General features: G+C 44.7%; 63 protein-coding genes and 6 pseudogenes. 33 read left to right on the top strand and 36 right to left on the bottom strand.

Annotated features, from left to right (window positions below):
• Positions 1-79: 79 nt before the first annotated feature.
• From ASU35_RS03150 to dinB, 3 genes are read right to left on the bottom strand one after another with little or no spacing between them, the layout of a single operon-like run.
• Entirely contained in the window at positions 80-331 is a 252-nt protein-coding gene (locus ASU35_RS03150) for a hypothetical protein (RefSeq protein WP_058351611.1), read from the bottom strand.
• Positions 328-564, bottom strand: a complete 237-nt coding sequence (locus tag ASU35_RS03145; RefSeq protein WP_058351610.1) for a LexA family protein — start codon at positions 562-564, stop codon at positions 328-330. Before ASU35_RS03145 ends, ASU35_RS03150 begins: the two co-directional genes overlap by 4 nt.
• A gap of 60 nt (positions 565-624) precedes the next feature.
• Entirely contained in the window at positions 625-1,869 is a 1,245-nt protein-coding gene (dinB, locus tag ASU35_RS03140; protein ID WP_058351609.1) for a DNA polymerase IV, read from the bottom strand.
• A gap of 197 nt (positions 1,870-2,066) precedes the next feature.
• Here dinB and ASU35_RS03135 point away from each other — a divergent pair, with 197 nt between their 5' ends.
• Together ASU35_RS03135 and ASU35_RS03130 are read left to right on the top strand one after the other, a co-directional pair.
• Positions 2,067-2,804 carry a helix-turn-helix domain-containing protein gene (locus ASU35_RS03135; protein ID WP_058351608.1) on the top strand — a complete coding sequence of 246 codons (738 nt, stop codon included), beginning with the start codon at positions 2,067-2,069 and terminating at the stop codon, positions 2,802-2,804.
• Between the two features lie 74 nt (positions 2,805-2,878).
• Entirely contained in the window at positions 2,879-3,082 is a 204-nt protein-coding gene (locus ASU35_RS03130; RefSeq protein WP_058351607.1) for a helix-turn-helix transcriptional regulator, read from the top strand.
• A 235-nt stretch (positions 3,083-3,317) separates the two neighbouring features.
• Here the strand turns inward: ASU35_RS03130 and ASU35_RS03125 are convergent, their stop codons facing one another.
• From ASU35_RS03125 to ASU35_RS03065, 13 genes are all read right to left on the bottom strand, one after another.
• The gene (locus ASU35_RS03125) at positions 3,318-3,692 is read right to left on the bottom strand and encodes a desulfoferrodoxin family protein (RefSeq protein ID WP_058351606.1); all 375 of its coding nucleotides are present in this window, start codon (positions 3,690-3,692) and stop codon (positions 3,318-3,320) included.
• A gap of 22 nt (positions 3,693-3,714) precedes the next feature.
• On the bottom strand, positions 3,715-4,899 hold the full coding sequence (gene rbr, locus ASU35_RS20435; RefSeq protein WP_083504115.1) for a rubrerythrin: 1,185 nt from the start codon (positions 4,897-4,899) through the stop codon (positions 3,715-3,717).
• A gap of 2 nt (positions 4,900-4,901) precedes the next feature.
• A complete protein-coding gene (locus ASU35_RS03115; RefSeq protein ID WP_058351605.1) occupies positions 4,902-5,537 on the bottom strand; it encodes a rubredoxin-like domain-containing protein in 636 nt (211 codons plus the stop codon).
• 33 nt (positions 5,538-5,570) lie between these two features.
• Positions 5,571-5,981, bottom strand: coding sequence for a rhodanese-like domain-containing protein (locus ASU35_RS03110; protein ID WP_058351604.1), 411 nt, complete (start codon positions 5,979-5,981; stop codon positions 5,571-5,573).
• A 10-nt stretch (positions 5,982-5,991) separates the two neighbouring features.
• Entirely contained in the window at positions 5,992-7,683 is a 1,692-nt protein-coding gene (locus ASU35_RS03105) for a CoA-disulfide reductase (RefSeq protein WP_058351603.1), read from the bottom strand.
• The gene (locus tag ASU35_RS03100) at positions 7,680-8,003 is read right to left on the bottom strand and encodes a rhodanese-like domain-containing protein (protein ID WP_058351602.1); all 324 of its coding nucleotides are present in this window, start codon (positions 8,001-8,003) and stop codon (positions 7,680-7,682) included. The genes ASU35_RS03105 and ASU35_RS03100 overlap by 4 nt, the downstream gene beginning before the upstream one ends.
• Positions 8,000-8,311, bottom strand: coding sequence for a thioredoxin (gene trxA / locus ASU35_RS03095; protein ID WP_058351601.1), 312 nt, complete (start codon positions 8,309-8,311; stop codon positions 8,000-8,002). The genes ASU35_RS03100 and trxA overlap by 4 nt, the downstream gene beginning before the upstream one ends.
• Before the next feature lie 94 nt (positions 8,312-8,405).
• The gene (locus tag ASU35_RS03090) at positions 8,406-9,074 is read right to left on the bottom strand and encodes a Crp/Fnr family transcriptional regulator (RefSeq protein WP_147525349.1); all 669 of its coding nucleotides are present in this window, start codon (positions 9,072-9,074) and stop codon (positions 8,406-8,408) included.
• A gap of 26 nt (positions 9,075-9,100) precedes the next feature.
• Positions 9,101-9,874, bottom strand: a complete 774-nt coding sequence (locus tag ASU35_RS03085) for a DUF134 domain-containing protein (protein ID WP_058351600.1) — start codon at positions 9,872-9,874, stop codon at positions 9,101-9,103.
• A gap of 213 nt (positions 9,875-10,087) precedes the next feature.
• On the bottom strand, positions 10,088-10,609 hold the full coding sequence (locus ASU35_RS03080) for an O-acetyl-ADP-ribose deacetylase (RefSeq protein WP_058351599.1): 522 nt from the start codon (positions 10,607-10,609) through the stop codon (positions 10,088-10,090).
• Between the two features lie 19 nt (positions 10,610-10,628).
• A complete protein-coding gene (locus ASU35_RS03075) occupies positions 10,629-11,039 on the bottom strand; it encodes a peptide deformylase (protein WP_058351598.1) in 411 nt (136 codons plus the stop codon).
• Complete coding sequence (locus ASU35_RS03070; protein ID WP_058351597.1) at positions 11,039-11,380, bottom strand: arsenate reductase family protein; 342 nt, start codon at positions 11,378-11,380, stop codon at positions 11,039-11,041. The genes ASU35_RS03075 and ASU35_RS03070 overlap by 1 nt, the downstream gene beginning before the upstream one ends.
• Before the next feature lie 9 nt (positions 11,381-11,389).
• Positions 11,390-11,752 carry a PAS domain-containing protein gene (locus ASU35_RS03065; protein WP_242861187.1) on the bottom strand — a complete coding sequence of 121 codons (363 nt, stop codon included), beginning with the start codon at positions 11,750-11,752 and terminating at the stop codon, positions 11,390-11,392.
• A gap of 1,109 nt (positions 11,753-12,861) precedes the next feature.
• On the opposite strand from ASU35_RS03065, the gene ASU35_RS03055 reads away from it, so the two are divergent.
• On the top strand, positions 12,862-14,082 hold the full coding sequence (locus ASU35_RS03055) for an MFS transporter (protein ID WP_002584949.1): 1,221 nt from the start codon (positions 12,862-12,864) through the stop codon (positions 14,080-14,082).
• 80 nt (positions 14,083-14,162) lie between these two features.
• Here ASU35_RS03055 and ASU35_RS03050 read toward each other — a convergent pair whose 3' ends face one another.
• Both ASU35_RS03050 and ASU35_RS03045 read right to left on the bottom strand, forming a co-directional pair.
• The gene (locus ASU35_RS03050) at positions 14,163-14,963 is read right to left on the bottom strand and encodes a helix-turn-helix domain-containing protein (RefSeq protein WP_002575858.1); all 801 of its coding nucleotides are present in this window, start codon (positions 14,961-14,963) and stop codon (positions 14,163-14,165) included.
• Positions 14,964-15,041: 78 nt separating this feature from the next.
• Entirely contained in the window at positions 15,042-15,305 is a 264-nt protein-coding gene (locus ASU35_RS03045) for a hypothetical protein (RefSeq protein WP_002575859.1), read from the bottom strand.
• Positions 15,306-15,533: 228 nt separating this feature from the next.
• Between ASU35_RS03045 and ASU35_RS18470 the strand changes: the two genes are divergently transcribed.
• From ASU35_RS18470 to ASU35_RS03020, 5 genes are all read left to right on the top strand, one after another.
• A complete protein-coding gene (locus tag ASU35_RS18470) occupies positions 15,534-15,947 on the top strand; it encodes a cysteine-rich VLP domain-containing protein (protein WP_002575860.1) in 414 nt (137 codons plus the stop codon).
• Between the two features lie 111 nt (positions 15,948-16,058).
• On the top strand, positions 16,059-16,454 hold the full coding sequence (locus tag ASU35_RS18465; protein WP_002575861.1) for a replication initiator protein A: 396 nt from the start codon (positions 16,059-16,061) through the stop codon (positions 16,452-16,454).
• 173 nt (positions 16,455-16,627) lie between these two features.
• Positions 16,628-17,572, top strand: coding sequence for a MobV family relaxase (gene mobV, locus ASU35_RS03030; RefSeq protein WP_002575862.1), 945 nt, complete (start codon positions 16,628-16,630; stop codon positions 17,570-17,572).
• On the top strand, positions 17,556-17,768 hold the full coding sequence (locus ASU35_RS03025; RefSeq protein ID WP_002584948.1) for a hypothetical protein: 213 nt from the start codon (positions 17,556-17,558) through the stop codon (positions 17,766-17,768). The genes mobV and ASU35_RS03025 overlap by 17 nt, the downstream gene beginning before the upstream one ends.
• A 94-nt stretch (positions 17,769-17,862) precedes the next feature.
• Complete coding sequence (locus ASU35_RS03020) at positions 17,863-19,374, top strand: recombinase family protein (RefSeq protein WP_058351596.1); 1,512 nt, start codon at positions 17,863-17,865, stop codon at positions 19,372-19,374.
• A 26-nt stretch (positions 19,375-19,400) separates the two neighbouring features.
• Here the strand turns inward: ASU35_RS03020 and ASU35_RS03015 are convergent, their stop codons facing one another.
• From ASU35_RS03015 to ASU35_RS02990, 7 genes and pseudogenes are all read right to left on the bottom strand, one after another.
• Positions 19,401-19,700, bottom strand: coding sequence for a hypothetical protein (locus ASU35_RS03015; protein WP_058351595.1), 300 nt, complete (start codon positions 19,698-19,700; stop codon positions 19,401-19,403).
• A gap of 3 nt (positions 19,701-19,703) precedes the next feature.
• Positions 19,704-20,162, bottom strand: a complete 459-nt coding sequence (locus tag ASU35_RS03010) for a YaiI/YqxD family protein (protein ID WP_058351594.1) — start codon at positions 20,160-20,162, stop codon at positions 19,704-19,706.
• 53 nt (positions 20,163-20,215) lie between these two features.
• The gene (locus ASU35_RS19080; protein WP_147525347.1) at positions 20,216-20,404 is read right to left on the bottom strand and encodes a hypothetical protein; all 189 of its coding nucleotides are present in this window, start codon (positions 20,402-20,404) and stop codon (positions 20,216-20,218) included.
• 15 nt (positions 20,405-20,419) lie between these two features.
• Complete coding sequence (locus ASU35_RS03005) at positions 20,420-20,602, bottom strand: hypothetical protein (protein ID WP_058351593.1); 183 nt, start codon at positions 20,600-20,602, stop codon at positions 20,420-20,422.
• Positions 20,603-20,611: 9 nt separating this feature from the next.
• Entirely contained in the window at positions 20,612-21,760 is a 1,149-nt protein-coding gene (locus ASU35_RS19630) for a DUF429 domain-containing protein (RefSeq protein ID WP_172794585.1), read from the bottom strand.
• A 144-nt stretch (positions 21,761-21,904) separates the two neighbouring features.
• Positions 21,905-22,315 carry a peptide deformylase gene (locus ASU35_RS02995; RefSeq protein WP_058351592.1) on the bottom strand — a complete coding sequence of 137 codons (411 nt, stop codon included), beginning with the start codon at positions 22,313-22,315 and terminating at the stop codon, positions 21,905-21,907.
• Positions 22,315-22,656 (bottom strand): annotated as a pseudogene (locus ASU35_RS02990) (arsenate reductase family protein). The gene ASU35_RS02995 and the pseudogene ASU35_RS02990 overlap by 1 nt, the downstream one beginning before the upstream one ends.
• A 36-nt stretch (positions 22,657-22,692) precedes the next feature.
• Between ASU35_RS02990 and ASU35_RS02985 the strand changes: the two are divergent.
• Entirely contained in the window at positions 22,693-23,418 is a 726-nt protein-coding gene (locus ASU35_RS02985; RefSeq protein ID WP_058351591.1) for a restriction endonuclease subunit S, read from the top strand.
• Here the strand turns inward: ASU35_RS02985 and ASU35_RS02980 are convergent.
• Together ASU35_RS02980 and xerA are read right to left on the bottom strand one after the other, a co-directional pair.
• Positions 23,397-23,960: a restriction endonuclease subunit S gene (locus ASU35_RS02980; protein WP_083504114.1), complete on the bottom strand. Its 564-nt coding sequence runs from the start codon at positions 23,958-23,960 to the stop codon at positions 23,397-23,399. The genes ASU35_RS02985 and ASU35_RS02980 overlap by 22 nt on opposite strands.
• Before the next feature lie 10 nt (positions 23,961-23,970).
• Entirely contained in the window at positions 23,971-24,957 is a 987-nt protein-coding gene (gene xerA / locus ASU35_RS02975; protein ID WP_058351590.1) for a site-specific tyrosine recombinase/integron integrase, read from the bottom strand.
• Positions 24,958-25,214: 257 nt separating this feature from the next.
• On the opposite strand from xerA, the gene ASU35_RS02970 reads away from it, so the two are divergent.
• The 24 genes and pseudogenes from ASU35_RS02970 to ASU35_RS02860 all read left to right on the top strand — a co-directional run.
• Entirely contained in the window at positions 25,215-25,577 is a 363-nt protein-coding gene (locus ASU35_RS02970) for a hypothetical protein (protein ID WP_002584990.1), read from the top strand.
• Between the two features lie 210 nt (positions 25,578-25,787).
• A complete protein-coding gene (locus ASU35_RS02965; RefSeq protein ID WP_002584989.1) occupies positions 25,788-26,708 on the top strand; it encodes a DUF6017 domain-containing protein in 921 nt (306 codons plus the stop codon).
• 14 nt (positions 26,709-26,722) lie between these two features.
• On the top strand, positions 26,723-26,947 hold the full coding sequence (locus ASU35_RS02960; RefSeq protein WP_002584988.1) for a DUF5348 domain-containing protein: 225 nt from the start codon (positions 26,723-26,725) through the stop codon (positions 26,945-26,947).
• A 71-nt stretch (positions 26,948-27,018) separates the two neighbouring features.
• Positions 27,019-27,495 (top strand): PcfB family protein, encoded by a 477-nt coding sequence (locus tag ASU35_RS02955; protein ID WP_058351589.1) that lies wholly within the window; start codon positions 27,019-27,021, stop codon positions 27,493-27,495.
• Positions 27,492-27,788: pseudogene (locus ASU35_RS02950) on the top strand (VirD4-like conjugal transfer protein, CD1115 family); the annotation flags it as partial. The gene ASU35_RS02955 and the pseudogene ASU35_RS02950, both read left to right, overlap by 4 nt.
• Positions 27,789-27,820: 32 nt before the next feature.
• Positions 27,821-29,695 carry a DUF4368 domain-containing protein gene (locus ASU35_RS02945; protein ID WP_022030171.1) on the top strand — a complete coding sequence of 625 codons (1,875 nt, stop codon included), beginning with the start codon at positions 27,821-27,823 and terminating at the stop codon, positions 29,693-29,695.
• 78 nt (positions 29,696-29,773) lie between these two features.
• Positions 29,774-29,968 (top strand): transposon-encoded TnpW family protein, encoded by a 195-nt coding sequence (locus tag ASU35_RS02940; protein ID WP_022030172.1) that lies wholly within the window; start codon positions 29,774-29,776, stop codon positions 29,966-29,968.
• 133 nt (positions 29,969-30,101) lie between these two features.
• The gene (locus ASU35_RS02935) at positions 30,102-30,398 is read left to right on the top strand and encodes a P-loop NTPase family protein (RefSeq protein WP_022030173.1); all 297 of its coding nucleotides are present in this window, start codon (positions 30,102-30,104) and stop codon (positions 30,396-30,398) included.
• Positions 30,399-30,583: 185 nt separating this feature from the next.
• Positions 30,584-31,417, top strand: a complete 834-nt coding sequence (locus ASU35_RS02930; RefSeq protein WP_002584969.1) for a methyltransferase domain-containing protein — start codon at positions 30,584-30,586, stop codon at positions 31,415-31,417.
• Positions 31,418-31,548: 131 nt separating this feature from the next.
• The gene (locus ASU35_RS02925; RefSeq protein ID WP_022030174.1) at positions 31,549-31,845 is read left to right on the top strand and encodes a DUF3847 domain-containing protein; all 297 of its coding nucleotides are present in this window, start codon (positions 31,549-31,551) and stop codon (positions 31,843-31,845) included.
• Positions 31,846-32,084: 239 nt separating this feature from the next.
• Complete coding sequence (mobQ, locus tag ASU35_RS02920; protein WP_131743550.1) at positions 32,085-33,599, top strand: MobQ family relaxase; 1,515 nt, start codon at positions 32,085-32,087, stop codon at positions 33,597-33,599.
• A gap of 14 nt (positions 33,600-33,613) precedes the next feature.
• A complete protein-coding gene (locus tag ASU35_RS02915; protein WP_058351587.1) occupies positions 33,614-35,515 on the top strand; it encodes an AAA family ATPase in 1,902 nt (633 codons plus the stop codon).
• Positions 35,516-35,601: 86 nt separating this feature from the next.
• Positions 35,602-37,092: pseudogene (locus ASU35_RS02910) on the top strand (VirD4-like conjugal transfer protein, CD1115 family); the annotation flags it as partial.
• A gap of 241 nt (positions 37,093-37,333) precedes the next feature.
• A pseudogene (locus ASU35_RS18455) lies at positions 37,334-37,462 on the top strand (Maff2 family mobile element protein); the annotation flags it as partial.
• 722 nt (positions 37,463-38,184) lie between these two features.
• Entirely contained in the window at positions 38,185-40,071 is a 1,887-nt protein-coding gene (gene ltrA, locus ASU35_RS02905) for a group II intron reverse transcriptase/maturase (RefSeq protein ID WP_058351586.1), read from the top strand.
• 813 nt (positions 40,072-40,884) lie between these two features.
• Positions 40,885-42,804: a tetracycline resistance ribosomal protection protein Tet(W) gene (gene tet(W) / locus ASU35_RS02900; RefSeq protein WP_002586627.1), complete on the top strand. Its 1,920-nt coding sequence runs from the start codon at positions 40,885-40,887 to the stop codon at positions 42,802-42,804.
• 50 nt (positions 42,805-42,854) lie between these two features.
• Positions 42,855-43,622, top strand: a complete 768-nt coding sequence (locus tag ASU35_RS02895; protein WP_002586626.1) for a class I SAM-dependent methyltransferase — start codon at positions 42,855-42,857, stop codon at positions 43,620-43,622.
• A gap of 171 nt (positions 43,623-43,793) precedes the next feature.
• A complete protein-coding gene (locus tag ASU35_RS02890; RefSeq protein ID WP_002586616.1) occupies positions 43,794-44,216 on the top strand; it encodes a sigma-70 RNA polymerase sigma factor region 4 domain-containing protein in 423 nt (140 codons plus the stop codon).
• A complete protein-coding gene (locus ASU35_RS02885) occupies positions 44,209-44,421 on the top strand; it encodes a helix-turn-helix domain-containing protein (RefSeq protein WP_002586615.1) in 213 nt (70 codons plus the stop codon). Before ASU35_RS02890 ends, ASU35_RS02885 begins: the two co-directional genes overlap by 8 nt.
• 497 nt (positions 44,422-44,918) lie before the next feature.
• Positions 44,919-45,317, top strand: a complete 399-nt coding sequence (locus ASU35_RS18435; RefSeq protein ID WP_002596229.1) for a plasmid mobilization protein — start codon at positions 44,919-44,921, stop codon at positions 45,315-45,317.
• Positions 45,289-46,914 (top strand): relaxase/mobilization nuclease domain-containing protein, encoded by a 1,626-nt coding sequence (locus ASU35_RS02875; RefSeq protein ID WP_002596230.1) that lies wholly within the window; start codon positions 45,289-45,291, stop codon positions 46,912-46,914. The genes ASU35_RS18435 and ASU35_RS02875 overlap by 29 nt, the downstream gene beginning before the upstream one ends.
• A complete protein-coding gene (locus tag ASU35_RS18430) occupies positions 46,904-47,290 on the top strand; it encodes a cysteine-rich VLP domain-containing protein (protein ID WP_002596231.1) in 387 nt (128 codons plus the stop codon). The genes ASU35_RS02875 and ASU35_RS18430 overlap by 11 nt, the downstream gene beginning before the upstream one ends.
• Positions 47,291-47,362: 72 nt before the next feature.
• A complete protein-coding gene (locus tag ASU35_RS02865; RefSeq protein WP_006356266.1) occupies positions 47,363-48,157 on the top strand; it encodes a replication initiator protein A in 795 nt (264 codons plus the stop codon).
• Positions 48,154-48,744, top strand: a pseudogene (locus ASU35_RS02860) (P-loop NTPase family protein); the annotation flags it as partial. The gene ASU35_RS02865 and the pseudogene ASU35_RS02860, both read left to right, overlap by 4 nt.
• A 347-nt stretch (positions 48,745-49,091) precedes the next feature.
• Here the strand turns inward: ASU35_RS02860 and ASU35_RS19625 are convergent.
• The 9 genes and pseudogenes from ASU35_RS19625 to ASU35_RS02820 all read right to left on the bottom strand — a co-directional run bounded on the left by ASU35_RS19625 (position 49,092) and on the right by ASU35_RS02820 (position 55,452).
• Complete coding sequence (locus tag ASU35_RS19625; RefSeq protein ID WP_172794584.1) at positions 49,092-49,262, bottom strand: hypothetical protein; 171 nt, start codon at positions 49,260-49,262, stop codon at positions 49,092-49,094.
• A 6-nt stretch (positions 49,263-49,268) separates the two neighbouring features.
• A complete protein-coding gene (locus ASU35_RS02855; protein WP_058351585.1) occupies positions 49,269-49,745 on the bottom strand; it encodes a hypothetical protein in 477 nt (158 codons plus the stop codon).
• Positions 49,746-49,751: 6 nt separating this feature from the next.
• Entirely contained in the window at positions 49,752-50,663 is a 912-nt protein-coding gene (locus tag ASU35_RS02850) for a ParM/StbA family protein (protein WP_058351584.1), read from the bottom strand.
• A 19-nt stretch (positions 50,664-50,682) separates the two neighbouring features.
• The gene (locus tag ASU35_RS20885; RefSeq protein ID WP_058351583.1) at positions 50,683-50,922 is read right to left on the bottom strand and encodes a DUF5348 domain-containing protein; all 240 of its coding nucleotides are present in this window, start codon (positions 50,920-50,922) and stop codon (positions 50,683-50,685) included.
• Between the two features lie 450 nt (positions 50,923-51,372).
• Positions 51,373-52,137 (bottom strand): annotated as a pseudogene (locus ASU35_RS02840) (DEAD/DEAH box helicase family protein); the annotation flags it as partial.
• A 55-nt stretch (positions 52,138-52,192) separates the two neighbouring features.
• Positions 52,193-52,384 (bottom strand): helix-turn-helix domain-containing protein, encoded by a 192-nt coding sequence (locus ASU35_RS02835; protein WP_058351581.1) that lies wholly within the window; start codon positions 52,382-52,384, stop codon positions 52,193-52,195.
• A 238-nt stretch (positions 52,385-52,622) separates the two neighbouring features.
• Positions 52,623-53,342: a hypothetical protein gene (locus ASU35_RS02830; RefSeq protein WP_058351580.1), complete on the bottom strand. Its 720-nt coding sequence runs from the start codon at positions 53,340-53,342 to the stop codon at positions 52,623-52,625.
• A gap of 56 nt (positions 53,343-53,398) precedes the next feature.
• Complete coding sequence (locus ASU35_RS02825) at positions 53,399-54,094, bottom strand: RloB family protein (RefSeq protein WP_058351579.1); 696 nt, start codon at positions 54,092-54,094, stop codon at positions 53,399-53,401.
• Positions 54,095-54,096: 2 nt separating this feature from the next.
• Positions 54,097-55,452, bottom strand: coding sequence for an AAA family ATPase (locus tag ASU35_RS02820; RefSeq protein ID WP_058351578.1), 1,356 nt, complete (start codon positions 55,450-55,452; stop codon positions 54,097-54,099).
• Between the last annotated feature and the right edge of the window lie 972 nt (positions 55,453-56,424).

Raw genomic sequence — 56,424 nt, 5'->3', positions numbered from 1 at the left:
CGGGAGTTCCGACGCATACTGTGTATGCCCCTGCTTATGCTGATCTCGAAGCCAACTGATTACATACCTTCGTATATAATCAGACTCCGGCTCTTCCCTCTACAAACCACATATTGTTATCCTCATAGAATAAATGGCTTTCTTTTCCATCTATAATACAGGTATATCTCATTCCTGCTCCACCAGCTTTTAGACTGGCAGCCCGCCTGATATCTGTAATGCGCTGAATCTCATAAATGTGTCCATCCTGCCATTTAACACTGACCGGCTTCAGCTGTCCCTCTTTACTAAACACAGCAGTCACATCCACATACACTTTATTCGTATTCATGCTTCAGCCACTCCTTTCTCCACAACTGTTATTGTTCTTGGCATTGATTCTATCCATGTGATATGTCCTGAATCTCTTAGATTACTTAACTGTGCAGCCATACTTGATGTTGATTTAAGTCCAACTAATTTGCACAGTTCCCTGACCGTCGGTGAAAAACCATTTTCTTTTTTGAATCTGATAATCTCTGCCAATATCTCCTTCTGTCTTTCCGATAAACTTTTTTCCTGCATTATTCCTACCTCCAATGCAAATTGCGAATACATCAGTGTATTACACCAAATGTACCGTTCTTAAAAGTAACCATGTGGATGAACCGTATGCTCTTCCTTTGCATTTACTGCCGAAAGAATCGTGTCACCCAGCATCAGTCCACGTTGTATACTGTAGAAACCGAATCGTCTCCGTATGTCATCAACCGCTGCATCCATCTTCATCATTTTGTCTCTCAATTCTGCATTATGGAATAAATCCAGCTGCTCCCAATAGTTATCATTCACAAGGTCTGCTCCACGAATACCAACACTCCTGATCGGCTTCTGCCAGTTATAGCTTTGCTTAAAAAGTCTGAATCCTGCATCAGCAATCTCTTTTGTAATATTCGTAGCATTTGAAACCTTTGTCTGTTTTGTGTATGAATGCAGCTCATTATCACGGATACTGATTTCTACCGTCCTGCAACGAAAACCATTCTCTCTTAGTCTCGCTGCAACACTCTCTGCAAGAACATACAATACAATTTTTACATCTTCGTCATTCTCTAAATCTCTTGGAGTGGTTGTACTATTTCCAATTGACTTAACCGGAGCTGATGTATTCTCTTTTCTTACTGGTGAAGTATCATAGCCGTTTGCAAATGCCCACAAGATACTTCCCATTTTACCAAGATAACTGTTCAACCATTTTTCATCAGCCCTTGCTATATCACCTATGGTATGAATGCCCATTTTCTGTAATTTACTGTCTGTACTTCTTCCCACATATAACAAATCAGAAGCCGGAAGATTCCATGCTTTTGTCTGAAACTCATCCTTATACATGGTTGTGATGGCGTCGGGTTTCTTATAATCAGAACCAAGCTTTGCAAATATCTTATTAAATGACACACCAACACTTACTGTTATGCCAAGTTCTGATTTCATGCGATTACTTATTTCATGTGCAATCTTGTAACCATCACCTTTAATAGAAGCACTTGCTGTAACATCCAGCCAGCTTTCATCAATTCCATAGGGTTCCTGTAAATCCGTGTACTCACTGTATATCTCGTGAGCCATTTTTGAAAAACGAAGATACAAGTCCATTCTCGGAGGAACAAATGTAATGTCAGGGCAAACCTGTCTTGCCTGCCACAGAGCCATTCCTGTCTTTACTCCATGTTTCTTCGCTACATAATCAGCAGTTAATACGATTCCGTGTCTTGCCTCCGGATCACCACCTACTGCCACAGGCTTTCCACGAAGCTCCGGATGATGCAACAGCTCAATACTCGCATAACAGGAGTTAATATCACTATGTAAAATCACTCTGTCTCCCACAACATTCACCTCCAGTCTGTATGTGTTGTATTGCTTCTTGCAGGTACAAGTATAACTCTCTCATAAAGAGATTGTCAACGGACACATGTGTCCTTTCATCTCTCATACAGAGATTTTACACTTGAAATATTCTATTATCTGATATATACTGTAAGAGAAAACTATACATAATATAATCATAGGAATGAGGCGAGAATATGAGAAACATAGGTGATATCATTTCTTCTAACAGAAAGAAACTGAAGTTATCTCAGCCAAAGTTAGCTGAATTACTACAGCAGGAAGGAATTAATCTTACTGTAAAAGCAATCTCCAAATGGGAGACAAATGCTACTGAACCCAGTGTGGCAACCTTCCTTGCCGTATGCAAAATATTAAATATTACAAATATATATGAAGAATATTTTGGAGAAAATCCGGCAGATCCACTCTCTTCCCTTAATGATGAAGGGAAAGAAAAAGCTTTGGATTACATTGGATTGTTGCATGACAGTGGCAAATATGAGAAACAGACTGCAAAGGTTATTCCATTTTGCAGATATATTGATGTGTATGATAATGCAGTATCTGCCGGAACCGGTAACTTTCTGGTAGATGGACCGAAAGAAACACTTCAGCTTACGAAGGATATTATCCCAGATACTGCAAGCTACGGCGTAAAAATCAGTGGTGACAGTATGGAACCGGAATTTGAAGATGGACAGATTGCCTGGGTTCTGAAACAGGATATTCTTGAAAACGGAGAAATTGGTATCTTCTATCTGAACGGAGATGCCTATATAAAAAAACTACAGGATGATAAGAATGGCGTATTTCTTATTTCTCTCAACAAGAAATACCCTCCTATTCCTGTTAATGAAAATGATCGTTTCGATATACTTGGAAAAGTGGTTGGAAAGAATCATCCGAATGAGATTAGAGATTTTCTGCAATAAACGAGTCCGAATTTTAGGACAGTATTTTCTGTATCCTTGTTAATATAAGATATGTATGAAAGTAGGTGTTTACTATGGCGGTCGTTAATAACCTTAAAGAAATTCGTGAATCACAAGGTCTTCTCCAAGAGGATTTAGCCTCTGCCACCGGATTCTGCACAAAAACTATCGGCAGAGTGGAACGTGGTGAACGGGCACCATCCGCTGAATTTATGCTCCGTATTGCAGCATATTTTAATCTGCTTGTTGAAGATGTCTTTAAGTTGGAAGAGCACTGACTTTGGTCGGTGTTCTTCCTTTTTGAGTACACTAATATATACCTTTTTATTTACTCTATATATTATTTATTCTATACATCATCAATTCGATAAACAGGAATTGCACATCCTTTAATATTTTATAACATACTTTTTGTATGTTATAGATATTCTCATCTAGCAAAAAACAGGGGTGAGATAAAAGTCTCTCACCCCTGAATTTTCTTCTTTCGAAATTACATATAATATTCTGATATTACGCTTTCCACAAACCATGTAAGTTACAATATGCATATACAGCTTCTACTTCATCGCCTTCAGAAATGGCAAAGCTTACTTCCGGTGCATCACCTGGCTTTAACACCTTTCTTTGATTTCCGGATTTTGTCTGTAAAGATACCCATTCAATATAATGAGCTTCTACCATTGGATGCTCAACTGAGCCAACAGAAACCTTTACTGTATTGCCTTCCACAGTCCATACCGGAAGATGTTTTTCTACTGCACCATCGGATGTACCCGGAATAATTTCTGTCATTTTCTGACCACAACACATTACCGGTACACCAGAGTCCTTTACCATTGCAATAATATTTCCGCAATGCTCACAAATAAGAAATCTTTGTTCCATAGTTCTACCTCCAAAAACTATTTTAATAGTTCTCTGCATTTACTTCAAAGTATGACTGTGGATGTGCACATACAGGGCATACCTCCGGTGCCTTTGTGCCAACTACTATATGCCCACAGTTACGGCACTCCCATACCTTTACTTCACTCTTTTCAAATACCTGTGCAGTCTCGATATTCTTAAGAAGTGCACGATATCTTTCCTCATGATGCTTTTCGATTGCGGCTACCATGCGGAACTTTGCTGCAAGGGCTGTGAAGCCTTCTGCTTCAGCAGTTTTAGCAAAATCTTCATACATATCTGTCCACTCATAATTTTCGCCATCAGCCGCTGCCTGTAAGTTAGCAGGTGTATCACCTAAACCGTTCAATTCCTTGAACCACATCTTTGCATGTTCTTTTTCGTTGTCAGCTGTCTTTAAGAATAAAGCTGCCATCTGCTCATAGCCTTCCTTCTTAGCAACAGAAGCAAAATATGTATACTTGTTTCTTGCCTGAGATTCTCCTGCAAAAGCAGCCTCAAGATTTTTCTCTGTCTGAGTTCCTGCATAAGGATTTTTCTTCTCTTCTTCCATTAACTTAAACTTTTCCTTTGGCTGTTTGCAAACAGGGCACTGCTCCGGTGCTTCCTCTCCTTCATGAACATAACCACATACTGTACATACCCATTTCTTCATAGTCTTTACCTCTTCTTTCTTCATATTATTTTTTTCGTTATTTGGAATCATTTCTAATAACTTTCTTGCAACATCCACAGGAAAATCTTTGGTCGGTGGATTTGCAATCAAATCCTCTAAAAGTTCATGTGCATTGTTACTCTGAGGAAGCATAAAGCCTGCTTCTCTCAAAATGTCTTCAGCTACCAGTCTTTCTGATTTCGCAACCGCCTTCATCAAACGATACAGTCCATCTTTATCAGTAGTTTCTGCTATTTGAAGTGCTTCCTTTTCTTCATCCGCTTTTGCCTGTGCAGTCTTATTCAGCACTGCTTTCACCTGATTTGTCTTTGGCTGTTGTGCAGGATATTCCTTTGGCACCATGGAAATTGCACCACTCGGACAAGCCTGTGCACACATTCCGCAACCGATACACTTATCTACATCAATCACACTGTTTTCTGTGTCTGTAGCTCCAACAGGGCAAACATAAAGACACAGACAATCTTTTGTACAAAGTCTTAGATTTCTTACAGCTACTTTTTCATCCATGATTATGCTCTCCCTTCTATTTTCTCAAATTTCCAATCCGGAACCTTACACACCGGGCAAAGTTCCGGAGGTGTATCGCCTATGTAAACAAATCCACATGTTGTACATACCCAGATATTGGTGTCTTTTAACATCGCTTCACCTTCATTCAAATAACGATTCACTAATGATGAAAGCATTCTTGTAACCTTTTCACCCCATACACATACTCTTGCAGCACCCCTGTCTGCATTTGCATCTGCAGTAGCTCTTACAGCTGCATAATTGTTTGCATCTGTTTGAAGCTCTTTAGCGAGTTTTTCAACGGATGCATCATTTACCGCCGGTACAACTGCGGTAAAATAATCTGCTAACTGCTTAAATAAATCTGCTTCTTCCTGCTTGTATTGTTTCTCACAGCCTCTTGCAAGATTAGAACAAAGTGCTGCCAGTTGTCCTGCTGAAAGTTTCTCTAAATCTTCTTCCATTGGCTCTATGGCAGTAACTACTTTCTTTTCGTCACCATTTGCTTCCGGTTTAAAATCTGATTTTGCCGCACCACATAGTGGGCACTTCCAATCATCCGGCAATTCTTCAAATGGGACTTTTTCTTTGGCATCATCGTAGACATAGCCACAAATCTGACAAATGTACTTCATAGAAAATACCTCCTTTTGTTTTATTATGAAAAGCTATTGTCTACCCTTCTCTAATTCTCCGGAATAGTCAATTATGCCTCCAAATTCAATAACATTTGTATACCCTAAATCCACAAGCTTCTGTGAAGCCTGCTTACTTCTGTTTCCGCTTCGGCAATATACATAGATTGCCTGACTCTTATCCGGAAGTTCCGCAATCTCTTCTGTTCCAATAGATTCATTAGGGATATTGATTGCTCCGGGAATGTGTCCTTCCTCAAACTCATCATCTCTTCTGACATCCAAGAGAATATATCCCGAATCTTCCTTCATAAGCTCAAGTCCTTCTTCCATGGAAACCTGTTGATAACTTGAATTTTGTTCTGTGTTCTTCGCAGAATCCGTATTTCCACATCCTGTAAGGATACATAGAAAAGTCATACACAGAATCAGTAATTTTTTCATTATGTACCTCCTACTGCTTATCCATTCCACAAGGAAGTGATGCTTCTATCAAATTCGTTTCTCTCATAACATTCTCATAGAAACGATAACCTCCTGAGAAGTTGTAACAATCAAATCCTTCCCCAGCTAAAATTCTACAGGATATATAGCTTCTTAATCCGCTTTGACACATCACATATACCGGTTTTGACTTATCCATGTTCTCTAGACTTTCTCTTAAATCATCTACCGGAATGTTGATAAAGCCGTCCACATGACCTTTTGCATATTCGCCCTGTGTTCTTGTATCAAGAAGTGTCACACTTCCATCCCTTGGAAGCTTGTCCAATTCGTCAAAGTGGAACTGCTTTACGATTCCGCTTTCAATATTCTCAATCATAAATCCTGCCATATTTACCGGGTCTTTCGCAGAGGAATAAGGTGGGGCATATGCCAAATCCAAATCCTTAAGTTCTGCTGCTTTCATACCTGCACTAATGGCTGTTGCAATTACATCCAATCGCTTATCGACTCCATCGTAGCCCACAATCTGTGCTCCAAGGATTTTTAAAGTACTCTTTTCATACACAACCTTCATTGTCATGACTTTTGCACCGGGATAATAGCCTGCATGAGAAGCCGGAGATAAAACAACTCTTTCATAATCTATTCCGGCATCTTTCGCTGCTTTTTCGGTAAGCCCTGTGCTTGCAGCTGTCATATCAAACAGCTTGATAACCGAAGAACCCATGCTCCCTTTATAATGACTGTCTAAGCCGCAAATATTATCTGCCACGATCCTGCCTTGCTTGTTTGCAGGACCTGCTAAAGAAATAACCGCATTATTTCCCGTAACTGTATGCTTTACTTGTACTGCATCTCCTACCGCATAAATATCCGGTACGGATGTCTCCATTTTATCATTTACAACAATCGCTCCCTTAATGCCAAGTTCAAGTCCTGCCTTTTTTGCAAGTGTAGTTTCCGGGCTGACACCGATTGCCATTAGAACCATATCGGTACTTATTGGCTCATCATCTTTTAAAAGAACCTGTAACTGTTCCTTCTCCTCAAATCCGATTACGTCACCGCCAAGTTTTAGACTTATCCCTTTACTGCGTAGCTTATTATGTACAAGAGTTGCCATATCATAATCCAGTGTATTCATCAGCTGTTTCGGTCTTTGTACAACTGTTACTTTAACACCCAAGTCACATAGATTTTCCGCAACCTCAAGTCCGATAAATCCACCACCAACCATAACTGCAGTTTTGGGTTTCTTTTCTTCTACAAAGCTTCGTATTTTCAATGTATCTTCTACCGTTCGTAATGTAAAAATCTTATCATTATCTATTCCCGGAAGATTCGGCTTTATCGGTTTTGCTCCCGGTGATAAAATCAATTTATCATAAGATTCCTCATATACTTTTCCGGTATCCAGATTGTAAACTGTAACTGTTTTCTTTACAGCATTGATGTCTGTTACTTCATGATGAACCTTCATATCTATGCGAAATCTGTTCCATATGCTTTCCGGTGTTTGAAGTGTCAGTTCCTCCTTATCCTCAATTACACCGCCAATATAATAAGGCAGTCCGCAATTTGCATATGAAATGTATCCGGAGCGTTCAAAAACGGTAATCTGTGCATGTTCATCTAATCTTCTAAGTCTGGTTGCTGCTGTTGCACCACCTGCAACTCCACCCACAATTACAACCTTCATCCTTTCACAACCTTTCCTCTGTATGAACTAATACCTCCAATATTGGTAACATGTGAAAACCCCATCTGTTTCAATGCAGATGTAGCACTACTGCTTCTTGCACCACTTTGGCAATATACAAATAGAGGTGTATCTTTATCCGTTATTTTTGCAAGGACTTTCTCTATCTGTTGAAGAGGAATATTCTCACTATTCTCAATATGTCCGGATTCATATTCTTCCTTTGTTCTAACATCTAATAATACAGCTTTTTCTGTTTTCAAAAATTCCTGAACTCCTGCATTGATATCAGCTTGTTTAAAAAATCCGAAAATACTCATTGTAACATCGCCTCCACTTCTGTCTTTGGTCTTGCACCGACAGCTTGTTTTACAACCTTTCCATCTTTAACGAGTACAATGGTTGGAATGCTCATCACTCCAAACGCCTGTGATAATTCACCCTCCTCATCCACATTAACTTTACCGACTTTTGCTTTTCCTTCATACTCCTCTGCCAGCTGTTCAATAATTGGTCCCATCATCTGGCATGGTCCACACCAAGGTGCCCAAAAATCAATCAGTACCGGGATATTGGATTTCATCACTTCATTTTCAAAATTTTCTCTTGTTATTTTTAATTCAGCCATTTGTTAGCCCTCCTATTTTTAATTTCAGTAATCATTCCTGATTTCTAATTTCATTATATACATTAGGAGTTTTCTCTTCTGTGACTGAGTCTCATTATTCAATAATTTTTTTCAAACCTTCAATATTTTTTATAACAATTGCACCTCTATTAAGCTCTATTAGCTCATCTGATGCAAATTGTTTCAACATTCTCGCTACTACCTCTCTTGCTGAATTGACTTCTTTTGCAATGGCTTCCTGTGTCATTTGAATCTTATTTTCGCCGGTTTTCTCATAAACAGAAAGTAAAAATCTTGCCATTCTCACATCAAATCTTGCAAACATTATTTCCTGCATAACCCATACCACGTCAGAGAATCTCTTCGTCGCAAGTTCATAGGCAAAACATCTCGCGTAAATATTGCTATCCATCAGTTTTTGAATCATTCCGGAATGAATTGCCACAATCTCTGTGTCTTCTTCTGCCAGAAGCTGCACATCCAACGATATCCCTGCAATCACACAGGAAGCCGACAAAACACAGCATTCTCCGCTTCCAATATGGAACAAAGTAATTTCACGTCCTTCTTCGCTTGTGATATAAACTCGAATAGAACCTTTTTGCACATAAATCATTCCGAGACACGCATCTGTCATTCCATAGATATAGGAATCCTTTTTGTAAATGCGTAAGACAGCACCACTTAACAATTGTTTTTTCTCTTCATCCGAAAGATTCTTCCAAAATGGTATTTGCTTTATAACTTCATTGATATCCATCATTTATACCATCCAATTATCTTCATAGATTAATGACAGTTGTTACCACAGCCATGACTGCCACAGGTATGTCCACTTTCTCCGTGCTCATGGTCATGATGGTCACAATGTACATCCGGATTATAGCCAAGTGTTCCATTAATTAAAGCAAGAACTGCTTCATCTGCATTACCGGACACTCCACCATAAAGCTTGATGTCCGCTTCTGCAAGAGCCATCTGTGCTCCCCCGCCGATTCCACCACAAATCAAAACCTCTATTCCTGACTCAGAAAGCAAACCTGCCAGTGCTCCATGACCGCTTCCATTGGAATCCATTACTTCAGATTTCGTAATAACACCATTTTCAACTTCATATATCTTAAACTGCTTAGTATGTCCAAAGTGCTGAAAAATTTCTCCATTTTCATAAGTTACTGCTATCTTCATATCTTTTCTTCCTTTCGCTACTACATTTTTTTCTGAATTTTCTTTATATTTCCGGCAAGGTCTTTCACAACAAGATTTGTGTTTTCCGCTACAGATTCTATAATTTCCGCCGGATATCAATAATTGTTTCCCATTCACGATACAGTCCGAAATTTTGTACCTTGCTCTTTCATATATTTCCGTGACTGTCGTGCGTGAAATATCCATAGCTGCAGCACATTGTTCATGATTTTGTTTTTCAAAGTCTACAAGCCTTATCACTTCATATTCATCTACGGAAAGAACCACACTTTCCGGATTCGTAACTCCTTCAGGTTCAAAACATGAATATTCCGGTTCACTACAGACTCTTCTGCATCTTTTAGGTCTTGGCATTTTATCACCTCTCGTTTCCGACATATGTTGATTATAGCATATCTTTCAGTTTTAATCTATAAAAACTCTTCCTAAAATAAAAATTATCAAGAATAAAAAAGTAAACTGGCTAAAATATCAGTCTACTTTTCGCAATGTTATTATATTTTTTACTTGATACTTAAAATTCACATCTATTTAACCCCCCACACAAACGTATTGCTCAAAATACTTTTATGAATACAACTTATCCACTTCTTTTTCATACACTGATTCTGTCACAGAATCAAACAAAACCCATTCTACAAGGTCAAAGCTATTCTTGTTATCCTCCAAAAATCGGCTGACCGTCTTAACCGCAATCTTTGCTGCAAGTTCTACCGGAAAACTATATACTCCGGTTGAAATAGAAGGAAATGCGATACTTCTTATCTCATGCTCAAGTGCCACCTGCATAGAATGAAAATAACAGCTTGCCAAAAGTTCCTCTTCCTTACTTCTGCCACCATTCCAAATCGGACCCACCGTATGTATCACATAATCACATGGCAGATTATAAGCCTTTGTAATCTTAGCCTGACCTGTCTCGCAACCATGAAGAGTCCTACACTCTGCCAGAAGTTCCGGTCCTGCTGCCCTGTGAATGGCACCATCAACTCCACCACCTCCTAAAAGAGAGTTGTTGGCAGCATTTACAATTGCCTGAACATCTGTAATTTTCGTAATATCACCTTTTACCGTCTTTATTAAATACATTTTACCACCTGCCTGATTCTTATATTACTATTCCATTGCAATGGTCAATCTCATGCTGAATAATCTGTGCTGTCCATCCTGAATACTTTCCATGCTGTTTCTTAAAGTTCTGATCAAGATAGTCCACTTCTATGTCCTGATATCTCGTGCATGGTCTTACACCTTTCAGAGAAAGACATCCTTCCTCAGTCTGATATGCTCCGGATTTCTTTGTTATTACTGGATTTATCATTGCAAACTGAAATGGTCCGGCTGCTACTACAATGATATTCTTTTTTTCTCCAATCATATTGGCAGCCATACCAACACAGTGCTCTAAATTTGCCCTAAGTGTATCAAGCAAATCAGTCACAATCTGTTTATCTGCCTCTGTTGCATCCACTGACTTCTGTGCCAGAAACAGCGGATCATGCATTATCTTCTTTACCATTAATTCCATCCCTTCCATACATCAGGCTGATATCCAAGTGTAGATTGTTTTCCATTTCTTACTACTGGTGTTTTAATTACCTGCGGATTCTCAAGTACCTTTTCCAGTTTATCTTCATCTGCAATATACTTAATAAGAGCAAGTATATCCTGGTCTTTTCCTTCCCAGTTAATCATATTGTCAAGACCGTCATTAGCCTGAGCAACAGAAGTAAACTCTCCCTTACTCATGCCTTTTTCTTTCATATCAATAAACTGATATTTAATGCCACGCTCCTTGAAGAAGCGTTCTGCTTTCTTTGTATCATTACATTTCTTAGTTCCAAAAATCTGGATATTCATCTGCTTCACCTACCATAAATTATAAAGTTTCATTTTCTCTGTATTTCTATATTCATGCTTCTCGTAGTACCCAATCAGCTTTCCTTCATCTCTAAGAGCAACCATATATACATCCTTATTTTGTTTTTCATTGTGAAAAGTATATACAATATTGTGGTTATCATCTTCAATAAACCAATCAACCACTTGCTGTATCTTTTCTCTAGACGCTTGGTTATGACATTCCATGAGGCTTCTTCCAATCAACTTTTCTCCGCCCCATTTCTCATAGTTAAGTACAGCCGCCGGATTCATATAAATAATTTCATGATTCAAATTGCATATTACTACTGCACATCTATCCTGATCAACGATACTCTTATAAAAACTCACATACGACTTGAACTTTATGTTTTTCTCATTATCCAGTCGTTTCTGCAAATGTGTTTTAGGTCAGTTTACAAGGAACTACACGCAGACCGTGAAACGGGCTGCTGACAACAAACGGCGCTATGCTCCCGGCTGGGTGCATAGCACCTGTTTGTTGCGGGGGTTTCCAAAGGGGGCAGCGCCCCATTTGGCACACGACTTTGCGGAGCAAAGTGTAGTGTGTTATACGCTCTGTCGGCGTTGCCCTGAAAATACCGTTGCCGCCGGGGAGGGCAAGGGCATTTGACGCGGCAGGAAAGCAGGGCTTTGTTTGGGGCTGGTAAGCCGGAAACAAAGGGCTGATTTCAGCAGCAGACAGGGCGTATTATGAAAGCCCCCGTCCCTCGTCCTCCGCCCCCGGCCTATGGGACAAAAAGTCCCAAAGCTCTGGACACCGTGACCAGATGTGTGGCCACACTCCGGGAAAAGTAGCAGGACGGCAGGAAACCGTCAAGGCTGAAATGAATGGGCTGACGCCCGGCCTTGACCGTTCCCCGCCGCCCCGCTGGATGGGTGGACAAGGTGGCCAATCCCTAAAAGTGTTTGGCCGCACTCGTTCATTTTGGGGCCTTTCTTCTCCCAAAATTGAAATGGGCGGGAAAGCCCTAAAATGGCTTTCCCGCCTTGATTACCCATTAGCAAAGACGGGCGAGACTGTCAACGGCGGCGCTGAAAGCGCCGTTCATCTTGACCGTTGACTGGCTCGCCTGGCTTTGCTACTGCCCGTAAGAGATGGAAAAACAAGATGGAAAACAAGGTTAAAAATGGTTGACAAGTCTATCGGATGTGTGTTATACTGTGCGACAGTTTGAGATTGGAAGGAGGCTTACGTGTGTTAATTTGTGTACGCTAATAAGCAATAAAAAGTAGAAGTACCTTTCCACATGATGGTGGGCTTTTTTTGCGTGCGTATGCAAAGGAACACGTAGGTTTGACACGAGCAGTCTTTGAACTGTATCGTGGTGTTTTTTCGTGCTTTGTTGTTATGCAGGCGTCTGCCCTCTCTGTGGGACAACGCCTGCTTTTTATTGCAGAAACAAAGGAACAATGCAATAAAAAAGGAGGTTCGCATTATGACCCAAAACAACAATTCATGGAGAAAAACTTATTTTACACTTCTTGCCGGACAAGCAATATCCTTTATTAGCAGCGGTATTTTGCAAATGGCCATTATCTTTTATTTGGTTGCGAAAACTAATTCTGCAATCATATTGACGGCGGCAACACTGATTGGATTTTTGCCGCAAGCCTGTTTAGGCCCGTTTGCAGGTGCTTTTGTTGACCGGCACAGCCGTAAAAGCGTAATGATTGGTGCGGATTTGATAATTGCCGCCGCTGGCGGTATTCTGGCGCTGGTGGCGTTTTACATGGAATTGCCCGTATGGTCTATTATGGTTGTCCTGTTAATCCGAAGTGCGGGAACTGCTTTTCATTCTCCAGCATTCAGCGCAGCAACACCTATGATTGTGCCAAAAGAGGAACTTACAAAATGCGCTGGTTACACGCAGACCATGCAAGCAGTAAGTGCGATTATCAGTCCAGCTGCCGCAGCGTTTTTATATGCTGTTTGGCCTCTTAATGCAATTATATTGTTAGATATTGTGGGTGCAATCCTTGCCTGTGTGACTGTTGCGATTTCGTCCATACCAACGCCTGAACTATGTCCAGAAACGAAAAGACAACAGTTTTTACAGGATATGAAAGAGGGGTATGTGGTATTAAAGCAAAACAGGGGCCTCTTTGCTCTGCTCTGGATTGGTGTAATTTATATGTTCTTTTATATGCCAATCAGTACGCTTTTTCCTCTCATCTGTATGTCATACTTCAAAGGAACACCGGCCCATGCCTCTGCCGCTGAAATTGCTTTTGCGGTTGGTATGCTGCTTGGCGGAGTCATTCTGAGCATTTGGGGCGGTTTTAAGAAACGGCGGTACACCATCGGTCTTTCCGTTCTCCTGATGGGCGTTAGCAATATGCTCTCCGGGCTTTTGCCGCCAGACGCATTTCTTGTCTTTGTTGTGTGCTGTACTGTTATGGGAATTTCCGCTCCATTTTACGGTGTGCAAAATGCGATTTTTCAAGAAACGGTCAAACCAGAATATCTGGGGAGAGTTTTTTCTCTACTGACAAGCGCCGCTTCCCTCGCCATGCCGTTTGGCCTTGTCATTTCCGGGCCTCTGGCGGAGCGGCTGGGAGTTGAGAAATGGTTTGTCATTTGCGGAATTGGCATTATCATCGTTGCGCTTGCCGTATTTTTACTACCCGGTTTGAGAGAGATTGACAATACGCAATAATCAACTGCACCTTTTTCTATTACTAAACAAAATGCCTGGATGGTGGTTCTGAAAAACCAGAACCGCCGTTCAGGCATTTTTTATCTTCGTCCTCTCTGCGGTTTTGGATTCTTCAGCAAGTCGGATTTTTCCGCAATCTTTTTCAGCCACTTCCGTTCTTCTACTGACAGCTTCCTAAAATTCAGCTTGAGCCGTTTGCAGATAAACGCCAAGTACGCTTGTTCCGTGTCGCTGTCCTGGCTGACGATTTCACCAGCAGTTTCCAGCATTTCTTTTAGCGGGTTATCCTCTGGGACGCTGAAAAAATCGTCCTTGTGTGTTTCCCGCAGAGCAAGGGCAATCCCGTTTATGTCCCGTTGTATCACATAGCGGCAAAACTCGTCCTCATCAATATGGGCGGTGATAAGCTGTCTTAACTGCGTATCACTCATGCCAGGATTATGCTTTTTTATAACAGTTGCGCTCATCGTGTCCACTATGGCGTTTGCACCCTGCGCCTGTTTCAGTGCCGTTCCGTTCACATAGATTTCAAGGTCAGCCATCAGCCGGGGGAAATCCGGGTGCGCCGCCAGCTCACACAGCAGGGTATTGTCTATCCTCCCGCTTTTCAGCAGGTCAATCATTTCATCACTCAAACGCAGGTCTGCAAGATCGGCGTTTGGGTGATTTTTCATTTCAGACAGCCCCAGCAGATAATCAGCGGTCACACCGTAAAACTTCGCCAGCCGGATAAGGGCATAGTGGCTGATGTCCTTGAAGTCTTCCGTTTCGTAACTGCCCAGCGCAGACTTGGAAAGCCCGGTCTGCTCCGCAAGCTGCCCCAGCGTCAAGCCACGCTCCACACGTAGGTCTTTTAATCGCTCTTGTATGGATAAAGACATATTCACCCTCCTTGCTAGCTCAACGAAAGAGAAGCCGTTATGCTATGTACTATGCTCATAGCATAACGGCATAGGCATTTACAGTTTTATTTTACCATTTGCTACATCTTCACGAAATTTATCAACAAGCTTCGCTGTCAGCTTGGATTTACCGTAGTGTTCAAGTACAAAAGTACGATAACTTTTTCCATCTACAAGCACATCACTTTTTCTGGTCAACAACCAATTTCCGTTACCTCCTCCCTGTTCTCTAATATTCCAGTCTTTCCCATATCTTTTATAGATTTCATCTTTTTTACCTTGAACAGACATTGATTCGCTTGGAATATAAACAATTTGCATAATAGCTCCTCCTTTATTTTGTGCAAGAAGACCAGAAACCTGAATTTGTCTTTTATCTTTTTTTGATTATATCACAAATCCGAGAGCGTGGAAATAGGGAGTTTTTCAGGCTGATTTCCTACCTCTTGGATATACGGCACAGGCGGTCAAAAAGGTGTAGACTTGGGATAGTTCATCGATGGACAAGCACCTTGGAAACAGAACACGCCAAAGAAAACGGAGGGACGCATGAGCAAAAGACCCTATCAACACCTGCCGCCGCTGGAACACAGGCCGGACGGCTCCCCCTACCGCATAACCCCGCCCCAGAAGAGACGAGCCAGCGGCCTGATACGCCGGGAGTGCTGCAACTGCGAGGACGGAAACTGCCTTGCGCTGGACGATGGCGACACCTGCGCCTGTCCGCAGATGATTTCGTTCTCCGTCTGCTGCAAGTGGTTCCGCTGGGCGGTCTTGCCGCTGGACAGGACGCTGGAAGCGGAGATTTACCGGGACAGGGACTTGAAACGCTGTGCGGAGTGCGGCGGTGTGTTCGTCCCGAAGTCCAACCGGGGCAAATACTGCCCGGACTGCGCCGCCAGAGTTCACAGGCGGCAGAAAACAGAAAGTGAACGGAAAAGGAGGTCTGCTGTGGACAGTTAAGAGCGGGAAAAGCCTTGATTTGCAAGGCTCCGCAAGCCCTCAACCGGGGCGGCTGGTATCATTTATCATTCGCCCCGGAAAACGGGCCTCTAACCGTCCACAAAACACGCTATGACAAACACGATTTATATTCACCAGCCGGAAAAGGCGTTCAGTTTCACCCGGCTCCCCAATTTCCTTTTTGAAGCACCCACATTCCAGCCCTTGAGCAACGAAGCGAAGGTGCTGTATGCCTTTGTCCTGCGCCGGGCGGAGTTGTCCCGGAAGAACGGCTGGGCGGACGAGTACGGGCGGGTCTACCTGTACTACCCCATCTGCGAGGTGGTCGCTTTGCTCCGCTGCGGGCGGCAGAAAGCGGTCAACACCCTGCGGGAGTTGCAGTATGCGGGGCTGGTGGAAATCCAGAAACAGGGCTGTGGAAAACCCAACCGCATTTACCCGAAATCCTATGAAGCGGTTCCAAACACCGACTTCAAGAAATCCGGTTATGGTACGCCGGAGGGCTGAAAACCGTACTTGGCGAGTACGAAAATCAATCCTCTTGAAGTACGGAAATCTGACGGTATATAGAAATACAGAGATTAAAACCATCTATTTACATTCATTCCATTCCAATCCTATCAGAGATATTTTCGGCGGGAAAACCCGCCGGAAAGGAATGGAATGGGGAAAGGAGTTCAATGGCACAACACGCAATTTTGCGATTTGAGAAGCACAAGGGCCACCCGGCGGGGCCGCTGGAAGCCCACCATGAACGGAAAAAGGAGCAGTACGCCAGCAACCCGGACATTGACACCAGCCGGAGCAAGTACAATTTCCACATCGTCAAGCCGGATGGCCGCTACTACCATTTCATTCAGAGCCGCATCGAGCAGGCCAGATGCCGCACCCGCAAGGACAGCACTCGGTTTGTGGACACGCTGATTACCGCCAGCCCGGAGTTTTTCAAGGGCAAGTCCCCAAAGGAGATAGCGGCCTACTTCCAGAGGGCGGCGGACTTCCTCATTGACCGGGTGGGCCGGGAGAACATCGTTTCGGCTATGGTACACATGGATGAAAAAACGCCCCATCTGCACTTGGTCTTTGTGCCGCTGACAAAGGACAACCGCCTGTGCGCCAAAGAAATTATCGGCAACCGGGCCAATCTGACGAAGTGGCAGGACGATTTTCACGCCTGTATGGTGGAGCAGTACCCCGACCTGGAGCGTGGGGAAAGCGCCAGCAAGACGGGCCGGAAGCATATCCCCACCCGGCTGTTCAAACAGGCGGTCAACCTCTCCAAACAGGCGAGGGCCATTGAAGCGGTTCTCTCCGGCATTACCCCGCTGAACGCCGGAAAGAAGAAAGAGGAAGCCCTCTCCATGCTGAAAAAGTGGTTTCCGCAGATGGAGAACTTCTCCGGGCAACTGAAAAAATACAAGGTCACAATCAATGACTTGTTAGCGGAAAATGAAAAGCTGGAAGTCAGGGCAAAGGCCAGCGAAAAAGGCAAGATGAATGACACGATGGAACGGGCGAAGTTAAAAAGCGAACTGGACGATATGCGGCGGCTGGTTGACCGTATCCCGCCGGAGATTTTAGCGGAACTGAAACGGCAACAGCGGCAGCATGGAAAGGAAAGGTGATCTTATAAGTAATATCAGATACAAAAAGGAAATCGAAATCGTGACTTTTCAGGGAAAGGAAATCACACTGGAAAATCTCTCCCCGGTGTTCACGCCGGAACAGGAAGCAGCCAAACGCCGGGAACTGGAACAGCAGCTTTATGAGGTGTTCCGCAAGTACGCCGACAAGCGGGAGAGTGAGGAAGCCGGGACATAAGGTTTTCCAAACCCATCATTGATTTGCGGGGCTGCTGGCGGTATAATAGAACTGTCAGCAGCTCCGTTTCTTTTTTAAGAAAAGGAGCGACAATATGAACAATCGGATAGACGCAATCTATGCAAGACAATCGGTAGACAAAAAGGACAGCATTTCCATTGAAAGCCAGATTGAATTTTGCAAATACGAGTTGAAAGGCGGTAACTGCAAGGAATACACAGACAAAGGGTACAGCGGCAAGAACACAGACCGTCCGAAGTTTCAAGAACTGGTGCGGGACATCAAGCGGGGCTTGATTGCAAAGGTCGTGGTTTACAAGCTCGACCGTATCAGCCGTTCCATTCTGGACTTTGCCAACATGATGGAGCTGTTCCAGCAGTACAATGTGGAGTTTGTGTCCTCTACGGAAAAGTTTGATACCTCCACGCCGATGGGACGGGCCATGCTGAATATCTGTATCGTGTTCGCCCAGCTTGAACGGGAAACGATACAGAAGCGGGTAACGGACGCTTACTACTCCCGCAGTCAGCGGGGCTTTAAGATGGGCGGGAAAGCCCCTTACGGCTTCCATACGGAGCCTATCAAGATGGACGGTATCAACACAAAGAAGCTGGTGGTAAACCCGGAGGAAGCGGCCAATATCCGGCTGATGTTTGAGATGTACGCCCAGCCCACAACTTCCTACGGGGACATTACCCGGTACTTTGCCGAACAGGGGATTTTGTTCCATGGCAAAGAGCTGATACGCCCCACGCTGGCGCAGATGTTACGCAATCCTGTCTATGTGCAGGCAGACCTTGATGTGTACGAATTTTTCAAAAGCCAGGGTACGGTTATCGTCAATGACGCCGCCGACTTTACGGGGACAAACGGCTGTTATCTGTATCAGGGGCGGGATGTGAAGCCCAGCAAGAAAAACGACTTGAAAGACCAAATGCTGGTGCTGGCTCCCCATGAGGGCATTGTTCCGGCGGATATATGGCTGGCTTGCCGCAAGAAGCTGATGAACAACATGAAAATCCAGTCCGCCCGAAAAGCCACCCACACATGGCTGGCGGGGAAAATCAAGTGCGGGAACTGCGGATATGCGCTTATGAGTATCTTCAATCCGTCCGGCAGGCAATATCTCCGCTGTACGAAACGGCTGGACAATAAAAGCTGTCCGGGCTGTGGGAAAATCATCACTTCCGAACTGGAAGCGGTGGTTTACCAGCAGATGGTGAAGAAGCTGGAAAAGCACAAGACGCTGACGGGCAGGAAGAAAGCGGCAAAGGCCAATCCCAAAATCGCCGCCCTGCAAGTAGAGCTTCTCCATGTGGACAGCGAGATTGAAAAGCTGGTGGACAGTCTGACGGGCGCGAACAATGTCCTGCTCTCCTATGTGAATGTGAAGATAGCGGAACTGGACGGGCGCAAGCAGGAACTTGTGAAGCAGATAGCCGAGCTGACGGTGGAAACCATCAGCCCGGGACAGGTCAACCAGATTTCCGGCTACCTCGACACATGGGACGATGTATCCTTTGACGACAAGCGGCGGGTGGTGGATTTGATGATTACCACCGTTGCCGCCACAAGCGACAGCTTGAACATTACATGGAAAATCTGACGGGCGGTAATCCTCCCGTCAGACCGTTACCCTGTGTAGTCCCTTGTAAACTGTACTTTCTTTCTGTAATAATAACTAACAATTTCTCCCGACGGTATCCATATCTGTGCCTCATTAATCTTATCAAGAACCTCATCAATAATATGCTCATCCGCTTCTGAGTCAGGAACTTTTTCATTCTCAGTTACATACTTTTTGTATTCTTCGTATACCCATGCAGTAATCTTATCTTTCTGCTTCATCTTAAGATTGTTAAAAGACTTGTTCATCTGCAAAAGCTGTCCATCTGTTTTCTTATGTATTTTGGTTTTCTTGCTCTTTGCCATTGATTACTCTCCTTCTTGTGTCCGTGCCACTAACACCAGCTTCTCAAACGACTGTGCAAACCTCTTATCGTCTTCCTCCGTCCTTTTCTTAGGACCTTTCAAATGATTCTTATGAGAACCTCTCCTTGCTTTCTTATTTAGGTGTCGTTCCATTAACATCTGGTCAATATTTTCATTTGTGTACCATTTTCCTGATTGATGAATTGCATACGCACCTTTTCCAAGTGCCATTGCCGCTACTCCGTAATCCTGTGAAACAACGATGTCTCCTTTATGACAAATACTGATTAATTTATAATCAACTGCGTCTGCTCCTGCACCAACCACAATTACTTCGCTGTAATCAGAAGTCAAAATGTGATTCGTATCGCAGAGCAATGTAACATCGATTCTATATTTTTCTGCTACTTCTTCCACTATACGCACAACAGGACATGCATCTGCATCTACGAAAATCTTCATACCACCATTCCTTCAATTAGCACGATAATCTGTACCATTTTTATGTTCCAAAATCAAATCCTTCTCCCATCAAAATGTGTATATCTATTACATCTCTTACAATGAAATGTAACAGAACCTATACCATCATCTGTTATAATTACTTCGAGTTTTTCTTCATATCCACAATCAGGACATCTCCCTGTTTCACCAGTATTTGAAAATCTTTTAATAATCTCCATCCACTTCTGTGACTTATTCATATACAACACCTAACATTAAAATATTACTTTTATTATTCCTGCTAAAATCAATAATCCAATAATCACTAATCCAAATCCCTTTAGCCCATCGCTAAAAGAATGTTTTTCAATGGATTCATCCACTCTATCTTTGACCATCTCTTGTAAAAGTAATTCATCTTCAGAATCAATTCTTCCGTTATGATTATAATCTTTCATGCATACTCCTTATACTTTAGGAATAACCATCTGCATTTTTAGCCCTTTTTCGTCTGTAGATGGATTCTCCGGTATTATCTCTGTCCTACCCTGTGCATCAAGATTTGCTGTGACTGCAAGACAGACTGCATCCAAAATATCATCTGGTTTACACCCTAACTTTTTTGCAGATGTTCTCACATATTCCTCCGATACCCCTTGCAAATACCTTGATAATACCTGAACTCGGTCAGTGATTCCTTCTTTCTCCGATTTATTCGTCATAAGAACCTCTCCGTTCAGTCGTGCAAAGCACACCTCCGGATGGCTTTCTCTGATTACGTTCATATACTCTTCATTTGACAGTAAAAACTCATCTACTTCTCTCATTTTAGGAATAATGGCTATCGTCTGTTCTGATAAACCTTTTCCAATCGCTGATAAGTTTGCCTCTTTCTGTTTATCTTTTATAAACTCGTACACTGCCTGTCTTGTAGGAACCGCAAATACGGTTGAAGTTCTAGGCTTTACAATCTTTCTGGCAATTCCATCCGGTCTTTTCTCATACTGCTCTATATTGCTTGGAAGTCCTATTACCATATCCACAAGCATTCCATCAAATTGTGCGGTATCAAAAACCATTTTTGAAAAATCACTATATTTCTTCAAAGATAGCTCCCCGTTACTAATTATAGCTGTTATCCAGCCACCTTTGCATCCGTCAACCCCTACAAATATTCCTTTATCTAAAATCTGTTCGTCTTCTTCCTGACTTAAATCAAACATCTTTGCCACTTCTACAATATGGGCAATGTTTTTATCACCGGCATATCTGTTTGAATCTGCAAAATCATCTGTAATACGAATCCATTCCAAAGAATTGACTTCCTCTATGAGAGGTACATCATCTTCCAAAATACCAACATACATTTCAAGAACAAACTGCTGTTGATAGTATGTCATATCCATAAGCCTATGCAACTTTATATCTCTTCTAGAAATACCAGTTTCTTCGAAAAGTTCCCTATAAGCGGCATGCTCACTGGTCTCTCCTGGCTCCACTTTTCCACCAACGAAATTAATCAGTCCCTTATACGGATTTTTCGCACGTTTACAGAAAAGGAGCTTTTCTTTGTTTTTATCAAATACAACTATACAATTACAATACCTGAATCCCATTTTATTCACTTCTCTCCGGTTGCTTGTCCAACCAATTCTCACCATCGTATTCTTCAATCTGATTTACTATTTTATTAAGAAAATTTCTTAAATACTCGTTATCTTCCTTTCCTTGGCATAATACATCTACAACCTGCCTGATTCTTATATTACTATTCCATTGCAATGGTCAATCTCATGCTGAATAATCTGTGCTGTCCACCCTGTATACTTTCCGTGCTGTTTCTTAAAGTTCTGATCAAGATAATCCACTTCTATTTCCTGATATCTCGTGCATGGTCTAACGCCTTTCAGAGAAAGACATCCTTCCTCAGTCTGATATGCTCCGGATTTCTTTGTTATTACCGGATTTATCATTGCAAACTGAAATGGTCCGGCTGCTACTACAATGATATTCTTTTTTACCCCAATCATATTGGCAGCCATACCAACACAGTGTTCTAAATTTGCCCTAAATGTATCAAGCAAATCAGTCACAATCTGTTTATCTGCCTCTGTTGCATCCACTGACTTCTGTGCCAGAAACAGCGGATCATGCATTATCTTCTTTACCATTAATTCCATCCCTTCCATACATCAGGCTGATATCCAAGTGTAGATTGCTTTCCATTTCTTACTACCGGTGTTTTAATTACCTGCGGAATCTCAAGCACCTTTTCGAGCTTATCTTCATCTGCGGTATACTTAATAAGGGCAAGTAAATCCTTGTCTTTTCCATCCCAGTTAATCATATTTTAAAGACCTCCATTAGCCTGTACAACAGAAGTAAACTCTCCCTTACTCATGCCTTTTTCTTTCATATCAATAAACTGATATTTAATGCCACGCTCTTTGAAAAAACGCTCCGCCTTCTTAGTATCATTGCATTTCTTTGTTCCAAATATCTGTATATTCATCTTCGTATTCCTCGTATAAATGATTATTTAGAAGAGATGGCAAAAGCCCTCTACGACTATTGGTTTGTACAGTTTGATTTTCCGAATGAAAACGGTAAACCATATAAGTCCTCTGGCGGTAAAATGGTAAATGCTAATGGTCACATTATTCCAGAAGGCTGGACATTTTGTAAAGTACAAGATATTATTTCAAATATTTGCACTGGTTTGAATCCAAGAGATAATTTTAAACTAGGAACAGGTGATATAAAATACATTACTGTGAAAAATCTGACCACTAATGGAACTTTAGATTTTACAGGTTGTGACACTATTGATGAATCTGCAAGAGCTATTGTTCATAACAGATCTGATATTCAAATTGGAGATATCTTATTTGCAAGTATCGCCCCATTAGGACGTTGCTACCTCATTCAATCAGAACCTACAGATTGGGATATCAACGAATCTGTATTTTCAATCCGTGCAAACACTGATATTGTTACGCCATCATTTTTGTATTTATATTTTATGAGTGATGCTTTTATTAAACAAGCAACATCCAGTTCTACTGGAAGTATTTTTAAAGGCATCCGTATAAATACCCTTTTGGAAACAGAACTATGCGTACCACCATTATCTGTCATTTTAAAATTTGAAGAAAGGCTTGCATCTACATTTCCTTTAAAATCAAAGAATTATGAGGAAATTCAAAGGTTATCCAATTTACGAGACTGGCTCCTTCCGATGCTCATGAATGGTCAAGCCACCATCGGAGATTGATATGATAAATAATCATTTATACAGTTGTTATTTCTTATTTTCCTATCAATAGCAGATAATGTTGCTGCAATTTTACTCTGCTCCTCATGACTTGGTAAATTTATTTCTATATCGCCTAAAATATCAGTATTTAACGAAGCCATTGTAGACCCCACAGCAGAATTGTTTATCTTTGCTTTTACTGCATCAGTCAACAAATAATAAGATACAAAATCTGGAAGAACGAAAGAATCTGTAAACCTTACACGTATGCAATCAGAACCCTGCATCCAACCATCTTGCCCCTTTGTAATTAAACAATGTCTGTCAACTGAACCTTTCCTTCCAAAGACAATATCTCCCTCTCTCAGCTTATGATCAGCCAATCTTTCCAATGTATCAATCCCAACATAATCAAGTCCTGTTGTAATAATATCTCCATACCCTATATTTTTGACATTTATTACTGGTGTTCCCTCTAAAATATACTCGTTAGCACTAAACTGTGTGCCAAATGGACCTGTTTTTAATTCGGATATTTCTCTAAGTTTTACTGTTCTCATTGAACTTCTCCTATCCAATGTATTTTCTATGAGCAATCTTAACATTGCTCTGCTTAACCATTGCATATTGCAATGTTGTATCTATGCGTTGATGCCCTAACAATTTTTGTAATTGTTCTATTGGCATTCCTTTATCAATTGCTACTGTTGCCAGTGTTCTTCTGAATTTATGTGGATGAACTTTCTCTATATTCAACCGCTTTCCCATTTCTCGAAGTCTCAGTTCTATTCCACCTATTTTCATTCGATTGTATGGTGCTTTAAGTGATACAAACAATGCATCATTATTATCTGTCCTTGAATCAAGATAATTCTGCAAATGTATCTTCGTTCTGGCATCAAAATATACCATTCGTTCCTTATCACCTTTACCAAACACAATACATTCTCTTTCATCAAAAGAAATATCGTCTCTGTTCAGTAGCACTAGTTCACCCACACGCATTCCTGTTGAAGCCAAAATATCAATCAGTGCTAAGTCTCTAGGATTATCGCAGTTATCTCTCATAGATTCTAATTGTTCATCCGTGTATGTTTCCTTTATAGTACTAGCAGCCTTAATTCTATGTATTCTGCGGACTGGACTTTTAATAATATAATCTTCATCCTCCAACCAAGCAAAAAAACTTGAAAATATCCTTCTAATATTATCAATTGTTACCTTGCTTGATTGTTTCTCCTTTTGATATTCCGCCAAATAAGTTCTTAGATCTTCTGTAACTATTGTACAAACTGATTTTCCAATACTATCAATCATTTGCTGTATTGTATTTTTATAGTATATCAGTGTTTTTTCTGAGCAACCTTCAATCCTTTTTGCAGATAGAAATATTTCCAAATAATCTACTTCTTCTTTCTCTTTATCAGCTTCTTGTTTGGCTTCAATGGATACATTATAAAGATATATCTCCAATGTAGTCTTCAACTTGCTTAATTGTTCATTATTAAGCGACGAAAGCATCTCTCTTATAATCTCTGATATTATTTTCTCTTTCATGTGTTTCTCCTTTATATGTGAGAACCACCATGAAGTGGAGTTCTTGTATTTGCTCTCGCCACTTTCAAGAGTTATTTTTTATTGATTTGATAGACGGAAATCTTCTTATAAGCCCGCGCAAGTGTTTATAAAACCTCGCGAAAATGGCTTAAAATCAAGGTTTTCTGCATATCGTCATTTATCTTGCCATATCTCCGTATAAGATGATTTTGTAAGACCGGGCACCATTTTGGCACCACAAATTATAGGAGGACGACATGAAAAACGTACTTTTAGACAAGGGTATTATACTCCCGTCCGGCGAAATCAGCAAGGATAAGGTAAACCTTGTAACCGGAGCAATCACGCAGCCATTCGCAGAAATGGTATGGGTAACGACAGGCGGCGACATGGAAACCGTAAACCGCTTGACCGACGTACTTGTTACCATGAACACCCCCGCCGACCGGGGGAAGCTGTTCAAAATCATAAAAATGCTCTATGGGCTTATGGGCTTGCCCTTTTCCGAGGAAGCCGAGCCTATGGACGCAGACCCCGCCGTTTTGGAATACTTCATTTTTTCCTTTACGGCAGACTTTGGCGAAGTCATACAAGACCTCATAGCCGAAGAAGCAGAATAACGCACCGCACAGGCGGCGTTTCTCACTTCCCACAAGGAAGAACAGGAACGCCGCTTTTTTCATGCCCTTTGTTACGCAGTAGGCATGAAAAAGCCCTTGATTTACGCGGCTTTGCGGACGCGGTTTTCAGCGGATAAGGGATTGATACCTAAACCCTCAAAATCGCGTTTCTATTGCGTAACAGGTATGCAGCAAAGGAGTGATGAAGCTATGGCAGTTTTCAGAGTGGAGCGCAACAAGGGCTATACGGTTATGAGCAACCACCACTTACGCAATAAGGAGCTATCCCTAAAGGCAAAAGGGCTGTTATCGCAAATGCTGTCCTTGCCAGAGGATTGGGACTACACCCTTGCGGGGCTGTCCTTTATCAACCGGGAGAAAATCGACGCTATCCGGGAAGCCGTTAAGGAACTGGAACGCGCCGGGTATATCGTGCGTTCAAGGGAACGCGACGAGAAAGGACGCTTGCGCGGCGCAGATTATGTGATTTTTGAGCAGCCGCAGACCCCGCCTGTATCGGATTTACCTACATTGGAAAATCCAACATTGGATAATCCAACGTTGGAAAAACCTACGCAGAAAAAACCTACGTTGGAAAATCCAACGCAATTAAATAAAGATATACAAAAGACTAACTTACCCAAAAAAGAAAAATCAAATATAGATTTATCAAGTACCGATTCCATTCCTATCCATTCCCTAAATCCCTTGCCTTACGACGGGGAAGCGGCAGAGCCGCCGGAACGGAAACGAAAGGAAGCGACAGACGCATACAGCGTTTATGAGGAAATCATCAAGGACAATATCGAGTACGACCATTTTGTACGCTACGGGCAGGTAGACAAAGACCGTCTGGACGAAATTGTTTCGATTATCCTTGAAACGGTATGCAGCAAGAGAAAGACAATCCGTATCGCCGGGGACGATTACCCGGCAGAGCTTGTCAAGGCAAAGTTTATGAAGCTCAACAGCAGTCACATTGAATTTGTCTTTGACTGCATGAAAGAGAATACCACCAAAATCCGCAACATCAAACAGTACCTTAAAGCGGTGCTGTTCAATGCGCCGAATACCATTGACAGCTACTATACCGCCCTTGTCGCTCACGACATGGCGACAGGCAAAATCTAAAGGAGGATTACCACATGGCACAGAAAACAGGAGCTTTGATTTTTGACGAACAGACCGACCGCTACGACATTCGCTTTGACATTGCCGACTATTACGGCGGCTTGCATTGCGGAGAGTGTTTCGACGTATTCACAGGCGGCAAATGGAAGCCGACCCGCATTGAAATGAGCGCGGCGCAGGAATGGTACCTTGTGGGTATCCGCGCCGAGGATTTGAACGGCTTGCGCGTCCGTATCTAAAGCTTATGGGCGGCTACCGCAGCGGCGTACCACCCTAACACTATCAGACTACCGCGAAAGGAGGACGGTAAATGCAAGATGAAATCAACGAAAAGACCATAGCCCTTTACATCAAGACCGGGAAGCTGACCGCGCAGACACTTCAAAAGGCTATGAAAACGCTGCTTGCACAGATGAAGAAGCAGAAAGACAAAACGCCGCAGGGCAAGCAGACCTTAAAGCAGCTTATGAAGCAGAACGCGGGAGTTTCCAACATTGAGATTACCGAGGGCAATATCAAAGCCTTTGAGAGTACGGCGAAAAAGTACGGTATCGACTTTGCGCTGAAAAAGGACACGACGGAAAACCCGCCCCGCTACCTTGTGTTTTTCAAAGGCCGCGACGCTGACGTGCTGACCGCAGCCTTTAAGGAGTTTTCCGCAAAGAAGCTGACACAGGAGAAAAAGCCCTCTATCCGCAAGCTGCTTTCCTCTCTGAAAGAAAAGGCGGCGGGCTTGAACGCGCAGCGGGACAAGGTAAAGAACAAGGACAGGGAGGTATCGCTATGAAGCAGGAAGTCAAAAAGCTGCTTATCCTCAACCTGCCCTATCTGCTCTTTGTCTATCTGTTTGACAAGATAGGCGCAGCAATACGCCTTACCCCCGGCGCAGACGCAAGCGAAAAGCTCTTGCAGCTTGGGACGGGCTTTGCCGCCGCCTTTTCCAGTATCGCGCCGAGCCTGCACCCCGCCGATCTGCTTATCGGCATTGCGGGGGCGGTCATTATCCGGCTTGCCGTTTACATGAAAGGCAAGAACGCGAAGAAGTACCGAAAAGGCATGGAATACGGTTCTGCACGTTGGAGTGCATAATTTTAAGTGTAAAGGAAGCCTATATGGACGCACAGGAGGTTATGCACATGACTGATTATAGTAAAATTACAGCCCTTTACTCCCGCCTTTCCGTGGGCGACGAGGACAGGGACGGCGGTGAGAGTAACTCGATACAGAACCAAAAAATCTTTTTGGAGAACTACGCCAGAGGGCAGCACTTAACCAATATCCGGCACTACATTGACGATGACGAAAGCGGCAGATTTTTTGACCGTTCTGCCTACTCCCGCATGATGGACGATGTAGAGAACGGGAAAATCGGTGTCTGCATTATGAAAGACCTGACACGCTGGGGGCGTGACTATCTCCAAGTCGGCAATGCGATGGAGATATTCAGACGGAACAATGTGCGCTTTATCGCAGTCAACAACGGGATAGACAGCGAAAAGCCCGATACATTGGAGTTTGCGCCCTTTATCAACATCATGTCGGAGTGGTACGCAAAGGACATCAGCAAGAAAGTAAAGACCGGCATTAAGACGAAGGGCATGAGTGGAAAGCCGATTGCCACCGAAGCCCCCTATGGCTATGTCAAATCCCCGGACAACAAGGATTTTTGGATTATCGACGAGGAAGCCGCCGGAGTTGTTCGTTTGATTTTTCGCCTGTTTCTGGACGGAAAAAACCGAAACCAAATTGCCGTATATCTCACGCAGGCGCAAATCCCAACGCCCACATTCTACATGAAAGAGCGCGGGCGGGGAACCTGTAAAAACAGGGCGCTCAATGAGGCCAACCGCTATAAGTGGAACAAAGCCACCCTGACCCATATCCTCACACGGCAGGAGTATTGCGGTGATGTTGTCAACTTCAAGACCACAAAGCACTTCCGCGACAAGCGGAACCACTATGTAGACCGGAGCCAATGGCAGATAACCGAAAATGTGCATGAGCCGATTATTGACCGCACCGACTTTGAAACCGTACAGCGGATTTTGGAAAATGCGCCCGTCAAACGCCCCAACGGGGACGGGGAAATCCACCCTTTGTCGGGCTTGCTTTTCTGTAAGGATTGCGGTGCGAAAATGCACATTCGCATAGATTATCGGAATGGCGGCAAGCGTCATGTTGCCTATTGCAGCGAGTACCACAAGGGAAAAGCCAAAAACCCCAAATGCAATTCCCCGCACATCATTGACGCGGATTTGCTCATGCAGACCATCGCGGAAGTGCTGAAGAAAATCGAGGACTATTCTATCAGCAACTGGGCGGAATTTGAAGCCTTAGTGAAAAAGAACCTTGCCATGCAGCAGACCGACAAGACCAAGAAACAGCAGAAGCGTATCCCGCAAATCACGACGCGCCTTGAACAGATTGACAAGGTGCTGAACAAGCTCTATGAGGACAACGCCCTCGGCACGATCCCGCAAGACCGCTATGAGCAAATGTCGCAGAAGTATTCAGAAGAATACTATGCGCTGAAAGCGGAGCTTGCCGAGCTGCAAGAGCAGCTATCCGCTTTTGAGAACGCGGGCGGACGGGCGCAGAAGTTTTTGAAGCTGACGGAACGCTACGCTGCCTTTACCGACCTGACCCCCGCCATTCTCAACGAGTTTATCAGCCGGATTGAAGTGCATGAGCGCGACAAGAAAAGGGCAAAACAAGCCATTCAGCACATCGGGATATATTTCAACTATATCGGCAAATTTGAGAACGAAGTGACACAGCTTACAGAGCCAACGGAGCAGGAAATCCGGCAAATGCGGGAGAAAATCGAGGAAGCCCAAAAGGAAAAGAGCCGCGCCTACCACCGGCAGTATTCAAGGGAGTACCGGGCGCGTAACCTTGAAAAGCGACGGGAGTATGACCGCATGAAAGCACGGGAATACCGGGCAAAGAAAAAGGCACAGGAAGCCGCCGCAGCACCCGCACAGTAAAACCGAATACTGACAACCAAGAGGGATTTTCCGGGCTACGGGAAATCCCTCTTTTGCACCCAGAGAAAGGAGCCGCCTATGGCAGAACAGAACGGGACACCTCAATCCCCCGACAGTGTTATCACGACACAGAGGGACGGACAGACCATCGTTGCGGAGTTGTTTTTCAACCACAGCGGCACAGAAACATTCCGCGACAAGCTGCTCAAAGTGATACTTGCCGACAGCTTGCAGGACGGTCAAGAGCCGGAAAAAACGAAAATCACGCGATAGGAACCGCCCGGACGAAGAATGGTTCGCCGGGGCGGTTTCTATTTGAAAATCCCCATTTTCCCCAAGTCAAGAGCCGGGAAAATTCCCTCAAAAATGCCCCTCTCTCCAAACGAGGGCGCAGAAAGGAGAGTTTATGCGAACAGGGCTTCCCAAGCAAAAAAAGATCACAGACATCTGGTTTGATGAGAAAGACCCGTTGATCCATATCCGTACCCACAACACCGACTTGAAGAAGCGGCTTGCCGCCTATGCCGAGCAGCACCCCGATGTGTGCCGCCAGACCGACGCAGACCCGGAAACGGGCTGCATGGAGTTTGACATTGAGAAAGGCCGCTTCTCTTTCCGTCTGACCGCCCCATACAGCGAGGAACGGCGGGAAGCGGCGCGGCGGTATGCCAGAGAGAGCAACGTCGCCGACAGGCTGAAATAGAGTTGAAATGTTCATAGTTTTGTGCTATACTTTTTCTAAAAGCAGAGTAATACTGCGGAATTGATTGGAGGACAACACAATGGTTACATTTATGAGATTAAGATAAAACCGCGAGTTATGTTGCGGTTATCCGTATTGCATAACTCGCTTATTGAAGCAGAGATGTAATTATGGAGGAAAAACAAATGAATAATAATTTATCACGCTTTGCAGACAGCAAGGTTTATTTTCAATGCCCAATTTGCACAAAATCAATGGATATACAAGGCAATAGCCTAATTTGTAGACATGGACATTGCTTTGATATTTCAAGATATGGGTATGTAAATTTGTTGTTAAAATCATCGCCCAAAACCAACTACAGCAAGCGGTCTTTTGACAACCGGCACCAAATTTTGGAGTATGGCATGTATGATGTTGTGTTGGAGAAAATCATACAGTTTATTTCTGATACGCCATCTATAAGAAACATTTTAGATGTTGGTTGCGGCGAGGGTTTCTATGCAAGGCAGATACAGCAAAGAACAGAACGAAACATCTTTGCCTTTGACTTGTCAAGGGAGGCAATACAGATTGCATCAAAAAAAGACAAGCGCAAAGCAGTGAAGTGGTTTGTTACTGACTTATCAAAAATCCCTTTGAAAGACGGAAGTATGGATTGTATTTTAGACATATTTTCGCCTGCACACTACAAAGAATTTCAGCGATTGCTATCTCCTAACGGATATGTTGTGAAAGTAATTCCTACGAAAAATCATTTGAGGGAAATCAGGACTAAAGTGCAAGCACACTTGAAAAATCCAGATTATTCAAATGAGTCTGTCGTTGAATATTTTGAGAAATATCTTAAAACCATTTCAAGAGAAACGGTTTCAGCCACCGTACAGTTGTCATCAGAACAAAGAATGTCGTTTATTGAAATGACGCCGCTTCTCTTTTGCGTTGAAAAAGATTGCGTTGATTGGCGTACTCTCACACATTTGACAATCGAAGCTGATGTTTTAATAGGAATGTATTAAAGGGCGTATTGATATTTAATATTCCCATTTATTGAGCAGAACGGAGTAAACCAAACACCCTAATCAAAAGGACAGCCGAGGAAATCGACTGTCCTTTTTCTATGCCGACAGGTAGAAAGGAGTGACCACCCATGACGAAACCGAGAGAAAAAAAACGCGAGGAATTGCAAGCCGAGATTGAGGACGGGAAGAAGAAAATCCGGCAGCTTGAAAATCGGGAAAAGGTGTTGCGGCAAAAGTTATCCCAAGAGGAACGCAGGACGCGCAGCCATCGGCTGATCGTCCGGGGTGCGGTCTTTGAGAGCATTGTGCCAGAAGCAAAGACCATGACCGACGAAGAAGCCGCCGCCTTTCTCCGGCTTGCCCTGACGAGCGAGGAAGCGCGGGGCTATCTGAAAAAACGCACCGAGGGCGGGAAAAGCGAATAATCCCTTTGGTACAAAGGGCGCACTTATACACCCTTACGGGTGCGTGCGCTCTGCCGAGGGCTTGTCGGCACAGAGAGAAAGCCGCTTGCTTCCCTCTCTGACCGACATTGGCGGCTTTGCCGCAACAAGGGGCTGCACCCCTTGCGCCGCTTACGCGGCTATCCCTGCACACCCACAAAAACAGTATACCAGCCTTTGGCGTCTGTACCATTTTTGCGGGTTTTCATTTTATCCGGGAGGTGATACCCATAGCCATCTATCATTGTAATATCAGCATTGTCAGCCGGGGCAAGGGCAAATCAGCCGTTGCCGCAGCCGCCTACCGAAGCGGCGAAAAGCTGACAAATGAGTGGGACGGAATGACACACGACTACACCCGCAAAGGCGGTGTTGTCCATACGGAAATTATGCTGCCACCCCACGCCCCGCCCTCTTTCTCTGACCGTTCAACCTTGTGGAACAGCGTGGAGCTTTACGAGAAAGCCGGGAACGCCCAGCTTGCCAGAGAGATTGACGCGGCGCTCCCCATAGAGTTATCCAGAGAGGAACAAATCCGGCTTGTCCGGGAATACTGTTCCTCTCAATTTGTTTCCAGAGGAATGTGCGTTGATTATGCCATTCACGACACCGGCAAGGGCAATCCCCATTGTCACATCATGCTTACCATGCGCCCCCTTGACGAGCGCGGCGCATGGGCGGCAAAGTCCCAAAAGGAATATGACCTTGATGAAAACGGCGAGCGTATCCGCTTGCCAAGCGGCAGATACAAGACGCACAAAGTTGACCTGACCGGCTGGAACGACAAGGGCAACGCCCTCTTGTGGCGTAAGGCATGGGCGGATATTTCAAACGCCTACCTTGAACGAGCCGGAAGCCCGGAGCGTATCGACCACCGCAGCAACGCCGAGCGCGGCATTGGCGAGATACCCACCGTCCACATGGGCGTGGCGGCTTGCCAGATGGAGAAGAAAGGTATTGCCACCGAGAAAGGCGAACTGAACCGGAATATCCAAAAGGCAAACCGCCTTATACGGGAAATCCGAGCGCAGATTGGAAAGCTCAAAGAATGGATTGCCGACCTGTTCAAAGCGTGGGAAACCGCCCCGGAACAGCCGCAACAATCCCCCGGCCTTGCAAATCTGCTGATGAAGTATTTGAGCGTTCAGAGAGAAAAGAGCCGGAAGTATTCGCAGCGTTGGCAACAACAGCACACAGCCGATGAACTGAAAACCATAGCGGCAGCGGTCAACTATCTGACCGAGCATGGTATCTCTACCCTTGATGAGCTGGACGCAGCCCTTTCCTCTGTCAGCGAACAGGCCGACACTATCCGGGCAGGAATGAAAACCGCCGAGGAACGCATGAAGAAGCTGCAAAAGCTGATTGAATACGGGAAGAACTACACCGAGTACAAGCCCGTTCACGATGAGCTGAAAAAGCTGCAAAACGGCTGGACAAACAAGCGCGACAAGTACGAGGAAGCCCACCGCGCCGAGTTGACCCTATGGAACGCAGCAAGCCGCTATCTCCATGCAAATCTGCCGAAAGGAACAAAGACCTTGCCTATTGCGGAATGGGAACAGGAATATGCCGACCTCAAAACACAGAGGGACAGCGATTATGCCAAACTGAAAGATACCCGCGCCGATGTTTCCGAACTTCAAAAAATCCGCAAATGCGTGGATATTGCACTCCGCGCCGACCAGCCGGAGCAGACACAGACCCGCACAAAGCGGCACGACATAGACCGATGAAAGGAGTGAGTTTTTTGTACTACACCCAAGAACAGATAGACCGGGCGAACCAAGCCGACCTTGTTTTGTTCCTGCAATCGCAGGGGGAACCGCTGGAACGCGCCGGACAGGAATACCGATGGAAACGGCACGACAGCTTGACCGTCCGGGGCAACAAGTGGTATCGCCACAGCCAGAGCAAGGGCGGCGGCCCCATTGATTTTGTCATGGAGTTTTTTGGCAAGAGTTTTACCGAAGCCGTTGAACTTCTCACAGGAGAAAAGGGAGCCGCACCGCCGCCGGATAGACCAAGCTCCGCGCCCCTCTCCGACTTCCGGCTACCGCCCCGCAGCCCCGACAACCGAACAGCGAGGAACTACCTCACAGCCGCCCGCCGCATTGATGAAGATGTGACGGGCTTTTTCTTTGCCAGCGGCGATATTTACGAGGACGCAGCCCACCACAACGCCGTATTTGTGGGGCGGGACGAGGACGGAATACCGCGCTACGCCCACAGCAAGGGAACGGCGGGAAACTTCCGCCTTGATGTGAAAGGCAGCGACAAAGCCTTTAACTTCTGCTACCGGGGCGAGGGCGAAAGAGTGTTTGTCTTTGAAGCCCCCGTTGACCTGCTTTCTTTCCTCTGCCTGTTCAAAAAGGATTGGCAGAAGCAAAGCTACCTGTCATTGGGCGGCGTGGGAGAAAAAGCCCTGCTCCGCTTTCTCTCTGACCGTCCGAACATCAAGACCGTTTATCTCTGCCTTGACAGCGACGAAGCCGGAAACGACGCTTGCAGCCGCCTTGTGAAGCTCATGCCGGAGGGCTACACCGTCCACCGGCTTATCCCTCTTTTCAAGGATTGGAACGAGGTATTGCAGCACCGGGCAGAAATCACAGACGGGAAGTATTTGCGAGAAGCGGTCTACGGCTTGAAAGGGCCGCCGCAGGAAGAAACCGTTGAGATTATCCGCATGAGCGAGGTGGACACGCAGACCGTCGAATGGTTATGGGAGCCGTATATCCCCTTTGGGAAAGTAACCATTGTGCAGGGCAACCCCGGCGAGGGCAAGACCACCTTTGCCCTACGCCTTGCCGCCGCTTGTACCAACCGCAAGCCGTTCCCCCACATGGCAGTGCATGAGCCGTTCAATGTGATTTACCAGACTGCCGAGGACGGTTTGGGCGACACCATCAAGCCCCGCCTTATGGAAGCCGAAGCAGACCTTGACCGCATTCTTGTCATTGACGAGAGCAAGCAGGGGCTTTCCCTGTCCGATGAGCGCATAGAGAGAGCTATCCGACAGACCGGGGCGCGGCTGATTATCCTTGACCCCATACAGGCGTATGTGGGCGAGAAAACCGACATGAACAAGGCCAACGAGATACGCCCCATGTTCCGCCGCCTTGCCGAGATTGCCGAGCGTACCGGGTGCGCCGTTATCCTAATCGGACACCTCAACAAAGCCGCCGGAGGACAGAGCGCCTACCGGGGTTTAGGCTCCATCGACTTCCGCGCCGCAGCAAGGAGCGTCCTGCTGATCGGGCGCGTGAAACGGGAACCGAATGTGCGCGTTATCGTCCATGACAAATCTTCTCTTGCGGCGGAGGGTAAGCCCATAGCCTTTTGCCTTGACCCGGAAACGGGCTTTTCGTGGATAGGCGAGTATGACATTACCGCCGACGAGCTGCTGTCCGGCGCGGGCGGCAACACCGCCACCAAGACCGAACAGGCGGAACGGCTGATACTTGACCTGCTTGCAGACGGGAAAGAGCTTGCCAGCGAGGACCTTGTAAAGGCCGCAGCCGAAGCCGGAATATCCGAGAGGACGGTACAGAACGCCAAGCGCAACATGGGCGGTGTTTTGGGCGCAAGGCGCGTCGGCGGTCAATGGTACAACTTCATCAAGAAGAAGCAGCCGCCCGAACCCGCAAGCTGAAAACGCAAAGTGCAGACCCTTTGCGCTTTGCACTTTCGCGCTTTCGCCTTGATTGTGCGTCAATAACTCCAAATAACACTTGACAAAACGCTTCATGGGGCGGCGCGGAGGATATAAAGCCGTATATCGACCCTGTATTTGAAAATAATGTGCTGCTGACGCAGACCGAAAGGCTGATGATGAGCAGCCGCCCGAAGCAGCCGAAGTATGCAAGAAACAAAAACATTCTTGTTATCGGCGGTTCCGGCAGCGGCAAGACCCGCTTTTTCGTAAAGCCCAACCTTATGCAAATGCACAGTTCTTATGTTGTTACCGACCCGAAAGGCACCGTCTTAATCGAGTGCGGGAAGCTCTTACAGCGGGGCGGGTACAAAATCAAAGTGCTGAATACGATTAACTTCAAAAAATCCATGAAATACAATCCCTTTGCCTATCTGCGGAGCGAAAAGGATATTTTGAAGTTAGTCAATACCATTATCGCCAACACCAAAGGCGACGGGGAGAAATCCGGCGAGGATTTTTGGGTAAAAGCTGAAAAGCTCTACTATACCGCGCTTATCGGCTATATCTGGTACGAAGCCCCCGACGAGGAAAAGAACTTTACGACGCTGCTTGAAATGATAAATGCGTCGGAAGCCCGCGAGGACGACGAGGACTTTAAGAACCCGGTAGACCTCATGTTTGAACGTCTGGAAGAAAAAGACCCGGAACATTTTGCGGTCAAGCAGTACAAGAAGTACAAACTTGCGGCAGGCAAAACGGCAAAGTCAATCCTTATTTCCTGCGGCGCAAGGTTAGCCCCCTTTGACATACGGGAACTGCGCGAACTCATGGAAACCGACGAAATGGAGCTTGACACTTTGGGAGATAGAAAAACGGCATTGTTCGTTATCATCTCCGACACCGACGACACTTTCAATTTTGTTGTTTCCATTCTCTACACGCAGCTTTTCAACTTGTTATGCGACAAAGCCGACGATGTTTACGGCGGGCGGCTGCCTGTTCATGTGCGCTGCCTGTTAGATGAATTTGCGAATATCGGTCAAATCCCGAAGTTTGAAAAGCTCATAGCGACCATACGAAGCCGCGAAATATCGGCTTCTATTATTTTGCAATCACAGTCGCAGCTAAAGGCAATCTACAAGGACAACGCCGATACCATAGTCGGCAACTGCGACACGACCCTTTTCTTGGGCGGCAAGGAAAAAACGACGCTCAAAGAAATATCGGAAATCTTAGGCAAAGAAACGATTGACAGCTTCAACACTTCCGAAACCAGAGGGCGGGAGCTTTCGCATGGGCTGAACTATCAGAAGTTAGGCAAAGAGCTTATGACGCAGGACGAAATCGCGGTCATGGACGGCGGGAAATGTATCTTGCAGCTTAGAGGTGTGCGCCCGTTCTTCTCTGATAAGTACGACATCACGAAGCACCCGAAATACAAGTACCTGTCCGACGCAGACCCGAAAAACGCCTTTGACATGGAAAAGCATATCAAACGCCGCCCCGCTATCGTAAAGCCGGACGAAGTATTTGACTACTACGAAATCGACGTACAGGAGGACGCAGCACCGTAAAGGGAGGTGGTAATCTATCCGAACTGTAAACACGGGCTATATGGTACGCGCCCCTACTTGGAGCGTGGCAGGAAGCCGCAGCGTATCAACCCTTACAAAAATGACAACTGAATACCGCCGCGCCGCAGCAGTTTAAGCAGCGCGAGGACGCAGCCGCCGAACACAGGCGGCTTTTTTCATACCCAAAACCAAAAACAAACAATTTTTATCGCCGCAAAGCGGCAGAAAGTGAGGATATTATATGGCATTTTTCAACAGCGCAGTAAACGTATTGCAGACCCTTGTTATCGCTCTTGGAGCAGGCTTAGGCATTTGGGGCGTTATCAATCTTCTGGAGGGATATGGTAACGACAATCGTGCGACACGTTCGTAAGTGAAAAGCTTGCGCACAAAGTCGAAGGGCAATTGTAGCCCGAAACTTTGGAGAACTGATATTCCGATGGGTGAAATGAGGGGGTAACGTCCCGAAGCGCCACCCTAATACTCCGAATGGCGGGGAGCATGCAACGGCTCTCTCCAAAAGTTTATAGAGCTCGGTGAAGTCGGCAGAGAGCAACCGTAAGACTGGTTTTCAGACCAGACACGAAAGCTGTCCAGAGGTGGATGGTGTTGCCTATATGCCGGGGGTCGGATATCCATGGTGAGAATGTATGAAAATACTGACGAAATTCTGAATGTACGAGTCTAAACGTTGATGCTGTCAAAAGGCAGTACACCTTTCATGGTGGTATCTGTGGGCGAGTAAAATTGGTTGTTATGAAAGTCCATGCATCGTTACAGGCGGTGCGGTTATGCATGACCAGATACAGGCTTAGAGGAAGAACCTAAAGATATCCAATGATAGGAATATCGGAACGTGGAAAGCTGGGAACACGGAGGCGGTTGCAAGCCAGTGATGTGGTGGATGGAAATACCTTCGCGAGAGGGCAATAACCATTCTTTATTCCAGTGAGAGTAGTGGCACAGTACCTGTGAAGCCGTGAATAAGTAAGCGGTGGAGGGATAGCCACAAGTCGAATTCAGCAAAGAAAATGAAAACACAACAAACACAGCTTCGAGTATGACAAAGAAAATCCAAACCGAAGGGAGAGGATGCCTGTGTTGACTTCGGGGCAGCAAGAAAGGAAAAGTAAACAGAGAAAAATCCGCAACTCAGAGTATTACGACATGGAAGGTACTTTTGACAGGCTGTATGCAGAAAGTAAGAAAGATAAAACCTTCAACCATCTGATGGAAATCATCGAGAGTGAAGAAAATATCAAGCTTGCATACAGAACGATAAAGAAGAATACAGGAAGTGATACTTCGGGAGTGGATAAAAGGACGATAGCCGACCTTGCAAAGTTAAGCGAGGAAGAATACGTCCGTCTCATATGGAAACAATTCAGTAATTACCATCCACGACCCGTAAGGCGAGTGGAGATACCAAAGCCCAATGGAAAGACCAGACCTCTGGGAATTCCAACTATCGTGGATCGGATCGTACAGCAATGTATTTTGCAGGTCATGGAGCCGATATGTGAAGCAAAATTCAGTGAGAACTCCAACGGGTTCCGCCCGAACCGTTCCGCTGAGACTGCTATTGCGCAATGCATGAGGCTGATACAGGTACAACATCTGTACCATGTGGTTGACCTCGATATTAAAGGCTTCTTTGACAATATCAGTCATACAAAGCTGATTCGTCAGATATGGGCATTGGGAATCCGGGACAAAAAGCTGTTATGCATTATAAAAGAGATGCTGAAAGCACCTGTTGTTCTGCCAGATGGGGAGAAAACATATCCCACACGGGGTACCCCGCAAGGCGGTATTTTGTCGCCATTGCTTGCAAACATCGTATTGAATGAACTGGATTGGTGGATTGCCTCACAATGGGAGGAGATGCCAACAAAAACAAAATTCAAAACGAGGAGCAATGCGCAGGGAACAGAGATTAAGAGCCACGCTTACAGGGCTCTGCGCCGGAGCAGATTAAAAGAGATGCATGCAGTTCGGTACGCAGATGATTTTAAAATTTTCTGCGCAACACATGAGGATGCTGTCAGAGCATACAAGGCAACAGAGTTATGGCTAAAGGACAGGCTGGGGCTGGAAATCAGCCCTGACAAATCCAAAGTAGTTAATCTCAAAAGACAGTATTCTGATTTTCTCGGGTTCAAACTGAAAGTCCGTAAAAAGGGTAAGAAATATGTGGTTCGGTCTCATATGAGCGATAAAGCATACAAAAAGGCTCATGAAAAAGTATCGGAAGAAGTAAAGAAACTGGCTCATTCGTCAGATGATAATGCTCAGTTCATGCAGCTTCAGGAATATAACTCTGTAGTTGCCGGACTTCATGAATACTATTATATTTCTACAGAAGTATCCCATGACTTCAGCAGACTTGCCTTCAGTATCAACAAACAGCTCAGAAACAGACTGAAAGGCGACTTATCCAAAAAGGGACAGCTCAGAAATGGGTTCATTAAAGAAAAGTATGGAGCAAGCAGACAGATGAGGTTCCTTCATGGACGGCCGGTGGTTCCACTGGGATATGTCCAGTCAAAGAATGCCCAGCATAAAAGGAAATCCATCAATAAATATACGGTCAAAGGTCGGGAACAGATTCATAAGAATCTTGCAATCGACACAGCGACAATGTTATGGCTGATGAGAAATCCTGTAAAAGGCAGAACCATTGAATATGCGGATAACCGTATTTCTTTGTATGCGGCACAGTATGGTAAATGTGCAGTGACAGGAATTCCGATGAATTCCCACGATATTCACTGCCACCATAAAGTGCCGGTTAGCAATGGCGGTTCGGATGAATACGCAAATCTTATTCTTGTCAGCAAAGCGGTTCATATCCTTATCCATGCTTCTTCAGAACCTACGATTGAGAAGTACCTGAAATCCTTAAATCTTGACAATAAACAAATAGAAAAGCTTAACAAACTTCGTACTATGGCAGAAATGCCACCTATTATTCTTTGAATTTAATGCTGTAACGAAGTGTGTAAGTTGTGTTTAAAAGCCCTGGACGGCTGAATTCGATGGAGCGCCGTGTGCGGTGAAAGTCGCATGCACGGTGTGGAGCGGGGGAAAATCCGGAGATAACTTCAAAGGATTACCTATCGCTATCGGGTGCGAATGCTCATGTACGGTAAGGAAGCAAGCAACCGAAAACAAGAGATAGACCGCCAGCACTACACTATTCCGAACCAAAGACCAAAAGATAAGCATTGTGGGAAAATCTAAACTTTTGGATTTTCCTACAATGCCAACTACGGCGGAATCCCTCCCACTCCTTATATCTTTCTGTATACATTGAATTTGTATTTAGTAAAATGCAGACAACACCACGGATCGGCTTTTGGTTGGACAATTCCAACCAAACACCACAGCAGACAGCAGAAAACATTCTGAACGCTAGGAAGCCGGTATGATTGTTACATATAAGGGGAAGAAAAATTTCTTTTAGGTACTTGCTTTCCTAAAACTGATGTGATACAATGATTTAATCCAGAAAAGGAGTAAAAAATATGCGGCAAGGTATTCTTAAATAAAACTATAATCAAATAGTGGGAACAAAGGATTATGATAGCTCCTTTTGTAGGGGCTTAGTTTTTTGTACCCAATTTAAGAATACTTTTGCCTTATCAATTTTGACATATCCCCAAAAACAGCAATCACAAACAGGTGTATGCTGTATATGTGTATGTCCGCAACTTATAATCCCCAGTGGTAAAAGTATTTTACTGCTGGGGATTTTTATGCCCTTTGGGGCTGTAAAGGGAGGACAATCACATGAAAATAATCAATATTGGAATTCTTGCCCATGTAGACGCTGGAAAGACGACCTTGACGGAGAGCCTGCTATATGCCAGCGGAGCCATTTCAGAACCGGGGAGCGTCGAAAAAGGGACAACGAGGACGGACACCATGTTTTTGGAGCGGCAGCGTGGGATTACCATTCAAGCGGCAGTCACTTCCTTCCAGTGGCACAGATGTAAAGTTAACATTGTGGATACGCCCGGCCACATGGATTTTTTGGCGGAGGTGTACCGCTCTTTGGCTGTTTTAGATGGGGCCATCTTGGTGATCTCCGCTAAAGATGGCGTGCAGGCCCAGACCCGTATTCTGTTCCATGCCCTGCGGAAAATGAACATTCCCACCGTTATCTTTATCAACAAGATCGACCAGGCTGGCGTTGATTTGCAGAGCGTGGTTCAGTCTGTTCGGGATAAGCTCTCCGCCGATATTATCATCAAGCAGACGGTGTCGCTGTCCCCGGAAATAGTCCTGGAGGAAAATACCGACATAGAAGCATGGGATGCGGTCATCGAAAATAACGATGAATTATTGGAAAAGTATATCGCAGGAGAACCAATCAGCCGGGAAAAACTTGCGCGGGAGGAACAGCAGCGGGTTCAAGACGCCTCCCTGTTCCCAGTCTATCATGGCAGCGCCAAAAATGGCCTTGGCATTCAACCGTTGATGGATGCGGTGACAGGGCTGTTCCAACCGATTGGGGAACAGGGGGGCGCCGCCCTATGCGGCAGCGTTTTCAAGGTTGAGTACACCGATTGCGGCCAGCGGCGTGTCTATCTACGGTTATACAGCGGAACGCTGCGCCTGCGGGATACGGTGGCCCTGGCCGGGAGAGAAAAGCTGAAAATCACAGAGATGCGTATTCCATCCAAAGGGGAAATTGTTCGGACAGACACCGCTTATCAGGGTGAAATTGTTATCCTTCCCAGCGACAGCGTGAGGTTAAACGATGTATTAGGGGACCAAACCCGGCTCCCTCGTAAAAGGTGGCGCGAGGACCCCCTCCCCATGCTGCGGACGACGATTGCGCCGAAAACGGCAGCGCAAAGAGAACGGCTGCTGGACGCTCTTACGCAACTTGCGGATACTGACCCGCTTTTGCGTTGCGAAGTGGATTCCATCACCCATGAGATCATTCTTTCTTTTTTGGGCCGGGTGCAGTTGGAGGTTGTTTCCGCTTTGCTGTCGGAAAAATACAAGCTTGAAACAGTGGTAAAGGAACCCTCCGTCATTTATATGGAGCGGCCGCTCAAAGCAGCCAGCCACACCATCCATATCGAGGTGCCGCCCAACCCGTTTTGGGCATCCATAGGACTGTCTGTTACACCACTCTCGCTTGGCTCCGGTGTACAATACGAGAGCCGGGTTTCGCTGGGATACTTGAACCAGAGTTTTCAAAACGCTGTCAGGGATGGTATCCGTTACGGGCTGGAGCAGGGCTTGTTCGGCTGGAACGTAACGGACTGTAAGATTTGCTTTGAATACGGGCTTTATTACAGTCCGGTCAGCACGCCGGCGGACTTCCGCTCATTGGCCCCGATTGTATTGGAACAGGCATTGAAGGAATCGGGGACGCAGCTGCTGGAACCTTATCTCTCCTTCATCCTCTATGCGCCCCAGGAATACCTTTCCAGGGCTTATCATGATGCACCGAAATACTGTGCCACCATCGAAACGGCCCAGGTAAAAAAGGATGAAGTTGTCTTTACTGGCGAGATTCCCGCCCGCTGTATACAGGCATACCGTACTGATCTGGCCTTTTACACCAACGGGCGGAGCGTATGCCTTACAGAGCTGAAAGGATATCAGGCCGCTGTCGGTCAGCCGGTCATCCAGCCCCGCCGTCCAAACAGCCGCCTGGACAAGGTGCGCCATATGTTTCAGAAGGTAATGTAAAGATACATAATCGTCAAGACGGCAACAATCAGAAGTTATGGAGGGTAACAATGGAATATAGTAAGGAAGATTTAATGGAAGCAAAAAAGCAAATTTGGGGAGTGGGAGAGAACATGGGAACAGAGGAAAGTAAAAAAATCTGGGAGGAGAACGCACAATTTTGGGATAATGCAATGGGTGACGAATCTAATGAATTTCACAGAGAGGTAGTGCGTCCCAAAGTAACGGAACTTCTATCTCCTAATCCTGCGGATTACATTTTGGATATTGCGTGTGGCAATGGAAATTATTCTTCGTATCTTGCACAAAGAGGCGCTTCGGTTGTCGCTTTTGATTACAGCAAAAAAATGATAGAATTGGCTAAAAGACGGCAATCACAATATGCAAAACAAATTGAATTTTGTGTGGCGGATGCGACCGATAGAAAAAGTATATTAGAATTAAAAAGAAATCGAGCCTTTACGAAAGCAGTTTCTAATATGGCAATTATGGATATTACGGATATTGAACCACTTCTTATGGCTGTTTATGAACTGTTGCAGGAAAGCGGAATTTTTGTCTTTGCAACGCAACACCCTTGTTTTGTCACGTTGACTGAAAAATATATGACACCGCACAGTTACTATGATATAGCGATTGAAGGGCAACCGAAAGAGCAGATTTATTATCATCGTTCCATACAAGATATTTTTAACCTTTGTTTTAGAGCTGGATTTGTCATTGATGGATTTTATGAAGAATGTTTTAAAACCAACAAAGAAATTCCTATGGTAATGATAGTAAGGCTTAAGAAGGTAAAACGTGATAGCTTAAAATAAATTCAAGTTTGTCGGGTAAATAGCAAACCCAGCCGAGCCAGTCAACGGTCAAGATGAACGGCGCATATGCGCAGCCGTTGACAGCCCCGCCCGCCTTTGCTGGTAGGCAATCAAGGGGCGACAGCAAGAAGTGCCACCGCCCCGCACTATTATTCAGAAAGGGGAATTTCCATGACCGACCAGATAGCCTATCAAGAATATATCCAGCGCAGGTACAACGCCTTTTGCAAGACTGTTATCCGCTGTGCCGCCTTGGACAAGATTTTGAAGCTTAAACGGCAATGGGAACGGCAAGTTTCCCTTGACTATCTGATGAACGAGAAGTTTGTCCAGTTTGCCGCGTCGGAGCCGGACGAGGAATACCCATTTACCGTCTGCGGTCAGACCGTCCTGCTCTGCAACGCCGCCCTTGCCGACGCGATCTCTGTTTTGCCGGAGCAGACGCGGGAAGAAATCCTGCGCTATTACTTTCTGCGCCAGCCGCAGCGCGTGATCGGCGCGTGTATTGGCCGGTCACGCAGCACAGCGGGGCGGCATATCCAGCTTGCCTTGCAGCGGCTACGCGAAGAAATGGGGGTGAGCCGGTATGAGTAGACTTCTCCCCTATGAAACAATCCTCAAAGCCCGTGAGGGCGACCCAGAAGCCGTGAACGCTGTCCTGCTCCACTACGCCGGATATATCCGCTATTTCTCAAAAGTGAACGGGCAGGTCAACGCCGAGGTGGAGGACTATGTAAAGCAGCGGTTAATTGACTGTCAATTCAAGTTCCGGCTTGACGAACCACCGGACAAGTCATAAAAACTGAATACCAGCCGCCACCGACGCGGCCAGCGAAAGCAGTAAGTCTTGAAAAAGATTTACTGCTTTTTTTGTTGTCCGGCTCCGCTCCCGGCCATTTTGCCCCCTGCCGGTTGTAGTAGTAAGCGAGGAGGGAATTTTTCTGCCCTGGTGTTTGGCATTTGGAGCATTTACCCGTAGTAGAGGGCAAAGAGAAAGGATTTCTCCAACACCGGGTAGAAACCACTGCGTCCGGTGTCATTTTAGCGAAAGCGGGCAGGAATGCCCTTTACAGGATTAGTAGTAGCAGAAAAAGAGAAACAAACTTTTGTGGTTGCAGTTTTCCAAAAAAGTGGCGGACGGAAGTGAGAGAAAGTTTGCAGTCACGGAGAGCAAGTTTCTACCACGGTGCCAAAATCCGCAATTCTGCAGTTTTGCCCCTCGCGGGAAACTTGTTGGGGAGTGCCTTCCCCAAACCCTGCTCATGCGCCCTTACGGGCGAGAAAGGAGGTCACACCATGCGAAAGAAATACAACACGCCCCACCGCAGCCGCGTTGTGAAAACCCGGCTGTCCGAAGATGAGTATGCCGACTTCACAGCGCGGCTTGCGCCCTATGGTATCAGCCAGTCCGAATTTCTCCGGCAGGCGATACGGCGGGCGACCATACGCCCGGTTGTCCATGTGTCGTCGGTCAATGACGAGTTGCTTTCCGCTGTCGGGAAGCTGACAGCCGAGTACGGCAGGATCGGCGGCAACCTCAATCAGATTGCCCGGTATCTGAACGAATACGGCGTACCCTACAACACCCTTTCCGGCGAGGTACGCGCCGCCATATCCGACCTTGCCGTCCTCAAGTATGAAGTCCTCAAGAAAGTAGGTGACGCGGTTGGCAACACTCAAGCATATCAACTCTAAAAACGCCGACTACGGAGCCGCCGAGCAATATCTTCTCTTTGAGCATGACGAGTTTACCATGAAGCCCGTCCTTGATGAAACCGGCAGGCTTATCCCCCGCGAGGACTACCGGCTGTCCACGCTGAACTGCGACGGGGAGGATTTTGCCGTTGCGTGTATGCGGGCCAATCTCCGCTATCAGAAAAACCAGCGGCGGGAAGATGTGAAAAGCCACCACTACATCATCAGCTTTGACCCGCGGGACGGGCCGGACAACGGCCTGACCGTAGACCGGGCGCAGGCGTTGGGGGAACAATTCTGTAAAGAGCATTTTCCCGGCCACCAGGCCCTTGTCTGCACCCACCCGGACGGGCATAACCACAGCGGCAACATTCATGTGCATATCGTCATAAACAGCCTGCGGATTGAGGAAGTGCCGTTCCTGCCCTACATGGACAGGCCGGCCGATACGAAAGTCGGCTGCAAGCACCGATGTACCGACGCTGCCCTGCGCTACTTCAAATCCGAAGTCATGGAGATGTGCCACCGGGAGGGGCTTTATCAAATCGACCTCTTGAACGGCAGCAAGAACCGCGTCACCGACCGGGAGTATTGGGCGCAGAAAAAGGGACAGGCCGCGCTGGACAAGCAGAACGCCCCCATGATTGCCGATAGTATCACGCCCCGGCAGACCAAGTTTGAAACGAACAAGGAGAAGCTGCGGCAGACCCTACGGAAAGCCCTTGCCACCGCCGCCAGCTTTGACGAGTTTTCCTCTCTGTTGCTGCAGGAGGGTGTGACCGTCAAGGAGAGCCGGGGGCGGCTTTCCTACCTCACGCCGGACAGGACAAAGCCAATTACCGCCCGGAAGCTGGGCGACGATTTTGACCGCGCCGCTGTCTTTGCCGTTTTAGAGCAAAACGCCGCCAGAGCAGCCGAAGCGCCAGCCAGATCCCCCGATCCCCCACGCACCATAAAAGACCGCTTGCAGGTTGCCAGAGCCGAGATAGCCGCCCCGAAACAGGACGGAGTGCAGCGGCTTGTGGACATTGAGCAGAAAATGGCCGAGGGCAAAGGCCGGGGCTATGAACGCTGGGCGAAGATACACAATCTGAAGCAGGCCGCCAAAACGCTGTCCGTCTACCAGCAATACGGCTTTACTTCCCCGGAGCAGTTAGAAGCCGCCGTTGACACCGCCTATCAGAAAATGCGCCAGACCAGCGGCGAACTGAAAGCACTGGAAACGAAGCTGCAAGGGAAAAAGAAGTTGCAGCGGCAGGTGTTGGCCTACGCCCAGACCAAGGCCGCCCGCGACGGGCTGCGGGCACAGAAATCCGAGAAAGCCCGCGCCGCATACCGGCAGGCCCATGAGAGCGATTTTATCATAGCCGACGCAGCAGCCCGGTATTTCAAGGCGCATGGCATTACCAAGCTGCCCGCCCGGAAAGCGTTGCAGGCCGAGATCGAGCAGCTTATCTCCGAGAAAGACGGCCTGTATAACACCTATCACGAACAGAAACAGCGGTTCAAGGAGTTGCAGACCGTCAAGCGGAACATCGACCAGATTTTGCGCCGGGACGAGCCGCACCGCAGAAAGGAGCAGAGCCATGAGCGATAACCTGCCCCACATGGACTACCGCCAGCACCGGCGGGCGCGGCGGCTGGTACATGAGTGCTGTAACTACGATGAGGGGAACTGCCTGCTATTGGACGACGGGGAGCCTTGCGTGTGCGTCCAGAGCATTTCCTTTTCCCTCATGTGCCACTGGTTCCGTGTGGCTGTCCTGCCCCTTGACGGGGAGCTGGCCGCAGCCCTCTTGTGCCGGGGAAGCCGGAAACGGTGTGCCGTCTGCGGGGCGGCCTTTGTCCCCAAATCCAACCGGGGAAAATACTGCCCCGACTGCGCCGGGCGCATGAAGAAAATCAAAGCCGCCGAGAGAAAGCGGAAACAAAGGCAGAGATGTCACGCTTTAGAGCCTTTCAAACCCGCATAAATCAAGGCTTTTTTCGTGGGTGTCAAAGGGTACGCGATACATTTATCCTTTTCCCCCGGAAACGGCGTTTTAATGCGTGACAATACGCCAAAATCAACCCGAACACAGGGAGGTGATCCTATCGCTGATTATATCAGGGCAGACACGCGGCTGCCCGCCTATCTGCCGTATCCCCGTTTCCTGCTGAAAATGGAGATTTCACAGACCGCCAAGCTGCTGTATTCGCTGCTGTTAGACCGTTCCACCCTCTCCCAGAAAAACAAGTGGCTGGACGACGAGGGCAGGATTTATATTATCTATCCCATCGCGGAGATAGCAGAAATACTGGATAAAGGCAGCACCACCATCAAGGGGGCGCTTAATGAACTGGACACGGCGGGGCTGTTGGAACGGGAACGGGGCGGCTTCTCCGCACCGAACCGGCTTTATGTCAAAGTACCGCCAGTGCCACAGGTACAGTTTTCAGACCAACTGATGGCCGGAAGTCCGCCCCTCATAGAGCCGGAAAACCGTCCTACTGATGGTCAGAAAACCGACCTTATGATGGTCGGAAAACCGTCCCCTAACCAAACTACTATAAACAACCTTACAGAGAGCCAAACAAAGGGAGTGAGTGGGGGGCCGTCCGCGCCCTATGGCCGATATGGAAATATTTTTCTGTCACAGACCGAATACGACGAGTTGCAGGCAGAGTACCCTGACAGGCTGGAACGGTTCATCGAGGAAATGAGCCGCTACCTTGCCGCCAACGGGAAAAGCTACCAGAACTATGCCGCCGCCCTGCGGATATGGGCGGGGAACGACAAAAAGGAAGCCCCTAAAAAGGGCATACCAGACTACTCATGCAAGGAGGGCGAGAGTTTATGAAGAATGAAATCAACGCGGTTTTGGAGAATATGACGACCACCATCCCGGAGCCGGAGGACTACACCGGCGAGGACGGTTTACTGTACTGCGGCAAGTGCCGCAAGCCGAAAGAAGCCTATTTTGCGCCGGATAAGGCCGCTATCTTCGGGCGCGACCGCCACCCGGCAGAGTGCGACTGCCAGAGAACCGCCCGCGAGGAACGGGAAGCCGCCGAAAAGCGGCGCAGACACCTTGACACCGTGGAAGAACTGAAACGCCGGGGCTTTACCGACCCCACCATGCGGGACTGGACTTTCGAGAACGACAACGGCAGGAACCCGCAGACCGGGCTTGCCCGCCGGTATGTGGAGCATTGGGAAGATATGCGGACAGACAATATCGGCTGCCTGTTCTGGGGCGGCGTAGGCACCGGCAAAAGCTACCTTGCAGGCTGTATCGCAAACGCCCTCATGGAGAAAGAAATCCCCGTCCGCATGACGAACTTTGCTCTTATCCTCAATGACCTTGCCGCCAGCTTTGAGGGGCGCAACGAGTACATTTCCCGCCTTTGTCGTTATCCGCTGCTGATCCTTGACGACTTCGGCATACTCAAATCTTTATTTGAGCCACATCCGACACTTCCTATCAGTACTACGGATAATAAGATAAATAATAGTTTCTTCATATGAATCACCTATTCCCTTTCCGTAAGAGGGATAGGCTTGTGTCCTCATGACAAACTGACCTGTCCACTCTTACTCTATGTGAACAATTTATTCGGTTGTCACGGGACATCTTCTATGGGACTGTCCCGTATTCTGTGCATTGTTAGTCTCCTTTCATTTTGCTTTTTTCTTTACGCAGTTACAAGCTTCTTCATAGCAAAGAAATACTTTACCAGTCTGCGATTCTTAAGATAATTCTCAAATCGAAACTTCATAAGCCACACCCCCTTTCATGGTGTTCCTGCACCTACAAATGCCATAAACACTCTGAATACCAGATTAAGCAGAAGCAGAAATATTTTAGCCACCTCCAATACCAGTCTGAGTATTCCTAATACAATTTTTAGTATCCATTTCAATATGGTAAGTAACACATTTCCGATTCCGCTTAATACTGCCATAGGCGTTTACTCCTCTCCAAAATTTCCCTGGGCAAACAATACCGACATTTCCTCTAATGCTGCATCGGTAGGCTCTGCCTCTTCCTCAGGCTTATCTGAATCTTTCTTTTTTTCTGCATTTTCTGGTATCATCGACATCATCTGTTGCATAAGTGCAGGCGTAACAACCTGCTGTGTATTCATAGCTGCATTTCCAAACAACTGCGCAACCTCTTTCATCACATCGGCTTTTATCTGAAGCTTTGCTTCTGATAACTCCTGTCTGGTTACATAGCCTTCAAGATTCTCCTTTTCATTCTTTCCGCTCTTTGTAAGACTCGACCTTGAGGCATCATTGATATACTGAATCACTGCCTTAATCACAAAGTTTGAAACAGATTTATGAATATCTGTATTCAAATCCTCCAGCGTTCGGTATATCTTCAAATGGTCCGGATTATTTAGATTGAGATGAAAACTGTACTGCTTACTTCTTTTTGCCATCTTAAGTTACCTCCCGCTTCTAAGTGCTATTTTTGCCATCGTCTCAAAACCTTTTGCATTTGCCTTTACATCAAGCACATAGTGGATATTAGACTGCTGATATCTTCCAAAATTTCTCATAACGACAGCCCCACCACCTACAAAGTAGACCGGCATCATATCAAGACTGTAACCACACTCGGTCTGATAACGGTACACCTTATCCACAAAAATCTGAATCTGCTGGTCCATAATCTCCTTAAAATCCTTTGGAAGCTCTGTCTTTCCAGTTTTCATATATTCCTGAATCTCTGCTTCATCAATCTTTCTGTTTTTGACCTGTACCGCCACTCGGTTGATGGCTCTCATACACTTAATCAAGCCCTCATTCTGTGTATCACACTTACTGTTGTCAGGCTTCTTGTTCACTATCAGCATACTGTCAACAGTCCATGAGCCAACATCAATGACAAGTGCCTTTTTACCAAAGGTAGGAAGCATCCCTGCTACTGCTGCATAGCACTGAGGATATACAAGCACATTCAGTATATGAATTGTATAAAGTTTCTGCTCAAATCCGAATACCATATCCCTATTCTTGGACAGGTAATCAATAAATGGTTTTCTCTCTGCTGAAAATCTTGTGAGAGGAAGCCCTACCGCAAGAACCACATCAGCCTCACTCTTTCCTCTTATCTCTAATTCCTTTGCAATTGCTACCAGCGTCAGTAAATAAAAGTTCTCATTTTCCACCTTGCTGTCCAACACCTCCAGTCTTTCCTCACCAACTGCAAAGTATCTGTCATCATACTCAAGCACATTATCGTGAAATGCAGGAGCATTTGCTAATTCCTTAATGGAAGTATTGAAACAGGTATTGCTTGTTTTCATCTGAGACCAACCATGGTCAATTCCGATTACTTCGATATTATTGTTCATTCTGTGTTTCCTCCTTTTCTTAAATTCTCGCCCTAACATACTCTAAATCTCCTGTATAGGGGGTATCCACCAAATACCAGTTACGGTCAATATCCATTTCCATCCGGGTTTTTACCCACTTATCATCAACCTTGACTTCCAAGCATTCTCCACAGTGGAATCCAGTATGTTCCCATAAATCTGATACCAGTAATCCATATCTGCCATTCTCACTGTTATATCCCAGTCTACCTTCGATCTTCTTTTCTTTATTTGCCATAGCCATCCCTCCCGATATACTACTTTGATTTGTTTTCAACTGCTTTTCTTTATCAAATGTTTCTCTACTTCGTATCTCCGCTATTCTTTGATCTGCTATAGCCGATACTCTAACTGTTGAATACAGTATCAAATAACTGCCCGCAATAAGAATTATTACGAGGACTTCAATTAGCACTTTGCTCATACAATCTCTTCCTTTCAAAATAAAAAGTAGGACTATATCAGCCAAACGGAATATCTCCGTGATAAATGCTAATTTAGTCCTACCAAAATAAAATCTATTAAATTGTCACCTCACTTGGATGCACGAAACACACTCAGGTCATGACTCCTGAATTGTTGATGCAATGTTTGGATTTCGGTTTGATTTGTCAGCGCTGCCTTATCTACCGATAAAATGGTATAAAAATAAGGACTAAATTAGTGCTACCCCCTTGATTTTACTGGGTTTCTCTAACTTTGTCCTTATTATAACGCGCTCATCATCTATTACAATGATATCCCACCAAGCATTCTCTAAATGAGTACGATATTCCAAATCATTTTTTAATGTATCAATAGAAATAATCGTCTTATCATATCCAGGATAAAAAAATGGATTTGCATTGGAAGGCATTTTAGAACGAATACTCTGAATCTTATTAGAATCCAGACGCACTAAAGGAATGGTGAATCGATTCCACATTTCTTTTTGAAACTGAGTCATCATACTCTTGACTGTAACCACGAGTATTCTTTTGCCTTTTCCTCTAGCGATTAATTCACTCATAAGAATTCCTGCTTCAAGTGTTTTACCCAAACCAACTGTATCTGCAATCAAAATTCGCTGACGTGGTTTTGACAATGAAACTTGTGAAGGTGTCAACTGATACGTCATCAAATCCATTGCAGCCTTATCACCCACATGTATCTTGCTATCTGTCGGGATCTTTTGACGCCACTGGCTTTCAATAAATAATCTTGATTTTCTAAAACATGGTGAATCATCCGGCACAAGTTTTACCTTTGTTGGATCAACAATTTCAATATTATCTTTCTCCAGATCATCAAGAAAAATTGCTTCCTGGTCCTTTACTAGACGAGATAAGCCAACAACATATAAAGCTTTATTTCCTAATGTGTTATTCTCTATTTTCTTTATCATCCACTCCTCACCGCGAATCATAACTCGCATTCCAGGAGCATACTTTTTAACATTCTCCGCCATGTTCATACCTCTATTCTTTGTTCGTATGTTTTCTCACACTAATCCTACTAAATACACTGTCCTATTCTCTGGACTTGATGTACTTTCCCGACTTAATTCTTTTATCCGCTGGCTTCTGTGCATCCATTGGAATTGCCCATGATCTTCCAAATTTTATAACCCCAGGAATCATTCCTTCGTTACAGATGGTTTGAAGTCTTCTTTCTGACAATCCCCATTTTTCTGCAGCCTGTTTTACTGTCATAAATTCCATAGTTGTAATCTCCATATATTCACTATAAAACGACAAAATTTCCTTCTTGTATTATACAGCGGATTACCGCCGAAAATCAATCTAAAACTATACAAAATTCAGTGTGCAGTTCCATACTATATCGCGTACAAAACCATATAAAAATAACCTTTCAACGTACTTGATGTAAGCTACGCCAAAAGGTTTGTTTTCAATATATCCGTATTATATTTTCACTCTTATACTTTTATAGGATTATTTAAAATAGTTTCAAAATGTCACCCTCAACTGCAATATTAGGAGCAACAGAATAATTCCCAGCACTTGTTTCATCATGCTCTTTATGCCACTTCCAATGCTCTTCATTGTCTAAAGATAAGGCATAACAATCAAGTTTACGTCCCAACTCAGTAACTATATTTTCTTGTTTTTCAATATCAGCATTTGCATCAACACCAGCTTGCATCAATAAACCTTTTCTCTGCAAAGTATTAATTTGAAGAGAACCACTATATGTACAAGTTGTTATAGCAATACTAGAAAAATACTCCAAATCTTCTGGCAACATATCTACAATAACATCAATAAGTCTAAAATACAAAGAGTTATCAATAAGTCCCATCAACAAAGATTTTGTAGCATTCAATACATATCCCATTTTCTCCGCCGTATCTATTTTCTCTAATTCAGCTAAAAGCCTAGTTCCGTTTCTTTTTTTATCCTTATCACTACCAAATAACTTAGTACTAATACTAACCCCTTCACCTAAATTATCCTGTATATCTTTAACTCCATATATGAACCCTTTTAACTTTGCCCAGTACCAAGCATCCCTAAAGTATAAAGGCGCATTACCTGTTTTCTTTGCAAGATTTTTTATCGATACTGGGTCCAATGAGATTGCACCAACCAATTCATCTATTAACGCTTCACTATTATCAGCTATATTCAATTCTTTAAATACTTCAATTACTTCCATTTAACGTTTTCCTTTTTTTATCTTTCATAATATCAGCTATATGATTTATTTGCTCCCTACGGCCTATCCTCAATTATCCCCTCAATAATACTTGCAATATTACTGGATACTACACCCTTTACATTGTGTATATCCTGGTTAATACACTTTTCTTGTTCAATTGCAATAGCCACATTCTCTGCAAGATCAGCAATCTTACTATTCTTCTTTGAATTCATACCTGTGGCCTCTAGTAACACATTATATGGATGTCTGTATCTTTTCTTCTCATCCAGTTCAAAGAACTTATCATTATTATCCTTGATATACTTTTCGTATGCACCTTCAATATGCAAAAGCAAGAACACTTCAAAGCCAGGATTCGTAATTCCAATAATATTACTCTTCTCGCCTTCTTTGATAAGGTCCTCATATCCCGATACCTTTTCCTCAAATATATCAGCATCGAAAATGACAATCATCTTATCATGTTCCTTATCAAAATCCAGAGTCTCATCATCTTTCAATGTTTCTGCAAATTCTAACAATTGCTTCGGATAAGAAAGATTACTGTGTTCTTCTGTCTTTTCCATTAGTCGAATATCAATTAATGGATGAATGTTTAAGGTCTTTCTTAAATCAATTAATTTTCTAAAATAAAACGTTTCCGTATTAGCTCCTTCACAGATGAAGAAGTACTTTCTAAATGGCTCTATCTGTTCTTCTGCATCTGAAGGTCTAACATTCCAATTTGTGTAAGTATGAATTGGCATAGCTACTCCTCCTTTCGGAAGGAAAACTGCTTAAACACAGGAATAGCACCATATCTTCCTTCGAGATAGGCCTTGCTTAATTTCTTGTCATACCTTTCTTTGAATCGATCAAGAGAATAGATTGCGCTTGCATTGTTGGCATCTCTTTCTACGAACCATATCTCATCTCTTCTGAAAAGCTCCTGGTCCATAATTGTATCTTCGTGTGTTGTAAAGAGAAGCTGCATACGCTCTCCCTCATGAGCCTGCATGAATAATTCAAGGAAATGCTCTGTAAGTTTTGGATGCAAGCTTCGCTCTAACTCATCCACTACAAACAATGTATCTTCTCTCTTTGTTAAGAGCATATCTATCAAATCAAACAGACGCTTTGTTCCATCTGACTCTTCTGCAAAGTTAAAATCAAAAATTGATTTACCATGCTTTAATACTAATGTTGTAATCTCTGGCTCCTCATTGCCTTCCATCTTAATATTAAAGAATCCATCCGCAAGTCTCCAAGACATCTGTATTTTAGGCATATTTGTGGCCTGCATCTGTTTCTTTAATGATGCAAATATTCCAGAGAGCACTTCTACAGGGATCATCTTGCTGAGCTCATCCATAGAAATAACACGTGTACTAATCTGGCTTACACCTGTATCAAATGTCTGTATCAACCCACTAATCTTCTCCAATGACTCCTGATTATAATACGCATCAGTATTAGAGATACCCATATTCGGATTCAATATGATGATATTGTTATTCAACCAGTTAAATACATCTCTAAAGAATATCAACTTTGATGTTTCTTCGTACTTCTTACCTCTATTCATTTCAGACAAAAACAACTGACCTTCATGGCCGGCAAAGTCCTCTGCATATACAGAAAAACGATTTTCTTCCGCTTTTGTCAGCTTAACCTTCTCGCCTAATGTCGGAGTATTCACGCCTTCTCTTATAAATAGATTATTAGCTGAACCATCCTGCAATAATTCATATAGCCATTCTTCTGTGATTCTTCTCTCACTTAATACCGCAGAAAAGCCATATGCATAAAATTTATCTCCCACAGTGAACTGCAACTCAAATACACTTTCTCTACTTTTGTTCTCCATAGAATTACGGCAGAAGTCATTTACAGAATTCACTGGAAGTCCATCATTAATAGTTGCTTTAATAAAATCAAAAACTCGAAATAGATTTGACTTACCAGAAGCATTCGCTCCATACACGACAGCATTCTTCAATAAATTGATCTGCTTAATCTTTATTTTATGATCCTTATTCCCCTGCATCTTGCTAGAGGAAACCATAGAAAGTTCTTCACGCTTATCAAATGATTTAAAGTTCTCCACCGATACTTTTACTAACATGGCGCACACCTCCTAATATTAACTGAATTCATTATATTATAATTATATGCAGTTTTCAATATTTATTTCTTTATTTAGAGATTTTTTCTCCAAATAAACACGTCAAGTCGTCAAAACATGCATTTCCCATAGAAATTCATCCCTTATTCACACTAACTTGACTATACTACCAACTCCTACTACTAACAAAAGCGGCCAACCCACAACACCTCACGAATCAGCCGCCATATATGCAATATATTGTTCAATTATCAGTCCCTAAGTAGTCTTTTACTACTAAGGATTTCTCCCAATTTCTTTGACTATTCTGCATCTACCCCTATGTGCCTTAGTAGTCGAAACCGTAGTATTTGCAAGGCTTTCCGCCATATTATGCCGTACTCTGCCCCACTTTGCAAAGTCCTGCATTATAGTAAAACTGGAGTGCCGTGACAGATGAATAAGACTTTTATCATAGTAATTGTTTGCTCCTTTTTGCCCGGAAAAGCCCAGTTTTGCGGGATATTCTGGGAATTTGTTATATTTCTTTTCTATGTGTCAACTAGGCAAATTATAGCATAATTGAGCAAGTTATGACTACCTGTTAGTAGTAGAAATGGTAGTAAAACGGAAATTCTTACTACTAAGAGTTTTACATATTTCTTATTGTCTCTAAACGTTCTGCTAATTGTATCTTTCTAATTGTCCTTAATTTGTCCAACAGTGCTTCATAAAGTTGCAACTCTTTCACCTTAGGTATTCTTTTATGCAGAAATATTTTGTATTTATCATCCTCACACAATTTCAATAATAACTGGAAAAAAATAGCATGAAACCATCTGGTTTTGGTATAATTGAGTTGCCGAAAAACAATTAATAACCGGAGGTTCATGCTATGAATAAAATTGTACCAAGTCGCTAGTGCGACGGCTAGCCCTAAGTACGTGAAACCACTACTTTTTCATAAAAAAAAATAGCAGTTTTTGTTTTTCT

The sequence above is a fragment of the Acetivibrio ethanolgignens genome, assembly GCF_001461035.1.
GTDB lineage: Bacteria > Bacillota > Clostridia > Lachnospirales > Lachnospiraceae > Velocimicrobium > Velocimicrobium ethanolgignens.
This window is presented reverse-complemented; position numbering and strand designations above follow the sequence as displayed.

Coding starts and splice junctions, on each gene's coding strand:
- trxA (WP_058351601.1), bottom strand. CDS start 8,311: ATGGCTGAATTAAAAATAACAAGAGAAAATTTTGAAAATGAAGTGATG.
- ASU35_RS02940 (WP_022030172.1), top strand. CDS start 29,774: ATGGCAGAACAGAACGGGACACCTCAATCCCCCGACAGTGTTATCACG.
- ASU35_RS02995 (WP_058351592.1), bottom strand. CDS start 22,315: ATGGTAAAGAAGATAATGCATGATCCGCTGTTTCTGGCACAGAAGTCA.
- ASU35_RS02925 (WP_022030174.1), top strand. CDS start 31,549: ATGACGAAACCGAGAGAAAAAAAACGCGAGGAATTGCAAGCCGAGATT.
- ASU35_RS02825 (WP_058351579.1), bottom strand. CDS start 54,094: ATGCCAATTCATACTTACACAAATTGGAATGTTAGACCTTCAGATGCA.
- ASU35_RS03145 (WP_058351610.1), bottom strand. CDS start 564: ATGCAGGAAAAAAGTTTATCGGAAAGACAGAAGGAGATATTGGCAGAG.
- ASU35_RS03090 (WP_147525349.1), bottom strand. CDS start 9,074: ATGATGGATATCAATGAAGTTATAAAGCAAATACCATTTTGGAAGAAT.
- ASU35_RS03055 (WP_002584949.1), top strand. CDS start 12,862: ATGACCCAAAACAACAATTCATGGAGAAAAACTTATTTTACACTTCTT.
- ASU35_RS03075 (WP_058351598.1), bottom strand. CDS start 11,039: ATGGTAAAGAAGATAATGCATGATCCGCTGTTTCTGGCACAGAAGTCA.
- ASU35_RS20885 (WP_058351583.1), bottom strand. CDS start 50,922: ATGGCAAATAAAGAAAAGAAGATCGAAGGTAGACTGGGATATAACAGT.
- ASU35_RS03125 (WP_058351606.1), bottom strand. CDS start 3,692: ATGGAACAAAGATTTCTTATTTGTGAGCATTGCGGAAATATTATTGCA.
- ASU35_RS02985 (WP_058351591.1), top strand. CDS start 22,693: ATGGCAAAAGCCCTCTACGACTATTGGTTTGTACAGTTTGATTTTCCG.
- ltrA (WP_058351586.1), top strand. CDS start 38,185: ATGCCTGTGTTGACTTCGGGGCAGCAAGAAAGGAAAAGTAAACAGAGA.
- ASU35_RS03110 (WP_058351604.1), bottom strand. CDS start 5,981: ATGAAAAAATTACTGATTCTGTGTATGACTTTTCTATGTATCCTTACA.
- ASU35_RS02835 (WP_058351581.1), bottom strand. CDS start 52,384: ATGGAATTTATGACAGTAAAACAGGCTGCAGAAAAATGGGGATTGTCA.
- ASU35_RS03025 (WP_002584948.1), top strand. CDS start 17,556: ATGGAAAGGAAAGGTGATCTTATAAGTAATATCAGATACAAAAAGGAA.
- ASU35_RS03050 (WP_002575858.1), bottom strand. CDS start 14,963: ATGTCTTTATCCATACAAGAGCGATTAAAAGACCTACGTGTGGAGCGT.
- ASU35_RS02830 (WP_058351580.1), bottom strand. CDS start 53,342: ATGGAAGTAATTGAAGTATTTAAAGAATTGAATATAGCTGATAATAGT.
- ASU35_RS02890 (WP_002586616.1), top strand. CDS start 43,794: ATGACCGACCAGATAGCCTATCAAGAATATATCCAGCGCAGGTACAAC.
- ASU35_RS03135 (WP_058351608.1), top strand. CDS start 2,067: ATGAGAAACATAGGTGATATCATTTCTTCTAACAGAAAGAAACTGAAG.
- ASU35_RS03005 (WP_058351593.1), bottom strand. CDS start 20,602: ATGAAAGATTATAATCATAACGGAAGAATTGATTCTGAAGATGAATTA.
- ASU35_RS02885 (WP_002586615.1), top strand. CDS start 44,209: ATGAGTAGACTTCTCCCCTATGAAACAATCCTCAAAGCCCGTGAGGGC.
- ASU35_RS02935 (WP_022030173.1), top strand. CDS start 30,102: ATGCGAACAGGGCTTCCCAAGCAAAAAAAGATCACAGACATCTGGTTT.
- ASU35_RS03150 (WP_058351611.1), bottom strand. CDS start 331: ATGAATACGAATAAAGTGTATGTGGATGTGACTGCTGTGTTTAGTAAA.
- ASU35_RS03080 (WP_058351599.1), bottom strand. CDS start 10,609: ATGTATTTAATAAAGACGGTAAAAGGTGATATTACGAAAATTACAGAT.
- ASU35_RS02850 (WP_058351584.1), bottom strand. CDS start 50,663: ATGAACAATAATATCGAAGTAATCGGAATTGACCATGGTTGGTCTCAG.
- ASU35_RS03015 (WP_058351595.1), bottom strand. CDS start 19,700: ATGGCAAAGAGCAAGAAAACCAAAATACATAAGAAAACAGATGGACAG.
- ASU35_RS19630 (WP_172794585.1), bottom strand. CDS start 21,760: ATGGGATTCAGGTATTGTAATTGTATAGTTGTATTTGATAAAAACAAA.
- ASU35_RS18430 (WP_002596231.1), top strand. CDS start 46,904: ATGAGCGATAACCTGCCCCACATGGACTACCGCCAGCACCGGCGGGCG.
- ASU35_RS02855 (WP_058351585.1), bottom strand. CDS start 49,745: ATGGCAAAAAGAAGTAAGCAGTACAGTTTTCATCTCAATCTAAATAAT.
- ASU35_RS02865 (WP_006356266.1), top strand. CDS start 47,363: ATGCGTGACAATACGCCAAAATCAACCCGAACACAGGGAGGTGATCCT.
- mobV (WP_002575862.1), top strand. CDS start 16,628: ATGGCACAACACGCAATTTTGCGATTTGAGAAGCACAAGGGCCACCCG.
- ASU35_RS03105 (WP_058351603.1), bottom strand. CDS start 7,683: ATGAAGGTTGTAATTGTGGGTGGAGTTGCAGGTGGTGCAACAGCAGCA.
- ASU35_RS18435 (WP_002596229.1), top strand. CDS start 44,919: ATGCGAAAGAAATACAACACGCCCCACCGCAGCCGCGTTGTGAAAACC.
- ASU35_RS03010 (WP_058351594.1), bottom strand. CDS start 20,162: ATGAAGATTTTCGTAGATGCAGATGCATGTCCTGTTGTGCGTATAGTG.
- ASU35_RS02980 (WP_083504114.1), bottom strand. CDS start 23,960: ATGAGAACAGTAAAACTTAGAGAAATATCCGAATTAAAAACAGGTCCA.
- ASU35_RS03130 (WP_058351607.1), top strand. CDS start 2,879: ATGGCGGTCGTTAATAACCTTAAAGAAATTCGTGAATCACAAGGTCTT.
- ASU35_RS02895 (WP_002586626.1), top strand. CDS start 42,855: ATGGAATATAGTAAGGAAGATTTAATGGAAGCAAAAAAGCAAATTTGG.
- ASU35_RS02955 (WP_058351589.1), top strand. CDS start 27,019: ATGCAAGATGAAATCAACGAAAAGACCATAGCCCTTTACATCAAGACC.
- ASU35_RS18465 (WP_002575861.1), top strand. CDS start 16,059: ATGACAAACACGATTTATATTCACCAGCCGGAAAAGGCGTTCAGTTTC.
- ASU35_RS03070 (WP_058351597.1), bottom strand. CDS start 11,380: ATGAATATCCAGATTTTTGGAACTAAGAAATGTAATGATACAAAGAAA.
- ASU35_RS02965 (WP_002584989.1), top strand. CDS start 25,788: ATGGCAGTTTTCAGAGTGGAGCGCAACAAGGGCTATACGGTTATGAGC.
- ASU35_RS03115 (WP_058351605.1), bottom strand. CDS start 5,537: ATGAAGTACATTTGTCAGATTTGTGGCTATGTCTACGATGATGCCAAA.
- ASU35_RS03085 (WP_058351600.1), bottom strand. CDS start 9,874: ATGCCAAGACCTAAAAGATGCAGAAGAGTCTGTAGTGAACCGGAATAT.
- ASU35_RS03045 (WP_002575859.1), bottom strand. CDS start 15,305: ATGCAAATTGTTTATATTCCAAGCGAATCAATGTCTGTTCAAGGTAAA.
- ASU35_RS02820 (WP_058351578.1), bottom strand. CDS start 55,452: ATGTTAGTAAAAGTATCGGTGGAGAACTTTAAATCATTTGATAAGCGT.
- ASU35_RS02970 (WP_002584990.1), top strand. CDS start 25,215: ATGAAAAACGTACTTTTAGACAAGGGTATTATACTCCCGTCCGGCGAA.
- ASU35_RS19080 (WP_147525347.1), bottom strand. CDS start 20,404: ATGAATAAGTCACAGAAGTGGATGGAGATTATTAAAAGATTTTCAAAT.
- ASU35_RS03100 (WP_058351602.1), bottom strand. CDS start 8,003: ATGAGTATTTTCGGATTTTTTAAACAAGCTGATATCAATGCAGGAGTT.
- rbr (WP_083504115.1), bottom strand. CDS start 4,899: ATGGATGAAAAAGTAGCTGTAAGAAATCTAAGACTTTGTACAAAAGAT.
- ASU35_RS02930 (WP_002584969.1), top strand. CDS start 30,584: ATGAATAATAATTTATCACGCTTTGCAGACAGCAAGGTTTATTTTCAA.
- ASU35_RS02945 (WP_022030171.1), top strand. CDS start 27,821: ATGGACGCACAGGAGGTTATGCACATGACTGATTATAGTAAAATTACA.
- ASU35_RS02960 (WP_002584988.1), top strand. CDS start 26,723: ATGGCACAGAAAACAGGAGCTTTGATTTTTGACGAACAGACCGACCGC.
- xerA (WP_058351590.1), bottom strand. CDS start 24,957: ATGAAAGAGAAAATAATATCAGAGATTATAAGAGAGATGCTTTCGTCG.
- ASU35_RS18470 (WP_002575860.1), top strand. CDS start 15,534: ATGAGCAAAAGACCCTATCAACACCTGCCGCCGCTGGAACACAGGCCG.
- ASU35_RS03020 (WP_058351596.1), top strand. CDS start 17,863: ATGAACAATCGGATAGACGCAATCTATGCAAGACAATCGGTAGACAAA.
- ASU35_RS19625 (WP_172794584.1), bottom strand. CDS start 49,262: ATGGCAGTATTAAGCGGAATCGGAAATGTGTTACTTACCATATTGAAA.